The 46,574-nt window shown below is 69.5% G+C and carries 43 protein-coding genes and 1 tRNA gene; 19 read left to right on the forward strand and 25 right to left on the reverse strand.

The genetic code is table 11. The annotated features are described in order from the left end of the window. Window positions 1-301: 301 nt before the first annotated feature. On the forward strand, window positions 302-1,075 hold the full coding sequence (gene larB / locus AC5JJ2_RS07735) for a nickel pincer cofactor biosynthesis protein LarB (protein WP_495857397.1): 774 nt from the start codon (window positions 302-304) through the stop codon (window positions 1,073-1,075). Here the strand turns inward: larB and AC5JJ2_RS07740 are convergent. The 6 genes from AC5JJ2_RS07740 to AC5JJ2_RS07765 all read right to left on the reverse strand — a co-directional run bounded on the left by AC5JJ2_RS07740 (window position 1,032) and on the right by AC5JJ2_RS07765 (window position 7,322). Continuing rightward, on the reverse strand, window positions 1,032-2,327 hold the full coding sequence (locus tag AC5JJ2_RS07740) for a DUF5690 family protein (RefSeq protein WP_495857398.1): 1,296 nt from the start codon (window positions 2,325-2,327) through the stop codon (window positions 1,032-1,034). The genes larB and AC5JJ2_RS07740 overlap by 44 nt on opposite strands. Window positions 2,328-2,402: 75 nt before the next feature. Further along, window positions 2,403-3,740 carry a Gfo/Idh/MocA family protein gene (locus tag AC5JJ2_RS07745; protein WP_495857399.1) on the reverse strand — a complete coding sequence of 446 codons (1,338 nt, stop codon included), beginning with the start codon at window positions 3,738-3,740 and terminating at the stop codon, window positions 2,403-2,405. Between the two features lie 99 nt (window positions 3,741-3,839). After that, window positions 3,840-5,444, reverse strand: coding sequence for a VTT domain-containing protein (locus AC5JJ2_RS07750; RefSeq protein ID WP_495857400.1), 1,605 nt, complete (start codon window positions 5,442-5,444; stop codon window positions 3,840-3,842). Next, window positions 5,441-6,238: an NRDE family protein gene (locus AC5JJ2_RS07755; protein WP_495857401.1), complete on the reverse strand. Its 798-nt coding sequence runs from the start codon at window positions 6,236-6,238 to the stop codon at window positions 5,441-5,443. The genes AC5JJ2_RS07750 and AC5JJ2_RS07755 overlap by 4 nt, the downstream gene beginning before the upstream one ends. Then, window positions 6,226-6,777 (reverse strand): DinB family protein, encoded by a 552-nt coding sequence (locus tag AC5JJ2_RS07760; RefSeq protein WP_495857402.1) that lies wholly within the window; start codon window positions 6,775-6,777, stop codon window positions 6,226-6,228. Before AC5JJ2_RS07760 ends, AC5JJ2_RS07755 begins: the two co-directional genes overlap by 13 nt. 80 nt (window positions 6,778-6,857) lie before the next feature. Continuing rightward, window positions 6,858-7,322 carry a DoxX family protein gene (locus AC5JJ2_RS07765; RefSeq protein ID WP_495857403.1) on the reverse strand — a complete coding sequence of 155 codons (465 nt, stop codon included), beginning with the start codon at window positions 7,320-7,322 and terminating at the stop codon, window positions 6,858-6,860. Between the two features lie 77 nt (window positions 7,323-7,399). On the opposite strand from AC5JJ2_RS07765, the gene AC5JJ2_RS07770 reads away from it, so the two are divergent. The 5 genes from AC5JJ2_RS07770 to AC5JJ2_RS07790 all read left to right on the forward strand — a co-directional run bounded on the left by AC5JJ2_RS07770 (window position 7,400) and on the right by AC5JJ2_RS07790 (window position 12,347). Continuing rightward, window positions 7,400-9,286: a sigma-54-dependent Fis family transcriptional regulator gene (locus tag AC5JJ2_RS07770; protein WP_495857404.1), complete on the forward strand. Its 1,887-nt coding sequence runs from the start codon at window positions 7,400-7,402 to the stop codon at window positions 9,284-9,286. A gap of 299 nt (window positions 9,287-9,585) precedes the next feature. Then, entirely contained in the window at window positions 9,586-10,167 is a 582-nt protein-coding gene (locus AC5JJ2_RS07775) for an RNA polymerase sigma factor (protein WP_495857405.1), read from the forward strand. 72 nt (window positions 10,168-10,239) lie between these two features. After that, window positions 10,240-10,449, forward strand: coding sequence for a hypothetical protein (locus AC5JJ2_RS07780; protein WP_495857406.1), 210 nt, complete (start codon window positions 10,240-10,242; stop codon window positions 10,447-10,449). A gap of 94 nt (window positions 10,450-10,543) precedes the next feature. After that, on the forward strand, window positions 10,544-11,593 hold the full coding sequence (locus AC5JJ2_RS07785) for a Rieske 2Fe-2S domain-containing protein (protein ID WP_495857407.1): 1,050 nt from the start codon (window positions 10,544-10,546) through the stop codon (window positions 11,591-11,593). Further along, entirely contained in the window at window positions 11,580-12,347 is a 768-nt protein-coding gene (locus AC5JJ2_RS07790; RefSeq protein ID WP_495857408.1) for a hypothetical protein, read from the forward strand. The genes AC5JJ2_RS07785 and AC5JJ2_RS07790 overlap by 14 nt, the downstream gene beginning before the upstream one ends. Window positions 12,348-12,488: 141 nt before the next feature. Here the strand turns inward: AC5JJ2_RS07790 and AC5JJ2_RS07795 are convergent. Both AC5JJ2_RS07795 and AC5JJ2_RS07800 read right to left on the reverse strand, forming a co-directional pair. Next, window positions 12,489-12,583, reverse strand: a tRNA-Sec gene (locus tag AC5JJ2_RS07795). A gap of 90 nt (window positions 12,584-12,673) precedes the next feature. Continuing rightward, window positions 12,674-14,077, reverse strand: coding sequence for an undecaprenyl-phosphate glucose phosphotransferase (locus tag AC5JJ2_RS07800; protein WP_495857409.1), 1,404 nt, complete (start codon window positions 14,075-14,077; stop codon window positions 12,674-12,676). A 74-nt stretch (window positions 14,078-14,151) separates the two neighbouring features. Between AC5JJ2_RS07800 and AC5JJ2_RS07805 the strand changes: the two genes are divergently transcribed. After that, entirely contained in the window at window positions 14,152-14,322 is a 171-nt protein-coding gene (locus tag AC5JJ2_RS07805) for a hypothetical protein (RefSeq protein WP_495857410.1), read from the forward strand. Between the two features lie 39 nt (window positions 14,323-14,361). Here the strand turns inward: AC5JJ2_RS07805 and ispG are convergent, their stop codons facing one another. Continuing rightward, window positions 14,362-15,540 carry a flavodoxin-dependent (E)-4-hydroxy-3-methylbut-2-enyl-diphosphate synthase gene (ispG, locus tag AC5JJ2_RS07810; protein WP_495857411.1) on the reverse strand — a complete coding sequence of 393 codons (1,179 nt, stop codon included), beginning with the start codon at window positions 15,538-15,540 and terminating at the stop codon, window positions 14,362-14,364. Between the two features lie 240 nt (window positions 15,541-15,780). Here ispG and AC5JJ2_RS07815 point away from each other — a divergent pair, with 240 nt between their 5' ends. Next, window positions 15,781-16,965: an AAA family ATPase gene (locus tag AC5JJ2_RS07815; protein WP_495857412.1), complete on the forward strand. Its 1,185-nt coding sequence runs from the start codon at window positions 15,781-15,783 to the stop codon at window positions 16,963-16,965. Between the two features lie 19 nt (window positions 16,966-16,984). Here AC5JJ2_RS07815 and AC5JJ2_RS07820 read toward each other — a convergent pair whose 3' ends face one another. From AC5JJ2_RS07820 to AC5JJ2_RS07840, 5 genes are all read right to left on the reverse strand, one after another. Then, complete coding sequence (locus tag AC5JJ2_RS07820) at window positions 16,985-17,224, reverse strand: DUF4926 domain-containing protein (RefSeq protein WP_495857413.1); 240 nt, start codon at window positions 17,222-17,224, stop codon at window positions 16,985-16,987. Between the two features lie 11 nt (window positions 17,225-17,235). Continuing rightward, window positions 17,236-17,568 (reverse strand): DUF6883 domain-containing protein, encoded by a 333-nt coding sequence (locus AC5JJ2_RS07825; protein WP_495857414.1) that lies wholly within the window; start codon window positions 17,566-17,568, stop codon window positions 17,236-17,238. A gap of 41 nt (window positions 17,569-17,609) precedes the next feature. Then, a complete protein-coding gene (locus AC5JJ2_RS07830; protein WP_495857415.1) occupies window positions 17,610-18,236 on the reverse strand; it encodes a hypothetical protein in 627 nt (208 codons plus the stop codon). A gap of 148 nt (window positions 18,237-18,384) precedes the next feature. Further along, a complete protein-coding gene (locus AC5JJ2_RS07835) occupies window positions 18,385-18,822 on the reverse strand; it encodes an RrF2 family transcriptional regulator (RefSeq protein ID WP_495857416.1) in 438 nt (145 codons plus the stop codon). Further along, complete coding sequence (locus AC5JJ2_RS07840; protein ID WP_495857417.1) at window positions 18,822-19,556, reverse strand: phosphoadenylyl-sulfate reductase; 735 nt, start codon at window positions 19,554-19,556, stop codon at window positions 18,822-18,824. The genes AC5JJ2_RS07835 and AC5JJ2_RS07840 overlap by 1 nt, the downstream gene beginning before the upstream one ends. A gap of 287 nt (window positions 19,557-19,843) precedes the next feature. Here AC5JJ2_RS07840 and AC5JJ2_RS07845 point away from each other — a divergent pair, with 287 nt between their 5' ends. Continuing rightward, window positions 19,844-21,085, forward strand: a complete 1,242-nt coding sequence (locus tag AC5JJ2_RS07845; protein ID WP_495857418.1) for a competence/damage-inducible protein A — start codon at window positions 19,844-19,846, stop codon at window positions 21,083-21,085. An 81-nt stretch (window positions 21,086-21,166) separates the two neighbouring features. On the opposite strand, the gene deoC is transcribed toward AC5JJ2_RS07845, so the two are convergent. The 5 genes from deoC to AC5JJ2_RS07870 all read right to left on the reverse strand — a co-directional run bounded on the left by deoC (window position 21,167) and on the right by AC5JJ2_RS07870 (window position 26,290). Continuing rightward, window positions 21,167-21,847: a deoxyribose-phosphate aldolase gene (deoC, locus tag AC5JJ2_RS07850; protein ID WP_495857419.1), complete on the reverse strand. Its 681-nt coding sequence runs from the start codon at window positions 21,845-21,847 to the stop codon at window positions 21,167-21,169. A gap of 87 nt (window positions 21,848-21,934) precedes the next feature. Then, entirely contained in the window at window positions 21,935-23,026 is a 1,092-nt protein-coding gene (locus AC5JJ2_RS07855) for a Gfo/Idh/MocA family oxidoreductase (RefSeq protein ID WP_495857420.1), read from the reverse strand. A 180-nt stretch (window positions 23,027-23,206) separates the two neighbouring features. Further along, window positions 23,207-24,112 carry a UDP-3-O-acyl-N-acetylglucosamine deacetylase gene (gene lpxC / locus AC5JJ2_RS07860; RefSeq protein ID WP_495857421.1) on the reverse strand — a complete coding sequence of 302 codons (906 nt, stop codon included), beginning with the start codon at window positions 24,110-24,112 and terminating at the stop codon, window positions 23,207-23,209. A 62-nt stretch (window positions 24,113-24,174) separates the two neighbouring features. Next, entirely contained in the window at window positions 24,175-24,888 is a 714-nt protein-coding gene (locus tag AC5JJ2_RS07865; RefSeq protein WP_495857422.1) for an OmpH/Skp family outer membrane protein, read from the reverse strand. A 205-nt stretch (window positions 24,889-25,093) separates the two neighbouring features. After that, entirely contained in the window at window positions 25,094-26,290 is a 1,197-nt protein-coding gene (locus tag AC5JJ2_RS07870; protein ID WP_495857423.1) for a glycosyltransferase, read from the reverse strand. 102 nt (window positions 26,291-26,392) lie between these two features. On the opposite strand from AC5JJ2_RS07870, the gene pgsA reads away from it, so the two are divergent. Genes pgsA through AC5JJ2_RS07885 form a run of 3 tightly spaced genes read left to right on the forward strand, consistent with a single transcriptional unit; the run spans window position 26,393 to window position 28,971 of the window. Then, a complete protein-coding gene (pgsA, locus tag AC5JJ2_RS07875; protein ID WP_495857424.1) occupies window positions 26,393-26,965 on the forward strand; it encodes a CDP-diacylglycerol--glycerol-3-phosphate 3-phosphatidyltransferase in 573 nt (190 codons plus the stop codon). A 12-nt stretch (window positions 26,966-26,977) separates the two neighbouring features. Continuing rightward, window positions 26,978-27,688: a hypothetical protein gene (locus AC5JJ2_RS07880; RefSeq protein WP_495857425.1), complete on the forward strand. Its 711-nt coding sequence runs from the start codon at window positions 26,978-26,980 to the stop codon at window positions 27,686-27,688. Next, window positions 27,685-28,971, forward strand: coding sequence for a YidR family protein (locus AC5JJ2_RS07885; RefSeq protein WP_495857426.1), 1,287 nt, complete (start codon window positions 27,685-27,687; stop codon window positions 28,969-28,971). The genes AC5JJ2_RS07880 and AC5JJ2_RS07885 overlap by 4 nt, the downstream gene beginning before the upstream one ends. 120 nt (window positions 28,972-29,091) lie before the next feature. Here AC5JJ2_RS07885 and AC5JJ2_RS07890 read toward each other — a convergent pair whose 3' ends face one another. The 4 genes from AC5JJ2_RS07890 to AC5JJ2_RS07905 form a co-directional block, all read right to left on the reverse strand. Then, entirely contained in the window at window positions 29,092-30,699 is a 1,608-nt protein-coding gene (locus AC5JJ2_RS07890; protein WP_495857427.1) for an ArnT family glycosyltransferase, read from the reverse strand. Between the two features lie 4 nt (window positions 30,700-30,703). Then, the gene (locus AC5JJ2_RS07895) at window positions 30,704-31,894 is read right to left on the reverse strand and encodes a class I SAM-dependent rRNA methyltransferase (protein WP_495857428.1); all 1,191 of its coding nucleotides are present in this window, start codon (window positions 31,892-31,894) and stop codon (window positions 30,704-30,706) included. 99 nt (window positions 31,895-31,993) lie between these two features. Further along, complete coding sequence (locus tag AC5JJ2_RS07900) at window positions 31,994-32,422, reverse strand: response regulator (protein WP_495857429.1); 429 nt, start codon at window positions 32,420-32,422, stop codon at window positions 31,994-31,996. Window positions 32,423-32,498: 76 nt separating this feature from the next. After that, window positions 32,499-33,278, reverse strand: a complete 780-nt coding sequence (locus AC5JJ2_RS07905) for a FliA/WhiG family RNA polymerase sigma factor (RefSeq protein WP_495857430.1) — start codon at window positions 33,276-33,278, stop codon at window positions 32,499-32,501. Between the two features lie 665 nt (window positions 33,279-33,943). On the opposite strand from AC5JJ2_RS07905, the gene AC5JJ2_RS07910 reads away from it, so the two are divergent. The 5 genes from AC5JJ2_RS07910 to AC5JJ2_RS07930 all read left to right on the forward strand — a co-directional run bounded on the left by AC5JJ2_RS07910 (window position 33,944) and on the right by AC5JJ2_RS07930 (window position 39,095). Beyond that, on the forward strand, window positions 33,944-34,633 hold the full coding sequence (locus AC5JJ2_RS07910; RefSeq protein WP_495857431.1) for a hypothetical protein: 690 nt from the start codon (window positions 33,944-33,946) through the stop codon (window positions 34,631-34,633). A gap of 33 nt (window positions 34,634-34,666) precedes the next feature. Further along, a complete protein-coding gene (locus AC5JJ2_RS07915; protein ID WP_495857432.1) occupies window positions 34,667-35,728 on the forward strand; it encodes a M28 family peptidase in 1,062 nt (353 codons plus the stop codon). A gap of 89 nt (window positions 35,729-35,817) precedes the next feature. Further along, on the forward strand, window positions 35,818-36,405 hold the full coding sequence (locus AC5JJ2_RS07920; protein ID WP_495857433.1) for an RNA polymerase sigma factor: 588 nt from the start codon (window positions 35,818-35,820) through the stop codon (window positions 36,403-36,405). A 4-nt stretch (window positions 36,406-36,409) separates the two neighbouring features. Beyond that, a complete protein-coding gene (locus AC5JJ2_RS07925; RefSeq protein ID WP_495857434.1) occupies window positions 36,410-38,470 on the forward strand; it encodes a protein kinase domain-containing protein in 2,061 nt (686 codons plus the stop codon). Between the two features lie 277 nt (window positions 38,471-38,747). Next, entirely contained in the window at window positions 38,748-39,095 is a 348-nt protein-coding gene (locus AC5JJ2_RS07930; RefSeq protein WP_495857435.1) for a hypothetical protein, read from the forward strand. Window positions 39,096-39,264: 169 nt separating this feature from the next. Here the strand turns inward: AC5JJ2_RS07930 and AC5JJ2_RS07935 are convergent, their stop codons facing one another. Both AC5JJ2_RS07935 and AC5JJ2_RS07940 read right to left on the reverse strand, forming a co-directional pair. After that, window positions 39,265-39,804: a hypothetical protein gene (locus AC5JJ2_RS07935; protein WP_495857436.1), complete on the reverse strand. Its 540-nt coding sequence runs from the start codon at window positions 39,802-39,804 to the stop codon at window positions 39,265-39,267. A gap of 101 nt (window positions 39,805-39,905) precedes the next feature. Next, window positions 39,906-41,024 (reverse strand): M24 family metallopeptidase, encoded by a 1,119-nt coding sequence (locus AC5JJ2_RS07940; RefSeq protein WP_495857437.1) that lies wholly within the window; start codon window positions 41,022-41,024, stop codon window positions 39,906-39,908. A gap of 199 nt (window positions 41,025-41,223) precedes the next feature. Between AC5JJ2_RS07940 and AC5JJ2_RS07945 the strand changes: the two genes are divergently transcribed. After that, complete coding sequence (locus AC5JJ2_RS07945; protein ID WP_495857438.1) at window positions 41,224-42,654, forward strand: CehA/McbA family metallohydrolase; 1,431 nt, start codon at window positions 41,224-41,226, stop codon at window positions 42,652-42,654. A 245-nt stretch (window positions 42,655-42,899) separates the two neighbouring features. Further along, on the forward strand, window positions 42,900-46,382 hold the full coding sequence (locus AC5JJ2_RS07950) for a tubulin-like doman-containing protein (RefSeq protein WP_495857439.1): 3,483 nt from the start codon (window positions 42,900-42,902) through the stop codon (window positions 46,380-46,382). The last annotated feature ends 192 nt before the right edge of the window (window positions 46,383-46,574 follow it).

The raw sequence follows: 46,574 nt of genomic DNA on the forward strand, positions 1-46,574 counted from the left end.
CCGGCGGGCGGGGTGTGCCCGGCGACCGCCGGCGGGGGGGGGGGGCCCCCGCCCCCCCCCCCCCCGGCGGGGAGTACGCGAACGCGCCGACGGCCGCGACGACCCCGCCGAGTAGTCCGATGATCCAGCCGCGCATGGCCCCGCCTCCGCCCGAGATTCCGGTCCTATCGGATGTATCGGCTACGCCGGCGCGGGAATTCATCCGAGTTGGCAACGTGGGGAAAAGATTCAAGTTCCGGGTCGCGACGACGGCCGCGGGGAAAAATAAACCGAGTGGGTATCCTCTGTTTCGAGGTTCTCGATGACCGCGGACGAACTGCAACGGCTGCTCGAATCGGTCCGGGCCGGGGACGTGGAAATCCCGGCCGCGGTGAAGCTGCTCGCCCCGCCGACCGGCGACCTCGGGTTCGCGACGCTCGACTTCCACCGCCGCGAGCGCTGCGGGTTCCCGGAGGTCGTGCTGGCCGAGGGGAAGACGGCGGACTGGGTGGAACAGGTCGTCCGGCGGATGCGGGAGGCCGGGCAGGACTGCTTCGCCACCCGACTCAGCCCGGCCCAGGCGGACCACCTGGCCGGCCACTTCCCGGACGCGGAGATCGACCGGCTGGCCCGCACGTTCTGGCGGCCGATGCCCGGCGACCGGCCCGCGGCCGTCGGCGACATCCTCGTCGTCACCGCGGGCACGGGCGACCTACCCGTCGCGCAGGAGGCGGTCGTCACGGCCCGCGTCATGGGCACGCACGCCACGCTGATCGCGGACGTGGGCGTCGCCGGAATTCACCGCATCCTGAAGCACCGGGAGCGGCTGACGGCGGCGGACGTGATCGTCGTGTGCGCCGGCATGGACGGGGCGCTGCCGAGCGTCGTCGGCGGGCTGGTCGATTGCCCGGTCATCGCCGTGCCGACGAGCATCGGGTACGGGGCCGCGTTCGGCGGCGTCGCGGCGCTGTTGACGATGCTGAACAGCTGCGCCGCCGGCGTCGTGGTCGTGAACATCGACGCCGGGTTCAAGGCCGGGTACGTGGCCGCGCTCACGGCCCGACGGATCGCGAAGGCACGGCCCGACGGACGGTGAGGGCGGCGCTGGCCGTCATCAGCACGACGCCGCTCGCGGACACGACGTAGGCGGCCGGGACGAAGAACGCCAGCCGGTCGAACTCGCCGAACGCCAGGTCGCGGACCAGTTGCGACAGCACCGAGCCGGTGTACCCGATGGCGTCGGCGAGTTGAATCGCGAACACGGACGTTCCGGCGAACCGGCTGGCCGCCATCAGCCGCTCGAACAGGACGGCCCCGTAGGGCACGAACGCGAGGTACTGCCCGACGCCGAGGGCGGCCATCCACGCGAAGGCGTCGATCATTCCCGCCTGGTATACGGCCGTCGCGACGCCGATGACCGCGAACCCGACGACGATGACCGCGTACACGCACCACAGCGCCGCCCGGTGGCCGCGGACGAGGTTCAGCCCGCCGATCGCGACCACGACGCCGAGCATCGCCCACAGCTCCGTTCGGGTGAAGATCGCCCGTCGGTCGCCGAGGCCGAGGGACTGGAACAGCTCCGCCCCGTAGTGGTCGCGGAAGTCGCGGAACGCCGTGACGAACAGGTACGCCGCGAGCAACAGGCCGAACCCGACGCCGAACTGCCGGAGGAACGCCCGCCGCTGTTCGCGGCCCATCGTCGGCCGGGCCGCGCGGTCCGCGATGTCCGCGGCCGACGGCTCCGGCAGCTGGTTCAACAGCACCACGGCCAGCGCGAACGGGCCGAGGAACAGCCCGCCGGTGACGGCCGGCATCCACGCCTCGGCGACGCCCCACGACTTCATCACGAGGTCGCGGCCCACGTCCCGCGTCACGGCGCCGGCGATGACGTAGGAGCAGCTCAGCCCGGCGATCATCGCGTCGCTCGCCCGGCGGCCTTCCAGGTAGCGGACGCACAGCCCCCACACCATGCCGAGCGGAAGGCCGTTGAGGAACATCGCGACCGGCTTCCAGTCCGCCGGCAGGTTCGCGAACAGCACGAGCGCGGCTTCCGCGAACAGGATCAGCCCGACGAGCCAAACCGCGCGGCGGGACGACCGCACCTCGGAGCAAAACTTCGTGCCGAGGTACTTCGACAGCATGTAGCCGAGGATTTGGGCGACGACGCACGCCGTCTTGAGTTCGACCCGCGTGTCGAGGAACCGGAGGCCGGTGAACGTGACGGCGTCGAACGGCTTGCGGAACGCGTACATGCCGAAGTAGACGGCGAACGCGGCGGCGACGCCGTAGGCGGCGAGCACGCCGACCGGGGCGGGGGCGAGGCGGCGGGTGACGGCAGACGGCAAGCGCGCACTCCGGGCGGACGCGGCGAGTGTACGGGGGCGGCCGGGGGCGGGGCATGAAGTTTCGGGGAATCCCCGCTACCCCGCCGGGTGGACCCACGGGGCACGGTACGGCCGCTTCAGTTTGGCCGTTGCCTCCTCGTCGCCGACGCAGGCGTGCTTCTCCGCGTCCCACGTCAACGTCCGGCCGAGTTGCTGGCTCAGGTTCGCGAGGATGCAACTGGCCGACGAGACGTGCCCCTCCTCGATGTCCGACACCGGCTTGCCGCGGCTCTCGCGGGCCTTCAGGAAGTCCTGCCAGTGGGCGCGGATCGCCGGGGCGACGTGCTTCTCCAGGTCCTTCTCCGTCTTGTCCTCCGGGTACTGCTCCAGCTCGTACGTCACGTCCTTGTGGACGGCCTTCCCGTTGTTCGGGACGAAGTCGTACCCCATGACGCTCGCCTTGAGCGTCCCCTTGTCGCCGTAGATCGTCGCGCCCCACGGGTACTTCGGGTCCGGGGCCGGGCCGTAGGTGCGGTGCTGCCAGACCACGTCGAGGTTCGGGTACGTGAACGTCGCGGTCTGCGTGTCGGTGATGTTCGCCTTCGACTTCTTGTCCACGAAGATGCCGCCGGTGGACGACACCTTCAGCGGCCAGCCGAGGCCGAGCATCCACCGGACCATGTCGAACATGTGGATGCACATGTCGCCGACGATGCCGTTGCCGTACTCCATGAACGCCCGCCACCGCCGCGGGTGGACCAGCGCGTTGTACGGCCGCAGCGGGGCCGGGCCGGTCCACATCTCGTAGTCCAGGTGCTCCGGCGGCGGCGCGTCCGGCGGGTTCTCCTTCGCCCGCATGTGGTAGTAGCAGTACGTCTCGACGAGGCCGACGGTGCCGAGCTTCCCCGAGTCGATGAACTCCTTCTTCGCCTCGACGAGGTGCGGCGTGCTCCGCCGCTGGGTGACGACCTGCACGACCCGGTTGTGCTTGCGGGCGGCGGCGAGCATCGCCTTCCCCTCCAGCACGTCCACGCTGATCGGCTTCTGCACCCACACGTCCATCCCGGCCTCGCACGCGGCGATCATCGGCATCGCGTGCCAGTGGTCCGGCGTCTCGACCATGCACACGTCCAGGTCCTTCTCCTTGAGCAGCTCCCGGTAGTCGCCGTACACCCGCGGCTTCTTCTTGGACGCCTGCCGCTGGCCGACTTGCTCCGCGGCGTCGGCGAGCATCTTCGAGTCCACGTCGCACAGCGACACGACCTCGACGGTCGGCAGCACCTGAATGAGGCGGAACAGGTCGCACTTGCCGTACCACCCGGTCCCGATCAACCCCACGCGGAGCGGCTTGGGGTCGGCGGCGGCGGCGAAGTACCCGCCGGTCGAGAGGGCGAGGCCGGCGGACGCGGCCGAGAGGAAGTCACGACGGTCCATGAGAGAGGCTCCGGGCGAACGAGGTGCGGGCCGGACGAAGCGAGGACGCGGGAAGTGTAAGGGGGACGGGATCGGTCGGCCAGCAGGCCGCCGCGGCGGTCAATCGGCCCGCGGGTCGGGCTTGTTGCGGCGGTGCTCCCTCACCAGGGCGAGCAGTTCCCCGGCCGTCGCCGGCCGGTGGCCGGCGCGGCGGTTCGCGTCGCCGATCCGGAACAGCAGCGCCCACTGGCGGAACAGCGTCCGGTACGCCCGCCACAGGGGCCACGTCGGGTCGTAGAGGTTGGTCGATTCCGACGACACGCCGTTCAGCTCCACGACGGCGAACCCGCGGCCGGCCCGGAACGCGGCCGGGTCGGCGTACCGCACGTCGAACCGGCCGACGAAGAACCCGTCGAACGGCCCCGCGATGGCGTCGAACGCCGCCTCGAGTTCGGGCGTGAGCAGGTGGCCGCCGTCGCGGAACAGCGTCCCCTGGCAGTGGTTGCCGGCCGTCGCTAGCGCGAACCGCTCCCCGGCGGCGAGAACGCGGCCGACGTGCGCGGCGTGCCGGTCCAGGAAGACCGCCGCCTGCATCCGGAACCGCGGGTGCGCCCAGATCAGCCCTTCGAGCGTGGACCGGCCGTCCCCGGTGACGACGGGGAACACCTTGTCCGTGATCGAAAAGACGTGGCCGCGGGCCTCGCCGGGCAGCCGGTAGTAGAACACGCCGGCCTCGAACGGGCCGGGGTGGAACGGCTGAACGACGACCGGGCCGGGGTTCGCGAGCAGGTACTTCTCCGCGTCCGCGAGGTCGTGCGCCTTCCGCACGCCGGCCCCGCGCTCCCCCACGTCCGGCTTCAGGATGACGGGGAAGTCCCATCCGGCCTCCCGCACCCGTTGCGTTCGGTCGCGGATTTCGCCGGGCGGGATTAACAGCGTGGGGACGACCCACTCGGCGGGCAGCTTCGCGAGGATGTCGGCCTTCGACTCGCCGACCACGCCGCCGGCCGGGGCGATGCCGGGGTTCGCCGCCGTCCAGACGGTGAGGCTGCGGTAGCGCGCCGCCAACAGCAGGAACCGCGGGACGAGCGGCAGGTAGAAGACCCACGCCGGCCAGAACTCCCACCGCCAGACGCGGGACACCGCCGCGACCAGCTTCGCCCGGCCGACCGGGTCGAAGAGGCGGGGCAGCGCCTTCAGCCCGAGGAACCCGGCCCCGCCGACCGCCGGGATCGCGAGCCAGCCGATTCCCCCCACGGACGCCCCGGCCCACGCGACGGACAGGACGAGCAGCGGCGTCCAGACCGCCGCGGCCGCGGCCGCCCACGCGAGGAACCGGTACGGGCACGCCCCGACCACGCCGGCGGCGAGGAGCAGCGGCACGCGGGTTCCGGGCAGGAACCGGGCGGCCACCACCGCCCGCCCGCCGTGGTCGCACAGCCGGCGGGACAGCCCGGCGAGGCGGGCCTCGGGCAGGAGCCGCCGCGCGAACCGCCACCGCAGCAGCGGCCGCCCGCCGGCCCGGCCGAGGAACCAGACGGCGAAGTCGCCGAGGACGACGCCGGCGAAGCAGGCCGCGAGCGCCAGCGGGACGCTCACCTTCCCCGCGGCGACCAGCAGCCCGACGCCGATGCAGGTGAGGTCTTCGGAGACGAACGCGGCGACGATCACGCCGACGGCCAGGGCGACCGGGTCGGCGGCGAGGGCGGCGAGGAAGTCGGTCATGGGACGCCCGCGGGTCGGAAGGCCAGGGCGGTTCGGGTTTCGCCCGCCGGGTCGAACGCGGGCGCGGTGTACCACATGGTCGCCCCGGCGTCGTCGAGTTCGATGACGGCGTGGCTGACGGTCCGGGCCGCGTCGCGGGTCATGTTCACGCTCAGATGGTCGCGGCCCGGCCACCGGTGGCGGTGGAACGCGTCCTGGGCCGCGGCCCACCCGGCCGGCGGGCCGGCAAACAGCTCGTCGAACAGCTCCCGCCGCACCCTTTCGACCAGATGGTCGCCGAGGCCGGACGACGTGAACAGCACCGGGGAGCCGCCGAGCAGCCGGCTCGCGACCATCGGTGCGCGGCCGTCCCATCGGACGTCGGCGACGATCCCGCGGCCGACGAGGACGAGGCGGAACGGGGCGAAGTCGTGATAATTGAAGGCGCGCTCCAGTTCGGCCAGCGCCGCGGCCGGGGCGTCCGACCCGACCAGCGCGGGGATGAGGTCGCCGCGGCTCCTAACAGGGGTCCGGGAACAGGGGTCCGGGGTCAGGTGGGACCGGCCTTCTTCCTGACTCCTGACTCCTGTTCCCGGACCCCTGGGATTCACGTTCAGCACCGCCAGCGTTAGCCCGGCGTCGTTCACCGCCAGCCACGTCCCGCCGGACGGCGAGTCGGTGGGTAGCACGGCATGGCGGTCGCCGAACCGCCGGACCGCCGGCGGCGCGGCCGGCGGGCGGGTCGGCCGCTCGTCGCGGTTGAACGCCAGCCGCAGCCGGTCCCACCGCATCGGAACGACGGTCAGCGTACACATGCCCGGCTCCGCTGGTGGGCGACCGTGGACGGGGCGTACCCGAACTCGGCCGGGGGGTCGCCGCCCAGCAGCTTCACCATGATCCCGATGATCGCGTTGTGGTGGACCGTGTGGCTGACGACGAACGCCAGCTCCCGGTCCGGGCTGGTCTTGACGGCGACCGGCGGCCGGTCCGGCGTCACCAGGGTCGTCAGCTCGACGAGGGCGGGCAGCCCGGCCCACGGGAACGCGGTCACCTCCCCGTCCAGCCGGAGGATTTCGGCCATCGCGGCCAGCCGGTCCCGCTCCACGTCCGTCCCGCGGTCGCGGTGGTCGTAGTTCACCCGGCCGTCCCGCAGCCCCCGGAGCAGCGCCGCGACGTGGTCGAGGTTGTGCCGGACGTGCCCGCCGACGCTGCTCGGCACGACGCCGACCGGCTTCCGGGCGTACTGCTCGTCGGTGAGGGACGCGACCAGCTCGAACAGCTGGCGGAGCAGGCCGACGAGCGGCCGGACGGCCGGCGGCTCGGGACGTTCGGGGGCGCGGGCCGGCAGGATCATGTCGGGGTTCCGGGGTGGGTCGGGCTGTTCGTTCGATGCGAACCCGCCCCGCCGGGTTACACGAGCCGCGCGGGGGACGCCTACGGCCCCGTCAGGTAGTCGATGAACGGCAGTTGCCGCCACCGGAACGCGAGGACGACGACCGCCCCGACCGCGACGGCCACGGCCAGCCCGAACAGCAGCCCGCCGTCCCCCTCGCCGGTCGCCGGGTTCGTGACCTCGATTCCCAGGGACGTGAGGTGCGTCAGGATCGCCCCGGCGATGACGGCCAGAGCGACCGCCGCCCCGACGGCGGCCGTCCGCGGGATCAGCAAGAGGACGACGCAAACCAGTTCCACCAGGCCCACGAGCGTCGCGGCCGGGCGGCCGCCGCGGGACTCGAAGATGGCCCGCGTCTCGGGGGCGTAGGTGAACTTGAAGTACAGCGTCTGGGCCAGGACCGCGGCGACGGCGACCTGCGCCGCCCACGGCGCGGCGACGGCGGCCCACCGGGTCGGCCGGGGCGTGTCACGCGGCGGCGCGGCCGGCATCGAAGTCGGGGTCATCGCGTTCCTCCCGGTGTCGGCGTCCGCCGGCCGGGATACGATGCCGACACCGCCCCTTCGGTTACACCGAGCCACCCATGCCCGCCGACACGCCCCCGGTTGACGCCGCCGAGCTGGAGACCCTCCGGGCCATCGTCGAGGGGACGGTCCGCGAGACCGGGGAGGAGTTCTTCCGCGCGCTCGTGCGGAACCTGAGCCGGGCGACCGGCGTGCCGAACGCATTCGTGGCCGAGTTCGCCGATTCCGCCACCCGCATCCGGTCGCTCGCGTTCTGGGCGAACGGCGAGCACCGCCCGCCCGAAGAGTGGGATCTGGCCGGGACGCCGTGCGAGGACGTGCTGAAGGGGAACCTGTGCCACCACCCGACGGACGTGTGGCGGAAGTTCCCGAAGGACGAGGGGGTGGAGAGCTACCTCGGGGTCCCGCTGCGGGACGCGGCCGGGGCCGTCCTCGGCCACCTGGCGGTGTACGACCGGAAGCCGATGCCGCCGCGGCCGCGGCTCTTGTACACGTTCCAAATCTTCGCCGCCCGCGCCGCCGCCGAACTGGATCGGCTGCGGATGGACCGGATGCTACGGGACAGCGAGCGGCGGTTCCGGGAGCTGTACGAGGACGCCCCGATCGCCTACGTGACGCTGGACGCGGCCGGCTGCCTGCGGTCCGTCAACCGGGCGACGGTCGAACTCCTCGGCCGCCCGGCCGCGGCGCTCGACGGGTCCTGCCTGGCCGACTGCGCCCCGCCGACGCCGACCGGCCGGCCGCGGGTGCGGGGCGTCCTCGACGAGTTCCTGGCCGGCCGGGCCGTCGCCGGGGCGGAGGTGGAGTTCGCCCGGCCGGACGGGTCGCCGCTGTGGCTGGCGCTGTGGGTCCGCCCGCACGCCGACCCCGCCGGCGGCGTGGGCGGCGGCCGGGCGATCGGGGCCGACATCACGGCGCGGGTGCTGGCCGAGCGGGACCGGGTCCGCCTCCAGCAGGAGAACCTGTACCTCCAGGAAGAGATCAAGGCGGCCCACAACTTCGACGAGATCGTCGGCCAGAGTCCGGGGCTGGTGTCCGTCCTCCAGCAGGTGTCGAAGGTGGCGGTCACGGACGCGACCGTCCTCGTCACCGGCGAGACGGGGACGGGCAAGGAGCTGATCGCGCGGGCCGTCCACTCGGCCGGCCCCCGCCGCGGGAAGCCGTTCATCAAGTTGAACTGCGCCGCCCTCCCGACCGGGCTGGTCGAGAGCGAGCTGTTCGGGCACGAGAAGGGGGCGTTCACCGGGGCGACCGCCCGCAAGCCCGGCCGGTTCGAGCTGGCCGACGGCGGCACGCTGTTCCTCGACGAGGTCGGCGAGCTGCCGGCCGACGCCCAGGCGAAGCTGCTCCGCGTCCTTCAGGAGAAGGAGTTCGAGCGGGTCGGCGGCACGGCCCCGGTGAAGGTGGACGTGCGGGTGATCGCCGCCACCAACCGCGACCTGGCGAAGATGGCGGCCGACGGGACGTTCCGGGAGGACCTGTTCTACCGGCTGAACGTGTTCCCGGTCCGCCTCCCGCCGCTGCGGGACCGCAAGGACGACATCCCGCTGCTCGTCCGGTTCCTGGCCGCCAAGTTCGCCGCCCGGATGGGCAAGCCGCTCACGACCGTGGGGAAGGACACGCTCGACCTGCTCGTCGCGTACCGGTGGCCGGGGAACGTCCGCGAGTTGGAGAACGTGCTGGAGCGGGCCGTCATCCTGGCCGACGGCCCGGAGTTGGAGATCGACCCCGAGGTGCTCGCGGTCCCCGCCGCGGCGGCGGAACCGGCCGCGGGCGGGCGGAGCCTCACGGCCGTGGAAGCAGACCACATCCTGTCCGTGCTGCGGCAGACGAACGGGGTGATCGAGGGGCCGAACGGCGCGGCGCGGGTGCTGGCCCTGCACCCGAACACGCTCCGCAGCCGGATGAAAAAGCTCGGCATCGAACGGCCCGCCCCCGACGGCTGAGTACGCCGCCGAGGGCTGTTGTCTTGTTCCCTCCCCCCTTAGGGGGGAGGGAACAAAGGCACAAACGTCCCTCGTCCAACCACGTACCCTCCCACGACCGGTCGTGGCCGCCCACGAAATCTCGTGGGCGGTTCGGCCGCGGTCGCCAACGCTTCTCAACAAACCGCGTCCACGTTCATCTCTGAACCCTTCGTTTCCAGCGTTCCTGGCGCGGACACGGTCCCGCGCACGGATTCGGCACGCCGCTCGCGTTAGGCACGACCCGCGACCGAATTCCACGTTCCCCCGAGATATTTTTTATGACCCCGACCGCGGCCGGGTGCGGCCCCTGCTTGCCCGCATCGAACCCCGACGCCGAGCTGCTCGCCCGCCTGCGGGCCGGCGACGAGGCCGCCTACGAGGCGCTGTTCCACCGACACGCCGGGGCGATGCTCGCCGTCGCCCGCCGGTTCCTCGGCGATACTGACGACGCGGCCGACGCCGTGCAGGAGGCGTTCGTGTCCGCGTTCCGCGCGATGAAGTCGTTCGCGGGGACGGCCCGGCTCGGGACGTGGCTGCACCGGATCACCGTGAACGCCTGCCTGATGAGCCTCCGCGGCCGCCGGCGGGACCGGCTCGTTCCGCTCGACGAGTTCGCCGCCCCGGCCGCCGCGCCCGACGACGACCGGCTGGACCGGGCCGAGACGGCCGCCTGGGTCCGGTCCGGCATCGCCGAGCTGCCGGACGCCTACCGGACGATCATCCGCCTCCGCGACCTGGACGGCCTGGACACGCACGAGACGGCCCGGCGGCTGGGGACGAGCACGGAGGTGGTGAAGACCCGCCTGCACCGCGCCCGCCAGGCGCTGCGGTCCCGGCTCGCGCCGCGGTGCGCGGCGTGACCCGCGCGGGCGGGGAACTGTTACCTGAGCTTCCGACTTGCATCAGAGCCGTGTCCTTCCCGGAGTGTCCGCGTGACCGCCGCCGAGTGGATCGTGATTGCCGTCGCCGCCTACGCGGCCGTCGGGCTGGCGTTCGGGCTGGCCTTCGTCGCCGTCGGCGCGGCCCGGCTCGACCCGGCGGCGCGCGGCACGTCCGTTGTCTTCCGCGCGGTCATCCTGCCCGGCAGCGTCGCCCTGTGGCCGGTCCTGTTGTGGAAGTGGGTCGGGAGGACGGCGGCATGACGCGAGCACACCGGCGGGTCCATGCGTGGGCGTGGGTTGTGATCGCGGCGGCGGTCGCCGCGGTCTGGGTCGCGACGGCGGTACGAGGTGGGCCGTGAGCGTCATACACGCGCCGGTGAAGTGGAACCGGAACAAGCGAGTCTACGACCTGTTCGTCGCCGGCGGGGTGCTCGGCTACCTCGCGGCGTTCGTCGCGGTCGGCGCGCTGATCGGGATCGGTTTCCCGATCCTGCTGATGCGGGCGCTCGGGACGTGCGCCCTCGTGATGCTGCACGTCGTCCTGGCCGTCGGCCCGCTCGCGCGGCTGGACCGCCGGTTCCTGCCGCTCGTGTACAACCGCCGCCACCTCGGCGTGGCCACGTTCCTGGTCGGCCTCGGGCACGCGGCCGTCGCCGTCGGCTACTACCACGGGTTCGGCGGCGTCAACCCGCTCGTCTCCGTCCTCTCCATCCCCGGCCCGCTGCCGTTCGAGTGGCTCGGCCTCGCCGCCCTCGGCGTCCTGTTCGTCATGGCCGCCACCAGCCACGACTTCTGGCAGAAGGCGCTCGGCGCGAGCGCGTGGAAATGGCTGCACATGCTCGTGTACCCGGCGTACGGGCTGCTCGTGCTGCATGTGCTACTCGGGGCGCTACGGGCCGAGCCGAACCCGCTGTACCCGGTCGTGGTCGGCGTCGGGTTCGCCGCGCTCGTCGGGCTGCACCTGGCCGTCGGGGTCCGCGAGCGGCGGCGGGACCGCCGCGGGCCGGCCGTGCCGCCGCGGTTCCCGCTGGAGGTGGCGTGGGTGGACGTGGGGAGCGTGGACGACATTCCCGAGGGCCGGGCGAAGGTCGTCTGCCTCCCGGACCGGGAGCGGGTGGCGGTGTTCAAGTACGATGGCCGCGTCTCGGCGGTGACGAACGTGTGCGCCCACCAGCGCGGCCCGCTCGGCGAGGGGAAGGTCGTGGACGGGTGCATCTCCTGCCCGTGGCACGGGTGGGAGTACCGGCCCGAAGACGGGTGCTCGCCGCCGCCGTTCCAGGAGAAGATCGCCACCTACCGGGTGCGGCTCCAGGGCCGCCGCGTCCTGCTCGACCCGGACCCGCTACCGCCTGGCACGCCGGTCGAACCCGCCCGTATCGAGGAGTTGGAGCATGTCCGACCTTGACGAGCACTTCATCGGCTGGCTGCCGATGCCGCGGGCGTACCGCCGGTTCCTGGTCCCCGTCGCCGCCGGCGTCGTCGCCGCGGTCGTCGCGCTGGCCGCGGTGATCGCGGGAAGCCAGCAGTCGCCGGGAGCCGGCCGGTGGGACGACGGGCAGCCGGTGGCGTTCACCGGCGTCGCCTACGCCGACCCTTACGCGACGGTCCGCGTGCCGGGCGAGAACCCCGGCGACCCGCCGGTCACGCTCCTGCTCGTCGAGGGGGGGAAGTTCGGGGCGGGCGACCGCGTCCGCCCGTTCGACGGCCGGGCGGTCCGCGTGGCCGGCACGCTCCTCGCCCGCGACGGGTGGCGGATGCTCGAGCTGGCGGCCGGCGACGACGGCCTCCGCGCCGCCGAGCTGCCGCCGGACGAGCTGGCCCGCCTCCGCCGGCCGCCGGCCCGCCCGCTGGGGGCGGTGACGCTCCGCGGCGAGATCGTGGACGCGAAGTGCTACCTGGGGGCGATGAAGCCCGGCGGCGGCCGGACGCACCGCGGCTGCGCCGTCTTGTGCCTGCGGGGCGGCGTCCCGCCGTTGTTCGTGTCCGACGGCGCGGGCGACGGCCCCTCGACCTACCTGCTCGCGAGCGAGTCCCTCGGGCCGATCGACGCCGTCCGGCGTGACACGGCCGGCCTCCCGACCGTGCTGGAAGGGACACTCGAACAACTGGGCGACCTCCCCGTCCTCCGCCTGACCGCGCCGCCCGTGCGAGGGGAGTAAGGCGGGCAGAGAGGCCACCGTCTCCCGCGAAGCCGTGGGGGTATACGTCGGGTGGCGGACGATGGCGGCAATCGACGGGTCGAAACGAGGACGTGTCAGACGGGAAGCAACCGATGCCGAAATCCGAAGGGCACTCATCCACGGGAGTGTATGGGAATCGAACCCACTGGGGGCGTTGTTCACACCCCCCACTGGTTTTGAAGACCAGGGCCGGCACCAGCCGTGCAAACACCCCCAAGCGGTCCAATCCATTCTAAGCGCCGCGAAGCGGCGGCATAGACGGCGGCCCACGATTCGCCCTCGGCAACCTGGCGCGAGGCCCCGGCTCAATACGCGTGCCTCTGCCTCTTGAACAGCATCGTGAACAGCGTCAGCGCCATGATCCGCAGGTCGAAGAACGGGTTCCAGTGCGTGATGTAGTACAGGTCGAACTGGATGCGGCGGCGGAGTGAGGAGTTCCCCCGCCAGCCGTTGACCTGCGCCCACCCGGTCAGCCCGGCCTTCACCGCGTGGCGGGCCGCGTAGTTCGGGATCGTCTTCTTGAACTGGTCCACGAACACCGGCCGCTCCGGCCGCGGGCCGACGATGCTCATCTCGCCCCGCAAGATGTTGAACAACTGCGGCAGCTCGTCCAGGTTCGTCTTCCGGAGGAACGCCCCGATCCGCGTGCAGCGGGGGTCGTTCTTCGCCGTCCACACGGCCCCGGTCTTCGCCTCCGCGTCCGGCCGCATCGAGCGGAACTTCAGCATCTGGAACCGCCGGCCGTCGAGCGAACACCGCTCCTGCCGGTAGAACACCGGCCCCGTGCTCGACAGCTTCACCAGCGCCGCGATCAGCAGCAAGAACGGCGAGAGGGCGACGAGGCCGACGAGCGAGAGGACCACGTCCATCGCCCGCTTGATGGCGACGTTCACCCCGAAGTGCCGGTTCTCGCGGAGGCCGAGGACGGTCATGCCGTGCAGGTTCGTCGTCGTCAGCGACAGCGCGGACATGGCCGGGGCGTCGGCGATCAGCCGCATCTCCAGCGTCGTCTGCGACAGCGCGTCGAAGATGCGGCGGACCTCGCCGTACCGGTTCATCGGCAGCGCGATGAAGACGTGCTCGATGTGCAACTCCTCCACCAGCCGCGGGAGGTCCGCGATCGGCCCGACGACGGGGTGATTCGTCCGATGGTGGTGCGCGTCGTCCTCGACGTAGGCGACGGTTTGAATCCCCATCCACGACGCGGTTTCGAGCATCTTGGCCGTCGTCCGGGCGAGGCGGCCGGTGCCGACGATGAGGGCGTGGCTCTGGTTGTACCCCCGCGCCCGCAGCCGGCCGAGCGCCAGCCACGAGAGGCGGCGGGAGAGTAGGATGCCGACGACGGCCAGCGGGGCGAAGAACGCGAACATCGCCCGCGGCCGGTACGGCGACTGCATCGCGAAGGTGATCGTCACCACCAAGAGCGTGAGGAACCCGACGCCCTTGAGGACGTGGTACAGCTCCTCGCGGAACCGCGAAAGCCGGGTCACGTCGTACATGGCCGACGCGCGGAACGCGACGAGGCCGAGGACGATGACGAGCGGCAGTTGGCCGACGCACAGCTCGAACGCCGGGGCGTCCGGGGCGACGATGGGAACCCACCCGGACCGCAGCCGGACGAAGTCGGCGGCGAGCCACGCGAGGGCGGTGGCGGCGAGGTCCCAGAACTGGAACCACGCGCGGAGCGGTTCGCTGCTGCGGGCAATCATCGCGGCCTTGTAGCACCGCCCGCCGGCGGGTGTCAAGGCGGCTAGAATGGGGGGACCACACCGGAGACGACGCGATGAAGTTGACCGCCGATCAGTTGCTGGCCCGGCTGTACGCGCTGCGGAAGGACTACGCCGACGACCCGGAAGACGAGACGTACCAGGCCCTGCACGCGGCGTTCATGTTCGTCTCGTACAACATCGCCGCGTTCAAGGAGTACGTGAAGAAGGAAGGCGAGAAAGAATAGCGGGCGAAAGCCCAGACACGGCCGTGCCTGGGCTTTCCGTCACGCGCTCACGACCGGCAGCTTCCGCCGCCCCAGCCCCTCGGCGTCCTGCTTCGGCAGCCGGTGGGCGTTCACCTTCTCCCAGTCCGCCAGCTCGACCATCAGCGCGTCCACGATCTCTTCCTCCTTCACGCGCCGCACCATCTCGCCGTTGCGGAAGATCATCCCCTGGCCGTTGCCGGCCGCGATGCCGATGTCGGCCTCGCGTGCCTCGCCCGGGCCGTTCACCACGCACCCGAGCACGCTGATCTTCACCGGCAGCCGCCGGCCGTTCAGCCTCTGTTCCAGTTCCGCGATGATCTTCTCCAGGTCGATCGCCAGCCGGCCGCACGTCGGGCACGCGATCAGTTCCGGCCGCCGCACGCGGCGCTGCGTGGCCTGCAGGATGTCGAACGCGGCCGCGATCTCCGGGACCGGGTCGCCGAGCAGCGAGATGCGGATCGTGTCGCCGATGCCGTCGAGGAGGATCGGCGACAGCCCGGCGGCGCTCTTCGTCACCGCGTAGGGCGGCTTCCCGGCCTCCGTGATGCCGATGTGCGTCGGGTAGTCGGCCAGCCGCGCGAACAACCGGTACGACTCGACCGCGACCAGCACGTCGCTCGACTTCAATGACACGATGATGTCGCGGAACCCCTCGCTCTCGCAAATCTCGATCGACCGCAGGGCACTCTCGACGATCGCCGGCGGGCACGGGAACCCGTACTTGTCGATCAGCTCCTTCTCCAGCGACCCGGCGTTCACGCCGATGCGGATGGGAAGCCCCTTGTCCTTCGCCTTCCGCACCACCTGCCGGAACCGCTCCTCCGTGCCGATGTTGCCGGGGTTCAGCCGAATCTTGTCCACAGGATGATCGAGCGCCGCGAGCGCCATCTTGTAGTCGAAGTGGATGTCGCAAATCAGCGGGATGCTGATCCGCTCCTTGATCCGCGACAGCGCCCCGGCGTCCTCCGGCTTCGGTACGGTGACGCGGACGAGTTCGCACCCGGCTTCCTCGAGCGCGTGAATTTGTTTGATAGTCGCTTCCACGTCGAACGTGTCGGTCGTGGTCATCGACTGGACGCGGACCGGCTCGTCCCCGCCGATGCCGACGCCGCCGACATTCACCACGCGGGTCTTGTGCCGCGGCTTGCCCGGAACCTTCGGGGCGGATTCGAGGACGCTGTAGTCGAAGCGGGGCATCATCAATCTCCGGGCCGCCGGGGGAACGCACGAGGGTAACCGTGGTTAGTGTAGTGCGGGCAACGAAATCGCGTCGAGCCAGACTTCCGAAGTCCGGCTTCGACTTCGGAAGTCGAACGGGAGAGGGGCGTCAGCAGTTACAGTTGAAGTTCCCGCGGGGGATCGACTTCCGAAGTCGAAGCCGGACTTCGGAAGTCAAGATTCCCCGAACCTCCGCCCCGGCCGGGTGTCTGTCGCGGCATGACGCACCTGCACAAGTTCACGGCCGACCACCGGCTGCTGGTCACGGCCGCGGCCCACGCCGGCGGGTTCCGCGACCCGGTCGCGTTCGACGCCGACGTGTTCGAGTACCACCTCCTGAAGGCCGCCCGCCGCGGCCGGTTCGTCCCGGTGGACGGCGCGTTCATCCGCGACTGGGACCCGACGTTCCGCCGCACCTACCCCGGCATGAACGTCGGCCTGCGGCTGTACCACCTGGCCGGCGTCACGTTCGTGAAGGCGTACACGGCCGACGCCGCGGACCACTACTGCTGCGGGTACAACATCCTCGTCTGCGACCGAGCCGACTACACCCGGCTCTACCGCTTGGCGAAGAAACTCCGCAAGGAGGCGACGCCGCCGAACCCGCCGCCGGTCCTGGCCGCGGACGTGCAGGACAAGCTCTGGCAGAACACCGTCGGCTACCTGGAGCCGCGGAACCTGGCCCGCATCCGGCGGTTCGGCGGCCGGGCGAAGCGGGGCCTGCTCCTCACCGGGCCGCCCGGCAACGGCAAGACGAGTGCCTGCCGGTGGATTTATCAAGAGTGCGTGCGGCGGAACTGGGACTACAAGCTCATCTCGCCGGACGACTACGCCGCCGCCCGCCGGGACGACGACCCCGGCGAGGCCGTCCGCCGGCTGTTCAAGGTGTCCAAGCAGGGCGTGATCTTCTTCGACGACCTGGACATCGCGCTCCGAGACCGGGACACGGTGAAGGAGACGGACGACCAGTCGGTGTTCCTGACGGCCCTGGACGGGGTGAGCGGGAACGAGGCGGTGGTGTACGTGTTCACGACGAACTGCGACATCAAGCTGATCGACCCGGCGTTCCGCCGGCCGGGCCGGATCGACCTGACGCTGCACTTCCCGCGGCCGGACGCGGCCCTGCGGCGGAAGCTGGTCGAGCGGTGGGACGCGGAGATTCGCGCGACCGTCGGCGTCGAGCGGATCGTGGCCGACTCCGAGGGGTTCAGTTTCGCGGAGCTGGACGAGTTGAAGAACCTGCTGATCGTGGACTACCTGGAAACGAGCGCCTGGGACTGGGACCGGGCGAAGCGGACGTACCGCGAGAACCGGGCGGAGCTGTCCGCCGGCGGCAAGTCGCGGCTCGTGGGCTTCGGCCTCGCCGCGGCGACGACGAACGGCAACGGGCACGGGGGGAAGTGAGTTAGGGGCGTTCGAGAACTCAGGCTGCCCCGGCCCGCAGCCGGAGGGCCTGCCCGCGAGTGTGGAGCGGGATCAGTTGGTTGGCGCGGAGCGTGTGTAGGCCGTAGGTCGTCCCGTTCGGATCGCAGAATTCGACCTCGAACGCCTCGCCGTTGCCGAGTACATCGACAACAGCTCCGACCTCCCCGGCCGTGAGTCCCAAGGCGGGCACGTCCGCGGTCAGGGCAACGGTGTCCAACAGTTCGATCCGGTTTGGCATGATGACCCCTCTCAGTGAACATAGCACGTTGTCAGCCGAGGGAAATCCTCCCCCGCGCGGACGATCCAAGCGGACCGGATGGTCGCCGAGCCGATTTGTGTGGTGGCTACGAAGTCGAGTTGATAACGCTGACCGAACTCGTCCGCCGCACCCGCCACCGCCTCGCCGGAAGCGGCCGCGTCCAGAAGCCAGTTCCGCAACAACACCGCGTCCGTCATCGTGATGCCCAACGCGGCCCGAAACACGGCCGCCTTGTGCTTGCCGACCGGGTGTTCGATCGACAGGCAGTATTCGGTGAGCTTGCGGGGATCGACCTCGGCCCGTTCGGGATTCGGCAGGGGCATTTCAGGATCGTAATCCCAGTATGTGAGGTACGCAAGACTCTCTATTCACGGAGCCGCTCCGGCAGCAGTATTTCACCGTCGGTGACTTTCGTGAGTGCGCTAAACCCCAACTGGCGTGCCGCTTGTTCGTACATGCGGATGAAGCCTACCGCCTCCGTCTTCAGCTTGAACGACCGGCCATCAACCTTGCGTTGGGGGACGAATATCTCAGAAACCAGAGCCAACTCGATGAACATCGATTGGAGCCAAGGGACTTCTCGCGTGTATCCCGAAGCCCATCGCGCGCCGCAGGCGTCCATGATTCGCTTGTGCGAACCCCGTCGGTCATACGAATCGACCATTTCGCAGCAGCCGAAATGCACAAATGAAATTGCCCCCGCTTTTGCCCGGCCGAGCGCCTCAATAATTGCTTCGACGGGAATGTCTGTGCGTGGGTTCGGACTCAATCCTGATTTGCCGCCGTGACTCGCGAAGTAAAGAAACGCCCCGGCATTCCTCGGGATATGAGAAACGTAATGTTCGATGTCTTCCGCGTTCCTAAACGTGCGATGGCAAAGGTCGATGTTCCGGTGGCTTGTTGCCAACGCTTGGAAGTACGGCAGCACGAGGGGGACTTCGTGCTTGCTCCACCAAAAGCCTTCGAGCACCACGATGGGAGCTTTACTCATGCGTCACAGCGGTTGGAGAAGGTAAGCAGTCGGCCACGCTCGCGTGGAGGCAATCCAACGGTCACGTTGATGAAATGGTTCAATAAGTAACGGCCTGGGGGAGTAGCCGCAAGAAAAAACCTGACGGGCCGAGGAAGGGCGTCGTTGATCAAATCACGTACTGCAACCCCTGCCCCGCCTGGGACAGCGCGGCGAGGGTCGTCTTCTCCAGAATGTCCCGGCGGCTCCGCAGGATCGTCCGCCACACGTCCCGCAACGCCAGCGCCATCGGCGACGCCGTGCCGTCCGTGCGGGTCGTCGGGCGGTTGCCGTTCGCGCCCGGCTCGGACCGGTCGATCACGTCCATGATGTCCGCCAGCGTGACCTCCTCCGGCGACCGGCCGAGGTGGTAGCCGCCGGCCGCCCCGCGGGTGCTCGACACCAGGCCCGCCCCCTTCAGTTGCAACAAGATTTGCACGAGGAACCGCTGCGGGATGCCGTGCGCGTCGGTGATGTCCACCAGCCGCACGGGCCGCGGGTCGCCGTGGCGGATCGCCAGTTCGAGCATGGCGAGACAGGCGTACTCGGCCTTCGCGGAAAACAGCATTAGATGCCCGCCCCGTCTTTGACTTCGATCACGTGTAACCCGCACTCCTTCTTCACCTTGCCCGCCCACCGGCCGGCCCGGTCGTCCTCGCCCGGCCGGACCGCCCGCGTACACGGCCAGCAGCCGATGCTCGGGTAGTCCTGGTCGTGCAGCGGGTTGTACGGCACGTCGTGCTTGTGAATGAACCCCCACACCTCGCGCTTCGTCCAGGTGAGCAACGGGTTCACTTTCACCACGTTGAACTTCGCGTCCCACTGGACGACGGCCGCGTTCGCCGCGCGGTTCTCGGTCTGGTCCTTGCGGATGGCCGAAATCCACGCGAGCGGGTCGTACTTCGCCATCGCGTTCCGCAGCGGTAGCACCTTGCGGTCGAAGCAGCACTGGTCCGGCCGGTGCGTGTACAGCGGCCCGCCGTGCTCGGCCTCGTACTCGGCGACCGTCGTGGTCGGGCGAACGTACACCACCTCGATGCCGTAGCGGACCTTGATCCGCTCGCGGAGGTCGAGCGTTTCCTGGAACTGGTAGCCGGTGTCGAGGTTGATGACGGTGACGGCTGGCTCGATCTCGGCGAGCATGTGCAGGATGCAGCAGCCTTCCGCGCCGAACGCCGTCGCCATGAGCAGCCGCGGGTGGAACTGCTTCACCGCCCACCGCAGCACGTCCTGCGGCGGCGCGGCGGCCAGCTCCCGCGCGGCCGCGGCGATGGCTTCATCCGACATACGGGCGACGGTCATGGGAGACGCCTCTGATCCTGCGGAGTATCTTTATCGAAATTCTAAGGTTTGAGTCAAGGTCTCGATGAGAAATCGGTGTTGGAAGTCCGAGTTCCTGCCCGATTCGCCCGGTCGGAACATGATTCCAGACGCGGCTGATAATCATAAAATGTTTTCCGATATGATTTTATGTTGTTGTCAAAAATGATTCCGGACTTTTGAAATGATTCCAGCGGAGGGTGGGGGTGTCGGGTGTGGAATCATTTTCGACTATCATGGCAAGACCATACCATCGCCGGAACGCGACCATGAAAGCGGAAGTCATTTCCATCGGCAGCGAGATCACGAGTGGGCAAAACCTCGACACGAACGGCCAGTGGCTCAGTCGGCGGCTCGCGGAGTTGGGCGTGCCGGTCGGGTTTCACACGACCGTCGCCGACGACCTCGCGGACAACATCGCCGTCTTCCGCACCGCCCTCGGCCGTGCCGACGTGGTCCTCGCGACGGGCGGGCTGGGGCCAACGCAAGACGACCTGACGCGGGAAGCGATCGCCGCCGTCGCCGGGGTCGAGTTGGTCGAGGACGCCGCGTCGCTGGACCACATCCGCGGGCTGTTCGCGAAGCGCAATCGCGAGATGCCGGAGCGGAACCGGGTGCAGGCGTTGTTCCCGCGCGGGGCGGAGTCGATCTTCAACCCGTCGGGCACCGCCCCCGGCGTGTGGATGCGGTTCGGGGCGAAGGTCGTCGCCGCGATGCCCGGCGTGCCGAGCGAGATGTTCCGCATGTTCGACGAGCAGGTCCGGCCGCGGCTGCTGGCCGCCGGCATCGGCGGCGGCGGCGTGTTCGTGCAGCGGAAGATCAACACGTTCGGGACCGGCGAGTCGGCCATCGAGGAGAAACTGCTCGATCTGACGCGGCGGGACCACGTTCCGGAAGTCGGCATCACCGTCAGCGACGCCGTCATCTCGCTCCGCATCCTCGCGCGGGCCGCGACCGAGGCCGACGTGAAGTTGCTCGTCGCGCCGGTCGAGCAAACGATCCGCGCGCGGCTCGGCGACTACGTCTTCGGCGTCGAGGACGAGGAACTTCACGACGTCGTCGTCCGCCGGCTGATGGAGCGTCAACAGACGGTGGCGACGGCCGAGAGCGTGACCGGCGGGCTGGTGGCGCACAGTCTGTCGAAGGTCCCCGGCGTGAGTTCCCACTTGATGGGCGGCGTGGTGGCGTACACGAACGACGTGAAGACGCGCGAACTCGGCGTGCCCGTGGAGATGATCGAAAAGTACACGGCGGTGAGTACGCACGTCGCGAAGGCGATGGCCGAGGGCGTGCGAACGAAGTTCGGCACGGCCTACGGCGTCGCGACGACCGGCTACGCCGGGCCGCAGGCCGCGGCCGACGGCACGCCGGCCGGCACGGTGTACGTGGCCGTCGCGTCCGCGAACGGCACGCGGGTCCAGCCCTTCACCTGGGGCGGCACGCGGACGGAAATCCAGAGCCGCACGGCGAAGCTGGCGCTGAACCTGCTCAGGTTAGAAATGCTTTCGTAGGGTGGGTCGAGTCTTCGAGGCCCACCGTGTTGGACGACATCCGCGCCGGTGGGCCTCGAAGACTCGGCACCACCCTACAAATCACACCCCCAACTTCGCCTTCGCGTCTTCCAGGATGGCCTTCGTCGCCGTCGCGCCGACGCGGGTGACGCCGACCTCGCGGACCTGGATCAGCGTGTCGTAGGTCCGCACGCCGCCGGCCGCCTTCACCTGCACGAACGCCGGGCTGTGCTGCCGCATCAGCTTCAGGTCCGGGATCGTCGCCCCGGTCTCGGCGTACCCGGTCGAGGTCTTCACCCAGTCGGCCCGCACCTCGCCGCAAATCTTGCACAGCTCGATCTTGTGTTCGTCCTTCAGGAGCGCGTTCTCGAAGATGACCTTCACCTTCGCGTTGGCCGCGTGCGCCACGTCCACGACGGCGGCGATGTCGTGGGCGACGTAGTTCCACTCGCCGGAAAGAACCTTGCCGATGTTGACGACCATGTCGAGTTCCGTCGCGCCGTCCGCCAGCGCGATTTCCGATTCGGCGACCTTGATCTTTGTGACGTGTCCGCCGTGTGGGAAGCCGATGGTCGTGCTGGCCTCCACCGTGCTACCGGCGAGCAGCTTCGCGGCGAGCCGCACGGCGTAGGGCTTGATGCACACCGACGCGACGTTCAACTCGCGGGCGAGGAGGATGCCGCGCTCCAGGTCTGCGTCCGTCAGTTGCGGCTGGAGCAGCGAGTGGTCGAACATCTTGGCCAGGTCGGCGAGCGTCGGCATGAGAAACCCTCGTGTGGTGGAGGGGAGTCTATTGACGCAAAAAGCCCCGGCACGATCGTGCCGGGGCTTTCGGGTTTAAGGATCGCGTTACGCCGCTTCCGCCTTCGGAACCTCGAACAGCCACCCGGCCGGCCGCGGCATCCGGTTCGGACCGATGGGGCCGTCCGCCCGCCCTTCCCACTCGTGCGCCCGCAGGCTCGCGAGGATCCGCTCGGCGACGGCCAGCGCCTCCCGGCCGTCCTCGCCGGTGACGCGGGGCGTCCGCCCGGTCCGCACGCAATCGATGAAGTGCCGCAGCTCGCTCGTGAGCTGATCGCCCTTGCGGTCGCCGTCCACGTACCGCACCTGCAAGTGCCGGCCGAAGACCTCGTCCTTCAGCCGGGCGCGGGCCGCCGCGTCGAGCCGGTCGGCGCGGAGGCCGTATTGCCGCACCTCCGGGCTTTGTTGAACGAGGACCAACTTCCGCGTGACGAAGTCGATGCCGGCGTACCCTTCCGGTGCCCAGATGCGGAGCCGGCGCTTCGGCCGCTGCGTGATCCGGCTGGCGGTGACGTGCGCGATGCACCCGCTCTCGAACACGAGCCGGGCGTTCACCATGTCCTCGTGGCCGCCGAACGCCGTCGCGCCGACCGCCTCCACGGACTTCACGGCCGTGCCGTCGAGCGCGAGCAAGAGGTCGATGTCGTGGATCATCAGGTCGAGGACCGCGCCGATGTCGATGCTGCGGCCGGTGAACGGCCCGTGCCGTTCCGCCTCCACGAACTTCGGCCGGATCGGGCGGCGGACCAACTCCTCGAAGGCCGGGTTGAACCGCTCGATGTGCCCGACCTGCAGCGGCACGCCGGCCTTCGCCGCGAGCGCGATCAGTTCGTCGGCCTCCGCCAGCGTCGGGCAGATCGGCTTCTCGACAAGAACCGGGACGCCGGCCTTAAGGAACGCCGACGCGACCGGGTGGTGGTGGATCGTCGGCGTGACGATGGAGACGGCATCGACGGCGTTCAGCAGCGGCTCGAACGCCGTGTACGGCCGCGTCTTGAGCCGGTCGGCGACGAGTTTCGCCTGGTCGATGCTGGAATCGACGACGCCGACGAGGTCGATGTCCGGCATGCCGGCGAGGATGCGGGCGTGGTGCTGCCCGAGGTGTCCGACGCCGATCACGGCCATTCGCAAGCGAGTCATGTTGCCTTGCCTTCCTTGGCTCAGTCCGCGGGCACGTCCGTGTGCCGGTTGATCCCCTGGGACCGCGGCGTCCCGCCCGCCACGGCCCCAGCCACTTAAGACAGGTCGCCGATACCGGGAAGGTTGGCGGGCGGGACGCCCGCGGTCCCAGGGATTGCCTCCCAAAATTATCACACCGCGTCACGCGGCCATGCGGCGGGGGGGAAACGCCCGGACGGCCGGGGCCGTCGCGTTCGCCTCCGGGGCGACCACCCGTCGCGCCAGGTCCACGTTCAGCGCGTGGCCGGACCGGTAGGCGACGACGTGCCCGGCCAGGTCGCAGCCGGTTAGCGACAGGTCGCCGACGAGGTCGAGAATCTTGTGCCGGGCCGGCTCGTCCGCGAACCGCAGCTCGTTGCCGATCAGCCCGCGGGGGCCGAACACGAGCAGGTCTTCCACCTTCACGTGCCGGCCGACGCCCTGGGCGCGGAGGGCCGTCGCCTCTTCTTCGAGCACGAACGTCCGGCAGCCGGCGAGGTCGCGCGCGAACGTCTCCGGCGTCACGTCCACGGTGGCGACCTGCCGCGGGATCGGCGACCGCGGGCCGTAGTCGAGGATGTAGCTGATCCGCAACGTGGCGTCCGTCGCCGGGTGCAGGGCGACGCACGCGCCGTCGCGGGCCACGATTACCGGCGACCGCACGGTGAAGACCGGCTTGCGGGTGTCTTGCGGAACGATCCCGGCGTCGCGGATCGCGCGGACGAACCCGGCCGCGGACCCGTCGAGGCCCGGCGGTTCGGGGCCGGTGAGTTCGATGGTGCAGTTGTCGATGCGAAGGCCGGCGAGCGCCGCGAGGACGTGTTCGACGAGGGTGACGCCGTCCTGGGTTGTCCCGATGGTCGTGCGGCGGCGGGTGTCGGTGACGGCGGCGGCGCGGGCCGGCGTGCGGGGCGAGCCGGGCCGGTCCCCGCGGACGAACACGACGCCGGCGTCCGCCGGGGCCGGCCGCAGCCGGGCGCGGACCGGGCAGCCGGTGATGAACCCGGTCCCGGTCACATCGACGGCGCGGGCGAGCGTCCGTTGGAATCGGTACGCGATCGGTCGCACGGGGCGGGTTCCTGAGCGGGCGAGGGAGCGCCCGCCGGAGGCCGGCGGGCGCGAGCGGGGCACTACTTCATCGGGGCCGCGGGCGGGGCCGCCGCCGGGGCCGTGCCGCCGGCCGGCGTCGCCGCCGGGGCCGGGATCGGGCCGGGGGCCGCGAAGTTCTGGTTCAGCGTCAGCACCACGACCTTCGTGATGTCGATGCTCGGCGACACGTAGAACGGCATCGCCGCCGGCGGCCGCAGCTTCAGGTCGTAGTACAGCGGCGACTTCATTTCCTCTTCCGTCAACGCGTCCGGGTAGGCCATCACGAGCTGGAACCCGTTGACCTCGGCGACCCGCTCCACGACGGTGCGGATTTGCGTGAACAGCTCCTGCAGGTGCTTGGCCGACTTGTCGTCGATCTCCTTGCGGATGCCCTTCTCCAGGTCCTCGAACTGCCGCTGCATCGCGACCATCTCGCCTTCGAGCTGTTGCTTCTTGGTCGGCGCGGTCTCGGCCCGGATGGCTGCTTCCTTCTCCAGAATCTGGTTGCGGAGCTTGGCCAGTTCCGCCCCCTTCTTCTGCCGCTCCTCGTTCATGGTGGCGGCGAAATACTGCCACCGCTGGAAGTCCTTCATGACGCGGGCGACGTTGAACACGGCCACGGTCCCGCGGGTGGCCGGGGCGGCGGTCGTCGCCGGCGGCGTGCCCGCCGGGGCCTGGGCCTTCAGCCCGGTGGCCGCGTACCCGGCGACGGCCAGCGCGGCCACCGCCATCAAGTAGACAGAAATCCGCTTCACGATTGGCCTCCTCTGCCCGTGCCCCCGCCGCGGTCGGAGAGTCCGTTCCCCGTACCCCCACCCGCGCGGTGGTGGTTCGCCTCAGTGTTCCGTTCCAAGATGAACCGTCAGGGTCGGGCGGTTCTAACCGAAGGGTCGCGGGGCGTCAACACGAATACGCGCCGGCGAAGGCTAGCCGGGGCAAGCTGGGAAACGTGCGGGCCGGTCACCGAAGCTCGTTCAGTAGCGCGTCGAACCGCGGCAGGCACACGTCCAGGGCGTACTTCTCCAGGACCAACTCCCGCGCCGCCCGGCCGAGCGGCTTGTGCCCGGCCGGGTCGTCGAGCACGTCGTTCGCCGCCGCCGCGAACGCCTCCGGCGAGAAGAAGTCGGCGAGTAGGCCGGTCTTCCCGTGGGAAATGACCTCCCGCACCGGCGGCGTGTCCGACCCGAGGACGACGGCCTCGCACGCCATCGCGTTCAGCATCGACCACGACAGCACGAACGGCACGGTGAGGTAGACGTGCAGGTCCGTCACGGCCAGCAGGTTCGCGAGCGCCGGTTCCGGCAACAGGCCGGTGAACGCGAACCGCGACAGGTCGTAGTCGCCCTGGGACAGCACCCAGTCCTTGAACGACTTGCCGCCGGTGAACTTCTCGTCCCCGCCGTAGCAGACGCGGTCCTGCCCGACGACGACGAACAGCACGTCCTTGCGGCGGTCGCACAGCAACTTCGCGGCGCGCATGAAAATGTCGAACCCCCGCATCGACTCCATGCCCCGCGACACGTAGGTGACGATCTTCGTCCCCGGCGGGATCGGCCGGCCGCCCACCTCCCGCGGCCCGGCGGCCGGCTTCCACAGGGTGGTGTCGATGCCGTCGAACACGACGCGGACCTTCGGTTGGTACTCCGCGGGCAGGCGGCCCCGCTGCCACTCGGTCGGGCTGTACCCGAGGTCGCAGGCGTCGAGGTCGAGCAGGATCATGGCGTTCCGGGCGCGGGCGCGGAGCTTGTCGATCTCCCGCGACGGGAAGTCCGGGCGGAAGTCCATGTCCGCGCCGACGGTCCGGTAGAAGTACTCGAAGAAGTTGACGACCCTGACCGCCGGGTAGAGTTCGCGGAGGAACAGCGTGGACCCGAACCCGGAGTGGCCGACGACCACGTCCGGCCGCACGTCCGGCCGGGCGGCGAGCGCCTCGTAGACGGCGTGCGTCTGCCAGATCGCGTTCTCGAACGTGCGGGAGCAGTGGTGCGTCCGCTCGGTCGCGCCGCCCGTCGGGTGGTACGGGATGCACGTCACGCCGGGGATCGCGCCGGGCCGGGCGGTGGCGAACGAGCACGCCCACCCCGGCCGGGCCGCGAGCCGGGACGCGAACGGGCCGAACTGCGCCGGAAAGTTCTGATGGACGAAGAGGACGTGCATGGGTCTGTTGTAGGCCGGGTCGGGGCATTGCGCCGACCCGCCGGGGGCGGCGGACGCCGACGTTACCTTAACGGCCGGGCCGGGCCGCGGTATGACAACTTCATGACCGCCGACGCGCCGCGACCCGCCGATTCGCTCTGGAGCGTGCCGAACCTGCTCTCGCTGTCGCGGGTCCCGCTCGGCGTCGCGATCTTCGTCTGCATCAACTACAAGCTGTGGCCGGCGGCGCTCGGGCTGTTCGTCGTCGCGACGATCACCGACTGGCTGGACGGCTGGTGGGCGCGGCGGTTCAACCTCGTCTCCCCCATCGGCCGCAGCCTCGACCCGCTGACGGACAAGTTCTTGATCTGCGGGGTTTTCATTTACCTCCAGTCGGCCGAGGTCGGCGTCCTCCCGTGGATGGTGACGGCGATCGTCGGCCGGGAAATCCTCATCACCGGCGTCCGCGGCATCGTCGAGGCGGCGGGGAAGAAGTTCGGGGCCGACTGGTTCGGGAAGCTGAAGACGGCGCTCCAGTGTGCCGTCATCATCGGCGTGCTGTTCCTGCAATGGGTCGGGGCGGCCGAGTACCCGGCCCTGGAAAGTGTGTACCTGGTTCTCTTGTACGCGATGCTGTTCGCGACGGTCGGCAGCGGCGTGCAGTACCTGGTGAAGGCGGCGCGGCTGATGCGCTAACGGAGGCGACCGATGGCCGGCGTTCACGGCGAACACATGTACGGGTACGTGGACCGCGTGCCGGGGTTGTGCTCCGTCGCGACGCAGTTCTTCCACATCAACTTCGTGCCGCTGTTCCCGCTCGGCACGTACATCGTCCTCGAAGGGGCGAGCCCGCAACAGGGGCCGCAGGGGAAGCGGATCCCGATGAACGCGAAGTCCGTGCTCGTCGGGTACTTCCGCGGGTGGGTCGGCCTCGCCGCGGTCGGGCTGTTCGCGTACTGCGCCATCCAGGCCGGCACGATCCTGCTCGACGGCCAGCCGGACGGCCTGGTCCGCGGCCTCGTCATCGCCGGGCTGCTGGCCGCGTACTGTTGCGTCTGGTGGGCGATGCTCGCGACGCACAGGTCGTGGCTGGCCGCGTGGGGCGTCGTCCTCGCGGCGACCGGCGGGTACTTCTGGTGGGACCACGCGAACCCGCCGCCGCCGAAGCCGGCGAACCCGTTCAAGGCCGTGATGCCGAAGCTGCTGAAGGAGCGGGAGGAGCTGCCGACGTTCCTCGCGTGGGCGCACGGCTGCCTGTTCGCGCTGTGCGCGATGCGGACGTTCGACACGGCCGGGCGGCTGCGGGCCTACGACCTCGGCGAGATGCTCGGGCTGACCGAGGAACAGATCGACGAGATCCGGGAAAGTCAGTCGCCGCAACCCGACGGGCAACCGAAGGCCGACGAGTATTCATCGTGAACGACCGGCAACTCACCACCGGCCCCGGCGGCCGCGTCCTGACGAACGCCGGCGTCTGGTCGCCGGACGGCAAGTGGATCGTGTACGACACCCGGTCGGACGCGGCCGGGGACAGGTTCGACGGCACGCGGATCGAGATGGTGAACGTCGAGACCCGCGAGGTCCGCGTGCTGTACGAGTCGAAGCGCGGCGCGCACTGCGGCGTCGTGACGTGGCACCCGAAGGACCCGCGGGTCGTGTTCATCCTCGGCCCGGAGGCCCCGACCGCCGACTGGACCTACGGCCCGTCCCGGCGGCAGGGGGTGATCGTCGAGGCGGGGACGCCGGGCGCGGCGGTGAACCTGGACGCCCGCGACCTCGTGCCGCCGTTCACGCCGGGGGCGCTCCGCGGCGGGTCGCACGTTCACGTCCACAGCCCGGACGGGCAGTGGGTCAGCTTCACCTACGAGGACCAGTACCTGACGAAGTTCGCCGACGAAACGGCCGACCGCGAGGTGAACCTCCGCAACGTCGGCGTGTGCGTCCCGGCCGGCGTGGTGAAGGTGAACCGCGGCCACCCGCGCAACCACGACGGCACGTACTTCACCGTGCTCGTCACACGGACGACGGCGAACCCGAAGCCGGGGTCGGACGACATCAAGAAGGCGTTCGAGGAAGGTTGGGTCGGCGCGAACGGGTACGCCCGCGCCGACGGCACGCGGCAGCGGCGGGCGCTGGCATTTCAGGGGCACGTCGTCACCGAGAAGGGGGAGACGATTTCTGAAGTGTTCCTCGCGGACCTGCCGGACGACGTTCGCGTTGCCGGCGACGGGCCGCTGCAAGGCACGGAGACGCGGCGGCCCTACCCGCCGAAGGGGACGACGCAGCGGCGGCTGACGTTCACGGCGAAGCGGAAAGAGCCTGGAATTCAAGGCCCACGGCACTGGTTGCGGTCGTCGCCGGACGGGTCGCGGATCGCGTTCCTGATGAAGGACGACGCCGGCGTGCCGCAGTTGTGGACCGTCTCGCCGGTCGGCGGGGTGCCGACGCAGCTGACCCGCACGCCGGCCGGCGTCGGGTCGGCGTTCACCTGGAGTCGGGACGGCAAGCGGATCGCGTTCGCGTCGGCGGACCGGGTCGCCGTCGCGGACGCGGCGACGGGGGAGGTACGGTTCGCGACTGACGCCGGGCTGTCACCGATCCGCCCGGAGGCGTGCGTGTTCTCGCCGGACGGCTCCCGCATCGCGTTCGTACGGCGGGTGAGCGACGCGAACCAGATTTGCGTCGTGGACGTTGCACCTTGACTTCCGAAGTCCGGTTTCGACTTCGGAAGTCGGGGCGGAAGGGGGCGGTTGCCGATCTCACGACGGCCTCTGCTTCGCTCGACTTCCGAAGTCGAAGCCGGACTTCGGAAGTCGGGGCACTCACTTCGACAAATCGAACGTCAGGTCGCGGCCGCCCCAGAGCATCGGGATGTGAAGCTTCCGCGGCCCGGTCACGCGGTCCTTCGCCAAGTACACCACCAACTGGTGGTCCTCCATCCACTCGATGCTGTTGCTGCGGATCGGCAGCGTCGCGACCCGCTCGTACTTCTCCGGGTGCGCCGCCAGCACGCGCCGCAGCTGCGCCTGGGCCGGGAGCGTGTACTTCACCGGCGGGTCTTCCACGACGATCGCGTCCGGGGCGAGGGCGTCGAGCACCTTCAGAATCTCCCGCCCCGTCGCCGCCCACTCGACGTAGGCCGCGGCGGGGTCGCTCTTCACGGCGTACAGGAGCTTGTCGCCCCGGGCGACCCAGAGCCGCCGGTCGGCGTCGGCCTGCCGCACCGAGTAGATGAACGTGCCGTCGAACAGGCCGTCGAACAGCACGACGCCGGGGCCGTCGATACGGGCCAGGACCGCCCGCGCCGCGTCCTCGTACCCACGGACCCACTTTACGGGCTGCCGCAGCGTCCAGCACGCGGCGTTGCCGACGACGAGAACGATCGCGAGAACCTTCAGCCAACGGCGCTGCGGCCGCAGGGCGAAGTCGGCGGCGAACACGCACCACGCGGGCAGCCAGTAGATCGTGTGCCGCGTCTCCTGCTCCGCGAACGGCACGAAGAACCCGTAGACCACGGCGACGAGCGCCCAGTACGGCCGCGACCGCTCGCGCGCCTCCGGCCGGAACGACGCGATCAGCCCGAGCACGGCGAACACCATCACCATGAAGCTCAACTGAAACCGCAGCCGGACGAAGTAGTAGATGACGCGGTCGATGCCGGTCCGCACGACTTCGGGGTTCGTGCCGGTCGTCGCGCCGAGGGCGTGCTGCTGGCCGACGGTCTGGTACGCCAGCCAGTAGAACGGGGCCAGCGCGAGCAGGACCGCGGCCACCGCAATCAGCACGTCGCGGCGGAGGACGACTTTGGTTTGCCGAACGAGTACGAGCCAAACGAGGAACAGCGGCGCGAAGAACACGGCGTCGTACCGGTGCAACCCGCCGGCGACGGTCCACACCGCGAACAGGAGCAGGTCGCGGCGGCGGCTTTCGCGCAGGTACGCGTCGAAGTGGACCATCGCCCCGAGGAGGCACGCGAGCGTCGGCACTTCCAGCATCACCGCCCGCGTGTTGATGAACACCTCCCGCGACAGGATTAGCAGCACGCACGCGAGGAGCGCGACGCCCGGCGCGTGGGTCCGCCGCACGAGCCGGTGGAAGTACAAAACGGCGACGACGAGGTACGCGAGCAGGACGCCGCGGGCGGTGGCGTGCGACGGGCCGAACGCGAGCATGGCCCCGCCCTCGACGGCGTAGAAGCCGGGCGGCCAGACCATGAGGCCGAGGCACGGGTACTGGGCGTAGAACCGCTCGGCGTAGGCCCGCGGGGCGAGGAACCCGCGGTCGCGGACGGCGTCGTGGACGAAGATGCCGGTCATGACGTGGCGGGTCTCGTCGCCGCTGAAGAACGGCTCCGTCGGCTCGTGCCAGACGAGGTGCAGCCCGACGGCCGCGACCAACACGGCTGCGAGGGCGAGGGTGGACTTCGGCATCGAGTTACATTACGCGGCTAACGATGCACTTCAGGTAGCCGCTCTCCCGGCAGGCGACGTTGACCGGGTGGTCGGCCGACGGGCCGCGGCGCTCCAGGATTTGCGTGTCCCGCTTCGCGTCCGTCGCGACCTGGGCGAGGATGTCTTCCAGGTCCGTCATCGCGATGAGGCCGGTGCAGCAGCAGGACACCAGCACGCCGTCCGGGGCGAGCAGCTTCATCGCGAGCTGGTGCAGCCGCCGGTACCCCTTCAGCGCCTCCGGCACGGCCGCCCGGTTGCGGGCGAACTTCGGCGGGTCGAGGACCACCACGTCGTACTGCCGCTTCTCCTCGGCGAGCGTCCCCAGGTGCTTGAACACGTCCGCCTTCGTCGCGGTCAGGGTGACGCCGTTGAGTTCCGCGTTCCGCCGGGCCAGCGCCAGGGCCGCCTCGGAAGCGTCCAGGCAGTCCACGCTCGCCGCCCCAACCTTCGCCGCGTAAACGCCGAACCCGCCGGAGTAGCTGAACGCGTCGAGTACCCGCTTGCCGGCGCACAGCCTCGCCACGGCCGCGCGGTTGTCCCGCTGGTCGAGGTAATAGCCGGTCTTCTGCCCTTCCGCGAGGTTCACCGCGAACTTCAGCCCGTTCTCCTCGATGACGTGTTCGCTCGGCGGGACCTCGCCCCACAGGGGTTCGTCGCGAAGCTCGGCTCCTTCCAGCTTGCCGATGCCCTTCTCGGTGCGGAGGTAGATGCCGCGCGGTTGCAGGAGTTCGCGCAGGATGTCGGCGATCATCTCGCGGCGTTTCGCCAGACCGAGGGCCGTGAACTGCGCCGTCAGGAACTCGCCGTACCGGTCCACGACGAGGCCGGACAGCCGGTCGCTCTCGCTGAAGCAGACGCGGTACGCGGCCGCCGGGCCGTGGTTCAGCTTCAGCACGTCGTGCCGCAGCTTCACCGCCTCGGCCAGCCGGTCGCGGAAGAAGTCGCGGTCGAGCGGCTTCGCCTCGTCCCACGAGTAGAGGCGGACGAGAATCTTCGAGTTGCTGTTGAACAGCCCGCGGGCGACGAAGTTCCCGGCCGACGACCGGAGGATGACTTCGTCGCCGTCGGCCGGCGTGCCGTCCACGGACGCGACGGCCCCGGCGAACACCCACGGGTGGCGGGCGAAGAACGGCTGGGCGCGCTTCGGCTTCAGGATGACGGATGCGGTGGTCATGCGGTCGGATTCTTTCGGTCATATAGCCGCCGGCGTTGCGGCGGGGTTGGGGCGTCGCAAACCCCCGCCGGCAAGCCGGCGGCTATATAGGGCGGGCGGTCAGACCCCTTGCAGGACGCCGCGGAAGTACGTCAGCCCGCGGTCGATGGGGTTGGCTTCCGCACGGGCGGCGAGCAGCGCCCGGACGCGGAGGAGCAGTTCGGTCTTGTTAATCGGCTTCGTGATGAAGTCGTCCGTGCCCACGTCCACGGCCCGCTCCACGTCGGTCGGCTGGTCGAGGGCCGTGACCATGATGACGCCGACGCCGCGGGTCGCGTCGTCGGCCCGCAGCCGCTTGCACACCTCGAACCCGCTGAGCTTCGGCATCATCACGTCGAGCAGCACCACGTCGGCGAGCCACTCCTTGGCGACGTGCAGCGTCTCCTCGCCGTTGGTGGCGATCCGCGTGTCGAGGCCGCTGCCGTCGAGGTGGGCTTCGAGCAGTTCCGCGTTCGGCTGGTTGTCGTCGGCGATCAAGACACGCGGCATGGCGGCCCCCGCAAAACGCCAAAGCCCACCCGTAACCACGGGTGGGCTTGCGGCTGTTGTCATTGTACGAACTAACTCAGTTGCTGAACTCCGGCCGCCGCTTGCAGAGCTGCGACTGGAGGCGGGACACGATGCTGCTGTGCATCTGGCTCACCCGGCTCTCGCTCAGGTTCAGCGTCGCCCCGATCTCCTTCATCGTCATCTCCTCGTAGTAGTAAAGGATGACGATCAGCCGCTCGTTGCGGTTCAGGCCGCGGGTCACCAGCCGCATCAGGTCGCGGTTCTGAAGGCGGTGCGTCGGGTCTTCCGCCTTCTTGTCTTCGAGGATGTCGATCTCGCGAACGTCCTTGTAGCTGTCCGTCTCGTACCACTTCTTGTTCAGGCTCACCAGGCTCACGGCCGTCGCCTCGGCGACGTACTTCTCCACCTCTTCGAGGGGGATTTGGAGCCGCGTGGCCAGCTCCTCGGCCGTCGGCTTGCGGCCGAGGGCGGTTTCGAGTTCCTTGTTCGCCGCGTCGTACTTGCTCTGCTTGGACCGGACCAGCCGCGGGACCCAGTCCATCGTGCGAAGTTCGTCCAGCATCGCGCCGCGGATGCGGGGGACGCAGTACGTCTCGAACTTCACCCCGCGGGTCAGGTCGAAGGCTTCGATCGCGTCGAGCAGGCCGAAGATGCCGGCGCTGATGAGGTCGTCGAGTTCCACGCCGTCCGGCAGGCGGGCCCAAATCCGCTCGCCGTTGTACTTCACCAACGGCATGTAGTTCTCGACGAGCCGGTTCCGCAGGGCGAGCGTCGGGTTGGCCCGATACTCCTGCCAGACCTGCGGGATGTCGGCCTCGATCCGGGTGCTGACCATCGAAATCCTCCCTGATGTCCGGCAAGTTGCAGGACCACGCCGCCTTCGCACCGCCCCGCGAGCACCAACCCGACCATCCAAGCTCGCTTCGGCGGTCCCCCGGAAGGCCGTCCGGGCCTCCGCCGCCCGGCCGCCGACCGCGGGCCGCCGCCGCCCGACTCCCCAATCGGTCGGCGGCGTCCCATCGTTCGGGACCGGGCAAGCGGGCGTGACCCCGGATGCGTGAATCCGCGCGTACTTACCAACTCCCCCGCGACGCCGGACGGGATAGACCGGCGTCTCCATCGCGTTTATCGGACGGGGTTATCCAGTCCTTGATGTAAACCGTTCAAACTCCCCATCCGGTCGGAACGACTGTGTCGCCTGGGACGGCCCGTGGTGCGGGATTGTGCCCCCACAATCCCGCACCGAACGCGCCCCCGACACGGCCCGTACCACCGGCCCGGAGCGGCGGCTTTCCCCTCCGTCGCGGCCCGGTTCGGTGATCGGACACCTTGTCGCCCGAGTGAGGCGATGCACATAACGACCGCCGCGGGCGGTGTCGAGACATTTCTGAGGGAGGAATCGGGTTTCGTGACGGGAATCTGCCTTCCCCGGACGTGCGGCCTTGCTATCTTCCCCACCCTCCACGGGCTAGGATGGTGGGACGCACGGGGGTGACGGGAATGATCTCGACGCGGGAACTTACCGAACTGCCGGGCGTCGATGCGTTGCGGCGGCTCATGAAGTCACTGGCGATGCTCGACGCCATCCTGTGCCCCGAGTGGGACGGCCGGTATTACTCGTTCAACAAGAAGTGGGCGCGGGGCGAACAGATGGGGTCGATGCGGGACGGCTGCGGCAACGACTACTTCGCCCTGTTCAACAAGCACGGCTGTTACTTGAAGGGGTTCCACCACGAGGCGGCGATGTCGCCCTACGCGAAAGGCCGGAAGGGCCAACTGTGGCCCGGGTTGTTGACCGTCGTGCCGGCCGAATTCGCCGGCGGTGTCGCGGAACCCGCGTTCAACACCGAAGACACCACGTTCTGTATCTGGCGAACGTATCACGACCGGGCGTGGCAGCGGGGCGAGATCGCCTTCCCGAAGGGCCGCGACCCGGACGGGTCGGCCGAATTATTGGGCATCCTCGACGGCCGGCCCGAAACGTACCACGCGTGGGCCGTTGATCATTTTGAGGCCCCGGACTTGACCGTAGAACACGTCCGGCACGTATACGGCCACAAGAAGTTAACGCGGAAACTCGTGGACGCGATGCGGTACGATATCCGCACGGCCGACGAGGACGACCCGCCGCTGACCCTCGCGGACCTGGCCGACGACATGCGCGAGATCGGCTACCCCGACGCCGGGTGAGGCCCGCCCGAATCGGACGAAAGGAAGGACCGGATGTCTCGACTTCAACCCCTCGCCGTCGCGGCCCTGCTCGGAGCGGCTGTCATGCTCTTCATCTGGAAGCCGTGGGAGGACGGGCAGGCCGACGAGAAGAGGCACGAGCCAACCGCGTTCGACCCGGACAAGCCGGCCCGGAAGGACAAGTTCGGCGAGACCCGCGGCCAGGCCGCCGACCTGAAGGATATCGCGTTCGACGGCGACCGCGCCATGACGTACCTGAAGCAACTCTGCGACATCGGCCCCCGCGTTAGTGGGACTGACGGCATGGCGAAGCAGCAGGAGTTACTCACGAAGCACTTCGAGGCCCACGGCGGGACCGTCGCCCGCCAGGAGTTCGAGGCCAAGCAGTACAGCCGCCGGGACAAGGTGAAGATGACCAACCTCATCGTCTCGTGGTTCCCGGACCGCACACGGCGGGTCATCCTCTGCGCCCACTACGACACCCGGCCGATGGCGCACGAAGAACAGAACCGCAACGACTGGCGGAAGCCGTTCGTCAGCGCCAACGACGGGACGAGCGGCGTGGCCATGTTCATGGAACTGGCGCACGTCATGAAGGACTTCCCCACCGGCGTCGGCGTCGATTTCGTCCTGTTCGACGGCGAGGAATACATCTTCGAGCCGACCGGCCCCGGCGGCATCGGCGGGGACCGCTTCTTCTTCGGCTCGGACCACTTCGCGGAGCAGTACGTCGCGAACAAGGCGAAGCTCAAGCACCGGTACGAGGCGGCCGTCCTGTTCGACCTGTTCGCCCACCCAGGCGCGAAGTTCAGCGTCGAGGGGCACTCGTGGGTCAGCGCCCAGAAGCTCGCCACACAGTTCTGGCAGACGGCGTTCGCCGTCGGGGCGAAGTCGTTCGAGAACGCCGTCGGCCCGGACATCCAGGACGACCACATCGCCCTGAACCGGGCCGGCATCCCAGCCATCGACATCATCGACTTCGACGGCTACCGGAAGCACTGGCACAAGTTGTCCGACACGCCCGATAAATGTGACGGGAAGCAGATCGCCGAGGTCGCGAAAGTAACGACGGCGTGGCTACAGCAACTGAAATAGTTGCCGGGGGCCGAAACCGGAAAACCCGACCCCGCGGTACGGTTTTCTAGTTGTTCAAGGAAGGCTTGGAGTATAAAGTCAAAATTCTCATGGACGACACCATCAGCCGAGACGAGTTCCGCCGCCTGATCGCCGCCCTCCGGGCCGGCGACCCGGAGGCCGCCCGCCGCGTGTTCGACCAGTACGGCCCGGTGATCCGGGCCGCCGTGCGGCGGAAACTGCACGCCCGGCTCCGGCCGCGGTTCGACTCGCTCGACTTCGTCCAGGACGTGTGGGCGTCCGTCCTCGCGACCCCGGCCGAGCGGTACCAGTTCGACTCGCCGACCGAACTCGTCGCGTTCCTCAGCCAGGTCGCGAACAACAAGGTGGTGGACGAGTTCCGCTACCGGTTCCAGACGCAGAAGGGGGCGATCAGCCGGGAGGAGCCGCTGCCGACGCCGTCCGACGACGACAGCAGCCGCACCGAGCCGCCGGCGGGCCTCGCGACGCCGAGCCAGCTCGCCATCGCGGACGAGGCGTGGCGGCGGCTCGTCGAGCGGATTCCGCAGAAGCACCGGGCGATCCTCGAGCAACTCCGCAACGGGTCCACCTACGAGCAAATCGCCGCCGAAACGAACACGAGCCTTAGCACGGTCAACCGGGTCGTCCGCCGCCTCAAGGACCTGTCAGGACTCTAACCCCATGGCCGCCCCCGCCCCGGACCTCGCCGGTCTGACGCAACAAGTCCAGGCGATCATCCACGACTGGCGGGACGGCGCGCCGGCCGACGCCGCGGCCGCCGTCCGGGACCTGGACGGCGTCGGCGCGTACCCGTCGCTTGTCGTCGATCTCGCCTACGAGGAGTATTGCCTGGCCGAGACGGCCGGCGCGCCGCCGAGCATCGGCGCGTTCTGCGACCGGTTCGGGTCCGTCCGCTCGAAGCTGCGGGACGTACTCGAAGGCCACCAAATCCTGACGACGCACACGAACCTGCTGCCGGCCGCCGAGTGGCCGGCAGTAGGCGAGGCGTGGCAGGACCTGCGGGTGGTCCGCGAACTCGGCCGCGGGGCGTTCGCGCGGGTCTACCTGGCGCTCGACCCGGCGATCAACCGGCGGATCGTGTTGAAGCTGTCCCAGCGGCCGACCCGCGAGGGGCACAGCCTCGGGTCGGTGAAGCACCCGCACGTCGTGGACGTACTCTGGTCCCGGCAACTCGGCGGCTTCTCGGCCGTCGGGATGCCTTACGAGGGGACGGCAACGCTGCGGGCGGTGATCGAAACGCTGTTCGCGGACGGCGCGAAGCCGACGACGGCCGACCCCCTGTTGAAACTGGCCGAAAAAGACGAGCCGCCGCAGGAACCGCGGCGACCATTACTCACTCACTCCCTGCCCTACACGACCGCCATCGCGATGGTGTTCGAGCGGCTGGCGGCGGCCCTCGACCACGCGCAATGGCACGGGATCGGGCACGGCGACCTGAAGCCGGCGAACATCCTCCTCGGCCCCGGCGGCCACCCGTTCCTGATCGACTTCAACCTCGCCACGGACGCGAGCGACCCGCGGTGGGTGGTCGGCGGCACGCTCCCGTACATGGCCCCGGAGCGGCTCCACCTGATGGCGAAGGAGAAGCTGCCGGCCGCGACCGACCTGCGGGCGGACGTGTACTCGTTCGGCGTCGTGCTGTTCGAGGCGCTGACCGGCCGGCTACCGTTCGCGAACCCGCCGGCCCGCCCCGCCGACGTGCCGACGGCCGCCGACGAATTGACCCGGCGGGGGACCGGGTTCGTGAAGACGCCGGCCGACCTGCCGAAGGGCCTGCGGACGCTGCTCAACGACTGCCTCGCGGCCGACCCGGCCTCGCGGCCGGCGTTCGCGGGCGTCGCCGAGCGGCTGGCCGCGTTCCACGTCCGGCCGCAGCAGCGGCGGCAGTACGTGCGGGCGGCGGTCGTGTCGCTGGCCGTGCTGGGGGCGGCGGCCGCCGCCTTCCCGTACCTCGCGCCCGCGCCGCCGGCTCCACCCGCCGACACGGCTGCGGAAGTAACCGTTCCCCGAACTGCGGAAGATTTCATCGAGCGGGGCCGGGTGTTCCTTGCGAAGGAAGATCCCCTTAGCGCCGCGGCCGATTTTGACCGCGCGGCCCAGATGAGACCCGGTGACGGTCACACGAAGGCGCTGGCCGCCTACGCCCATGGCCAGGCCGGCCTACATAACCAGGCGCTGTCGCGGGGCCAAGCCGCGGTCGATGATCTGGGCTATACCGAACCGTGGGCCGTGACCAATTTGGCAACCGCACTCGTGCTATCGCGGGCTCCCCACCCCCCCGACATGACGCGGGCTGAGGAGCTGTCCACCGCCGTCCTCGCTCTGGACCCCGACCACCGGGCCGCCCGACACACCCGGGCGTTGGCCCGCTACTACCGAGATACGGCGGACGGGAACGGGGGCTTCAAAGTTCTCGCGAAAAGGGATTGCCTGGACGACATCGACGTGTTGCTGAATCTCGGGCCGAAGTCGCGAAAGTTATACGTCGAAGCCGCGATGCTTTACGCCGCCGAAGGCACGGAACGCGGTCGCAGGAAGGCGGTTGACCTTGCACGTAGAGCGATCGTTATGGGACATTCCGCACGGAGTGTGGTCAAGAACGCCCAATTGGCCCATTTCCTCAACGGCGTCCCCGGTTTCAAGGAACTCGAGTTCGTAAAGCCAGACCCGACGTTCGTGGACACCTCCACCCCATTGTTTATCTCTCCTTTCGCCCCGTAGCGGATTTCGCCCCTTCGTTTCATCGCATTTCAGATTGTTGACGGCGGTGGTTTTTTGACACACTTTCGCCACGAATCTCGATTGCCAAATCAGACGACGATAGGTCACTATCTCGCGGGTTTCGTCAGGCGGTGACACGTCCGTCGCCGCTCACTAACCGAGGCTTCTAAACATGGGTCTGTTGTTCTCCCGCCGCCGCGCCCCGGCGCGGCCCGTCCGCCGTGCGCGTCTGTCCCTGGAATTCCTGGAACACCGCGAGCAGCCAAGTGATTTCTTTTTGCCGACCACACAGGACCCAAACACGCCCGTCTACGGGGTGGGGGAAGAGGGAACCTTCACCGACGGCGAAGCCCCGGTCATCCAAAACTTCACCGCCACGTCGGTCGGGAACGGGACGTACTACCTGACCGGCCAGGTCAGTTCCGCTCAACCCGGCGGCCTGGTCGTCACCTTCGGCGGTGGCATTACGGGGATGGACGGTGTCACCACCACGACGGACGCCAACGGGTACTTCTCGGTAACGGTCACGATCGGGGCGGGCGAACTCGGGACGGTAACGGCCACGACCGTGGATTCGCAGGGGCAGTTGTCCGCGACCGTGTCCCGCGTTGTTACGAGCGAATAATCCCCGCCGCCGGGCCGCCGGCGGCCGTCCCCTATCCGGATCGCGTCCGATGTTCAACCCCTACAGCGTGATCGTGCGGCGGGCCGTCGAGTGCGGCGGCGGGCCGCCGCAACTCGTCCGGTGGGTCCGGGCCGAGATGCACCGGCTCACCCCAGGGACCGGCAAACCCCTACCGAACGACCGGCTCGTCGAACTCCTCGCGGACCAACTCGTCCGCCGGCTCGTGCGCCGCACACCCGCGGACACGGTGCTGAAAGAGGCGGCCCAGACGGTTCGGCTGGAGGTGGAGGGGGTCTAGGACCGCGATGCCGTCGCCGAACGTGTCCGGCAGCCGCTGCACGGCGGCGCAGAAGTCCTCCCACGCCCGCTGGCTCTGCCGGACCGACGCCACCCGGTCCGCCACCGGGGCGGCCGTGGCCAGCGTGTCCCAGCAGTCCGACGCGGCGTAAGCCAGGGCCGCCTGCCACAGGGCGTGTTCGTCCCCGGCGAGGCGGAGGGCGGGGCACGCGCCGAGGCTGTTGAACTGGTCGGCCAGTTCCGTCACCGTGCGGACCTTATCCGCCAGGACGGCCTGCAGGACCCCTTGCGGGAACCCGTTCTTGAGCAGGCCCCGCAGGCCGAGGGCGGCCGCGAGGAAGTCCGTGTACGCCGTCACCCACTTCAGGGCGAGGGCCGCGTTCGGGAGGTCGCGAGGCGAGAGCGTGGTCACAAGGCACCGTTTCTCAAAGGGGAAATCGCGGACGGATTTCCGCAACAATCGAGAAACGGCCGCCGAACGTGTCAAAAAAATTCCGCGCGCCCAAAAAATTTTTACCCGGCCGGGGTCAACGGGCGGCGGCTCGCCTTGCCGACCTTGATCGCCCGGCTGCCGCTCACGTAATACTCCTCGCTGACGCTCACCCCGCCCCAGCCCGGGTAGAGGACCTGCGGGGCGACGTGAAGGAGCGCCCCGGACTGGAGTTGCTCCTTCGACCCCTCCCGCAGGGTCGGGGCCTCCATCGGCTCCAGCCCGATGCCGTGGCCGAACGTCGGGGCGTACCCGTCCGCGAACCCGGCCTTCGTCAGCACGTCCTTGCCGACGTTGTACAGTTCGCCGATCGTGATCCCTTCCCGGAGTTGCGCCGCGATCGCGTCGTGGGCGGCGCACACCGCCTCGAACACCTTGTCGTAGTTGTACTGCACCCGCTCCATCTTGTTCTTCCGGCTCGGGGCGACCGGGAACGGCGTCTTCAGCGACCGGACCAGCCGGCTGTGGTACAGGTCGTGGGCGGTCACGTCGAACACCAGCTTGCTCACGTCCGCCACCGTCTCGCGGGGGGCGTCGTCGTCCGTGCCGGACGTACTCACGCCGGTGCTGATCCGGGTCAGTTCCGGGATGGCGTGCCCGCCCGCCCGCTGGACGAAGTCCTGGGCGGACTCGATCAGCGTCATTTCCGTGTCCGTCTCCCGGAGCATGACGGCGAACATCATCCACGCCCGGTCCAGCACGTGGGACACGGCCCGGACGGCCTCGACCTCGCCGGGGTCCTTCGCCGCCCGGAGCCGCTCCACCAAGGCGTTCACCGGCAGGAGTTGCGTCTTCGGCAGGGCCTCCGCCAGCCGTAGGTTCTGGCCGACGGTCAGGTGGTTCGCCTCGACGCCGAGGACCTTGACCCCGGCCTGGGTGATAAACTTGCTGAGGGCGTCAACGACCTTGTCCTCGCCCTCGACCTTGCGGACCTCGACGGCCGAGCTGAGGGCCTCGAACGCGCGGCCGCCGCGAGTGGTGAACAGCACCGCCTTCTTGCCGACGGCGACGAGGTGGCCGGGGCCGACCGCCGCGCCGAGCAGGTAGGTCAGGTTGATCGGGCTGGTGACCAGAAAGGCGTCGGCCGCCTCGACGGTCATCGCGCGGGCAAGGTTGAGCAGACGTTGCGAAGAGAAGTCCATGAGGCGATCTCACGTGGCGGAAGGTAGGTGTCGCACAACACCGTAGAGAGTGTTGCGCGGTAAGGAGGCAAGGGTGTTTGAGCAATATAGCTAGGCCAACAATCCTCATCTGGGAAGTAGTAAATTTGCCGTCTTGTGAAAATAGTGCGGGACGGGCGCGGAAAGTATCGGGTTCCCCGACACGGGCAGGGGCGGATTCATGCTGACGGTTCACCTGCGGGTCAACGACGCGGACTCGAAGCGGCCGACGCCGGTGCGGCTGGCCGTCACCGGGCCGGGCGGGGAATACTACCCGCCGCTCGGCCGGTTCGCGGCGTTCCCGTGCGGCGTCGGCGAGGACGTGGGCGGCAACCTCCGCGTCGGCCGCGACAACTTCGCCGTCATCGACGGGGCGTGCGAAATCCAGCTCCCCGCCGGCGTCCCCCTGCGAATCCGCGCCGCGAAGGGGCCGGAGTTCCGCCCGCTCGACGAGACCGTCGCCCTCGGGGCCGGCCAGCTGGCCGTCCGCCTGGAGATCGCCCGATGGATCAATTTCGCCGACCGGGGCTGGATGAGCGGCGACTCGCGGGTCCACTTCGTCCCGCCGCACGCGGCCTTGATGGAGGGCGCGGCCGAGGACGTGGCCGTCGTCAACCTGCTCGCGAAGGTCGAGCTGCAACTCGCGAAGGACGGCAACACGTACCCGACGGTCCAGCACCTGACGGCGTTCAGCGGCCAAGCCCCGGCGCTGGCGGCGGGCGGGCACGCGGTCGTCGTGAACACGTACAACGCCCACCGCGCCCTCGGCAGCCTGGGGTTGCTGAACGCGCACCGCGTCGTCTTCCCGCTCGCGTTCGGCGACCCGCTCGACACGGACGACTGGTCACTTTCGGACTGGGCGGCGCAGTGCCGGCGGAAGAAGGGCCTCGTCGTCTGGGCGAGGGCGTTCCACGCCGACGCCGGCGGCGAGGGGCTTGCGGCGGCCGTCCTGGGGAAGATCGACGCCATCGAGTTCGACGCGGAGGTCCGCCCGTCGCCGCTGTTGCCGTGGTACTACCGGCTGCTGAACGCCGGCGTCCGCCTCCCGCTCGTCGGCGGCAGCGGCAAGGACTCGAACCGCGTGCCGGTCGGCGCGGTGCGGACCTACGCCCAAGTCGGCGGGGACCGGACCTACGCCGCGTGGGTCGAGGCCGTGCGGGCGGGGAGGACGTTCGTCACGAACGGCCCGCTACTCACCTTCGACGTGTCGGCGAAGGCCGCGGCGACGGCCGAGTGCGTCACCCGGTTCGAGAAGCTGGAAGTCGTCGCCGACGGGCAGCCGGTCGCGGCGGCGAAGCCGGTCGAGGAGGCCGGCCGGTTCGTCGCGCGAATCGAGACTGCCCTCCCGGCGGCCAACTGGGTCGCGGCCCGGTGCGTCGGCAAGCCGTCGCCACTGAACCCGGCCGCGATCAATTTCGCCCACACGTCGCCGGTCCACCTCGGCCCGCCCCGCCGCGACCCGACGGCCGCGGCCGCCCTCGCCGCGTGCCTCGGCCAGCTCCGCGAGTGGGCGACGACCGCGGGCCGCTACCGGGACGAGAACTGGCGGGCGCAACTCCTGGGCCGCTGCGACGAGGCGGCCGCGAAGCTGGTTCCCGAAACGGAAGGATGAGGGGGTTGAAACGGTCGTAGGGCTTCTCTCCGGAAATGAATGTTGAGCGCGCGCCTCAGTTCGGCGCAACAATTTCAACTCGAATTCTGAGCTTTTGAGCCGGTTCAACATTACTCAGGTCGAATCGAACTCCGGAATTGGACGGATTCTCGGCGGTGAACTAACTTTGGTCAGCGAAACGGTCCGACGGATGGCGACCGGTGTTGCCCCCATCGCCACGAACCGTTCCGATCCCGAGTGCATCCATGATTGGCCTCCGCGAGCCGGGTGATGAAGTCCTCCCTGGGTACCAGCTGATTGCCCCGATCGGCAGCGGCGGGTTCGGCGAGGTGTGGAAGTGTACCGCCCCCGGCGGGCTGCACAAGGCGATCAAATTCGTCTTCGGCAACCTCGACTCGCTCGACGGCGACGCCCTGAAGGCCGAGCAGGAACTCCGCGCCCTCGGCCGGATGAAGGAAGTCCGCCACCCGTTCGTCGTGTCCATCGAGCGGATCGACAACATCTCCGGCGAGCTGCTCATCCTGATGGAGCTGGCCGACAAGAGCCTGCACGACGTGGTCGTCGAGTGCCAGACCCAGGGCCTGCCCGGCATCCCCCGCGACCTGCTGTTGAATTACCTGGCGGACGCGGCCGAGGGGCTGGACCACCTCAACGACAAGCACAACCTGCAACACCTGGACGTGAAGCCGAAGAACCTGTTCCTGGTCGGCGACCGGGTGAAGGTCGCGGACTTCGGCCTCGTGAAGCACCTCGAGCGGCACAGCTCGTCCGGCCTCATGGGCGGGGTGACGCCGGTGTACGCCGCCCCGGAGACGTTCGCGAACAAGATTTCCAAGAAGTCTGACCAGTACAGCCTGGCCGTGGTGTACGTCGATCTCCTGACCGGGGTGAAGCCGTTCGCCGGGAAGAACATCCGGCAGCTGGCGCTGCAGCACATGACGGAAACCCCGGACCTGAACATGCTGCCGCCGGAGGACCGGCCGATCGTGGCGCGGGCGCTGTCGAAGAACCCGGAGGACCGGTTCCCGAGTTGCGCCGCGTTCGTCCACACGCTCATGTCCGGGGCGGCGGCCGAAGGGCCGGCGATGCGGACGCCGCGGCCGCCCGGCGGGAAGCAGTCGCTCTCCCGCGGGAGCAAGGACGCGCACGACACGCCGATGCCGAAGAAGTCGTCGAAGGCCGACCCGAACCCGACGATGACGGTTTCCCGGTTCGAGGTCGGCATCCTCCGGCCGTCGATCTTGATCGGCGTCGGCAGCTTCGGCCGCCGGGCGATCCAGCAGATCCGCTGCCGGCTGCTCGACCGCGTCGGCGACCTGCACCAGGTCCCGAGCTTCCGGTTCCTCTACCTGGACGCCGACCCGGAGACGCCGAACAAGGTGATGGCGGACAAGACCGACTCGGCCATCCTGCCGGAGCAGTTCGTCCACCTGCCGCTGCAGCCGGTGACGAATTACCGGCGGAAGCACCTGGACCCGATCCTGGAGTGGATGTCGCGGGAGAAGTTGTACGCGATGCCCCGGTCACTCGCTCCGGAGGGGTCGCGGGCGCTCGGCCGGCTGGCGTTCTGCGACAACTACTTGAAGGTGGCCGCCCGGCTGAAGAGCGAAATCCAGACGGCCATCCACCCGGAGGCGGTAAAGCAGTCGGCCGACCAGACCGGGCTGACGCCGCGGGCGAAGGCCCCGTCCGTGTACGTGTTCGCCAGCGCCACCGGCGGCAGCAGCGGGTTCCTGCTCGACCTCGGGCACACCGTCCGCCGGGTACTGGCGAAGTTCAACATGGCCGAGGCCCCGGTCACCGCGTTCGTGTTCTGCGGCGCGCCGGAGGACAGTTGCTCGCCGGAGGCCGAACAGGCAAACGTCTACGCGACGCTCACGGAACTGAACCACTACGCCGACCCGGACGTGCAGTTCACGGCCCAGTACAGCGGCGACAACGGCCCGCGGTTCGAGGCGACGGGGCTGCCGTTCTCCGCGACGTACCTGCTGCCGATGGCGCAGCGGACGCTGGAGAGCTTCCGGGACTGCGTGTCGCACCTGTCCGGGTACGTCACGCACGAACTCACGTCCCCGCTCGGGTCCGCGCTCGAGGACATGCGGGGCCGCAAGCCGTTGCCGGGGCGGACGCCGTTCCGCGGGTTCGGCACGTTCGGCGTCTGGTTCCCCCGCGGCCTGTTGCTCCGGTCCGCCGCCCGGCAGCTCTGCCTGGCGCTGTTGAAGACGTGGTCCTCCACGAGCAAGGACCGGATGCCGATCCAGGCGCAGAAGCTGATCGACGACATTTACAACGACCCGCGGCTGACGCCGGACGCGGTCAACCAGTTCCTCATCGAGGAGTCGCGGTCGAGCACGCACGGCACGCCGCTGGAGATGCTCGGGAACTGGTGGACGACGCTCGGCGAGCAGATCGACGTGGTGGCGAAGCAGAACGACGGGGTGGCGTGGTCGGCGTCCGCGTGGGAGCAGGCCCGCGACCTGATCGGGTTCGAGCCGACGACCGAGGCCGACAGCCCGTACCGCCGCGGCCGGTTCAGCCGGATGCTCGACCGCGGCATCACGAACTCGGGGAAGGCGTGGGAGAACGAGCTGACGGAGCTGATCCGCCCGCTCAACGACATCCACGGCGCGCGGCTGTTCGCCCTGTCGGCGACGCTCGAGCGGGTGATGAGCGCGATGAACTCGGCCGCCCAGGTGCTCGAGCAGAAGGCCCCCGGCCTGGCGGACAAGCGGGGCAAGGCGCTCGGCGCGGCGTCCGCCGCCTACGAGGCGTGCCAGGCGGACGGCGGCGGGTTCAAGCTGTTCGGCGGCAGCCAGGCCCGCACGCTCCGGGCGTTCCACGAGAAGCTGAAGCTGTTCTTCGACAGTCGGGTGATGGAGGACCTGGCGGCCGCGACGGCCCGGTTCTACCGGAAGCTGGCCGCCCGGATCGACGACCACCTGCGGAGTGTGCTCGTCGCCCGCGACCAGCTGGACGCGATGATCCGGCAGGTCGAGTCGCCGCCCCCGACGACGCCCGGCAGCCGGTTCGGGATGCCCGGCCTGCGGAGCCGGGCCGACACGTCGGACGAGTCGATGCAGGCGACGTTGGAACTGTCCAACACGATGCGGGTCGTCCTGCCGAACGGCGACGACCAACTCGACCACGCGGCCGCGGAGTCACTGAAGGACCTGCCGCCGGAGGAGGTCGTGAAGCTGTACGACATCCTCGACCGGCTGGTGATCGAGCCGCGGGGCGGCCTCGTGCAGTTGTGCAAGCTGAACTCCGACCTGTACCGGGCGCTGTGCCTGCCGATGATCGAGCAGACGGCCGCGTTCCTGGCGAACATCGTGCCGACGCAGGACGTGACGGAGGTGGAGCTGACGAGCCAGGAGTCGAAGAAGGGGACGCTGCCGCAGCGGATCAGCCACTACCTGAAGCTGGCGACGCCGCAAGCGCCGGGGCCGGTCGAGGAGGAGAAAACCTACGTGCTCGTCCCCGCGACGCCGCCGGGGGCGAAGTTCGCGGGCGAGGTCAAGCAGGTGCTGCCGAAGGTCGTCACGGTGACGGTGCAGGGCCAGGGCACGGACTTGCTGTTCTGCCGCGAGCAGGGCTACCTGCGGCCGGCCGACCTGATGAAGCTGATCGAGCCGTGCTGGGATTCGTACTCGACGGCCGCCGAGGCGATCGAAAGCTCGCCGCACTGCCGGTTCGACGTACTGGAGTGGATGCCGCTGGAGGCGCGGTAGGTTCTTGACTTCCGAAGTCCGGTTTCGACTTCGGAAGTCGAGCGGGACAGGTTGCGTTCTCGTCCCGAACGTCTCGTTCGGGACGCCGCGTCCGCGAACCTCTGGTTCCCGAAAAAGGGTGGTTGCTGGCACGTCTACGCCGCAAACGAGACGTTTGCGGCGTCGCATCCCGAACCGGAGGTTCGGGACGAG

The organism is Limnoglobus sp., assembly GCF_059499385.1.

Bases quoted from the DNA above. Each gene is read 5' to 3' on its own strand.
- AC5JJ2_RS07820 (WP_495857413.1), bottom strand. From the start codon at position 17,224: ATGCCAAACCGGATCGAACTGTTGGACACCGTTGCCCTGACCGCGGAC.
- AC5JJ2_RS07825 (WP_495857414.1), bottom strand. From the start codon at position 17,568: ATGCCCCTGCCGAATCCCGAACGGGCCGAGGTCGATCCCCGCAAGCTC.
- AC5JJ2_RS07905 (WP_495857430.1), bottom strand. From the start codon at position 33,278: ATGGTCAGCACCCGGATCGAGGCCGACATCCCGCAGGTCTGGCAGGAG.
- AC5JJ2_RS07900 (WP_495857429.1), bottom strand. From the start codon at position 32,422: ATGCCGCGTGTCTTGATCGCCGACGACAACCAGCCGAACGCGGAACTG.
- AC5JJ2_RS07745 (WP_495857399.1), bottom strand. From the start codon at position 3,740: ATGGACCGTCGTGACTTCCTCTCGGCCGCGTCCGCCGGCCTCGCCCTC.
- AC5JJ2_RS07755 (WP_495857401.1), bottom strand. From the start codon at position 6,238: ATGTGTACGCTGACCGTCGTTCCGATGCGGTGGGACCGGCTGCGGCTG.
- AC5JJ2_RS07805 (WP_495857410.1), top strand. From the start codon at position 14,152: ATGAAGTTGACCGCCGATCAGTTGCTGGCCCGGCTGTACGCGCTGCGG.
- AC5JJ2_RS07800 (WP_495857409.1), bottom strand. From the start codon at position 14,077: ATGATTGCCCGCAGCAGCGAACCGCTCCGCGCGTGGTTCCAGTTCTGG.
- AC5JJ2_RS07945 (WP_495857438.1), top strand. From the start codon at position 41,224: ATGCTGACGGTTCACCTGCGGGTCAACGACGCGGACTCGAAGCGGCCG.
- ispG (WP_495857411.1), bottom strand. From the start codon at position 15,540: ATGCCCCGCTTCGACTACAGCGTCCTCGAATCCGCCCCGAAGGTTCCG.
- AC5JJ2_RS07895 (WP_495857428.1), bottom strand. From the start codon at position 31,894: ATGACCACCGCATCCGTCATCCTGAAGCCGAAGCGCGCCCAGCCGTTC.
- AC5JJ2_RS07760 (WP_495857402.1), bottom strand. From the start codon at position 6,777: ATGATCCTGCCGGCCCGCGCCCCCGAACGTCCCGAGCCGCCGGCCGTC.
- AC5JJ2_RS07835 (WP_495857416.1), bottom strand. From the start codon at position 18,822: ATGCTGTTTTCCGCGAAGGCCGAGTACGCCTGTCTCGCCATGCTCGAA.
- AC5JJ2_RS07880 (WP_495857425.1), top strand. From the start codon at position 26,978: ATGGCCGGCGTTCACGGCGAACACATGTACGGGTACGTGGACCGCGTG.
- AC5JJ2_RS07770 (WP_495857404.1), top strand. From the start codon at position 7,400: ATGCCCGCCGACACGCCCCCGGTTGACGCCGCCGAGCTGGAGACCCTC.
- AC5JJ2_RS07815 (WP_495857412.1), top strand. From the start codon at position 15,781: ATGACGCACCTGCACAAGTTCACGGCCGACCACCGGCTGCTGGTCACG.
- AC5JJ2_RS07890 (WP_495857427.1), bottom strand. From the start codon at position 30,699: ATGCCGAAGTCCACCCTCGCCCTCGCAGCCGTGTTGGTCGCGGCCGTC.
- larB (WP_495857397.1), top strand. From the start codon at position 302: ATGACCGCGGACGAACTGCAACGGCTGCTCGAATCGGTCCGGGCCGGG.
- AC5JJ2_RS07840 (WP_495857417.1), bottom strand. From the start codon at position 19,556: ATGACCGTCGCCCGTATGTCGGATGAAGCCATCGCCGCGGCCGCGCGG.
- AC5JJ2_RS07920 (WP_495857433.1), top strand. From the start codon at position 35,818: ATGGACGACACCATCAGCCGAGACGAGTTCCGCCGCCTGATCGCCGCC.
- AC5JJ2_RS07940 (WP_495857437.1), bottom strand. From the start codon at position 41,024: ATGGACTTCTCTTCGCAACGTCTGCTCAACCTTGCCCGCGCGATGACC.
- AC5JJ2_RS07790 (WP_495857408.1), top strand. From the start codon at position 11,580: ATGTCCGACCTTGACGAGCACTTCATCGGCTGGCTGCCGATGCCGCGG.
- deoC (WP_495857419.1), bottom strand. From the start codon at position 21,847: ATGCCGACGCTCGCCGACCTGGCCAAGATGTTCGACCACTCGCTGCTC.
- AC5JJ2_RS07870 (WP_495857423.1), bottom strand. From the start codon at position 26,290: ATGCACGTCCTCTTCGTCCATCAGAACTTTCCGGCGCAGTTCGGCCCG.
- AC5JJ2_RS07830 (WP_495857415.1), bottom strand. From the start codon at position 18,236: ATGAGTAAAGCTCCCATCGTGGTGCTCGAAGGCTTTTGGTGGAGCAAG.
- AC5JJ2_RS07925 (WP_495857434.1), top strand. From the start codon at position 36,410: ATGGCCGCCCCCGCCCCGGACCTCGCCGGTCTGACGCAACAAGTCCAG.
- AC5JJ2_RS07950 (WP_495857439.1), top strand. From the start codon at position 42,900: ATGATTGGCCTCCGCGAGCCGGGTGATGAAGTCCTCCCTGGGTACCAG.
- AC5JJ2_RS07910 (WP_495857431.1), top strand. From the start codon at position 33,944: ATGATCTCGACGCGGGAACTTACCGAACTGCCGGGCGTCGATGCGTTG.
- AC5JJ2_RS07855 (WP_495857420.1), bottom strand. From the start codon at position 23,026: ATGACTCGCTTGCGAATGGCCGTGATCGGCGTCGGACACCTCGGGCAG.
- AC5JJ2_RS07775 (WP_495857405.1), top strand. From the start codon at position 9,586: ATGACCCCGACCGCGGCCGGGTGCGGCCCCTGCTTGCCCGCATCGAAC.
- AC5JJ2_RS07845 (WP_495857418.1), top strand. From the start codon at position 19,844: ATGAAAGCGGAAGTCATTTCCATCGGCAGCGAGATCACGAGTGGGCAA.
- AC5JJ2_RS07915 (WP_495857432.1), top strand. From the start codon at position 34,667: ATGTCTCGACTTCAACCCCTCGCCGTCGCGGCCCTGCTCGGAGCGGCT.
- pgsA (WP_495857424.1), top strand. From the start codon at position 26,393: ATGACCGCCGACGCGCCGCGACCCGCCGATTCGCTCTGGAGCGTGCCG.
- AC5JJ2_RS07750 (WP_495857400.1), bottom strand. From the start codon at position 5,444: ATGACCGACTTCCTCGCCGCCCTCGCCGCCGACCCGGTCGCCCTGGCC.
- AC5JJ2_RS07765 (WP_495857403.1), bottom strand. From the start codon at position 7,322: ATGACCCCGACTTCGATGCCGGCCGCGCCGCCGCGTGACACGCCCCGG.